32 protein-coding genes and 2 pseudogenes (2 of these 34 running past the window's edge) are annotated in these 57671 nt (G+C 68.9%); 31 read left to right on the forward strand and 3 right to left on the reverse strand.

The genetic code is table 11. From position 1 onward, the window contains the following. The 11 genes and pseudogenes from DIE23_RS02955 to DIE23_RS03010 form a co-directional block, all read left to right on the forward strand. On the forward strand, positions 1 to 733 hold the 3' end of the coding sequence (locus DIE23_RS02955; RefSeq protein WP_124610721.1) for a sugar ABC transporter ATP-binding protein. 881 nt of this gene lie to the left of the window's left edge; 733 of the gene's 1614 nt are visible here — the last part of the coding sequence; its start codon lies off the left edge, out of view; it ends in the stop codon at positions 731 to 733. Then, a complete protein-coding gene (locus DIE23_RS02960) occupies positions 730 to 1749 on the forward strand; it encodes an ABC transporter permease (RefSeq protein WP_124610722.1) in 1020 nt (339 codons plus the stop codon). The genes DIE23_RS02955 and DIE23_RS02960 overlap by 4 nt, the downstream gene beginning before the upstream one ends. 35 nt (positions 1750 to 1784) lie before the next feature. Continuing rightward, positions 1785 to 2816 (forward strand): LacI family DNA-binding transcriptional regulator, encoded by a 1032-nt coding sequence (locus tag DIE23_RS02965; protein WP_124610723.1) that lies wholly within the window; start codon positions 1785 to 1787, stop codon positions 2814 to 2816. Beyond that, positions 2813 to 3742, forward strand: a complete 930-nt coding sequence (gene rbsK / locus DIE23_RS02970) for a ribokinase (RefSeq protein WP_124610724.1) — start codon at positions 2813 to 2815, stop codon at positions 3740 to 3742. Before DIE23_RS02965 ends, rbsK begins: the two co-directional genes overlap by 4 nt. Before the next feature lie 277 nt (positions 3743 to 4019). Next, positions 4020 to 5777 carry a methyl-accepting chemotaxis protein gene (locus DIE23_RS02975; protein WP_124610857.1) on the forward strand — a complete coding sequence of 586 codons (1758 nt, stop codon included), beginning with the start codon at positions 4020 to 4022 and terminating at the stop codon, positions 5775 to 5777. 505 nt (positions 5778 to 6282) lie between these two features. After that, positions 6283 to 8205, forward strand: a complete 1923-nt coding sequence (locus tag DIE23_RS02985) for a PrkA family serine protein kinase (RefSeq protein WP_057924430.1) — start codon at positions 6283 to 6285, stop codon at positions 8203 to 8205. A gap of 125 nt (positions 8206 to 8330) precedes the next feature. Continuing rightward, on the forward strand, positions 8331 to 9599 hold the full coding sequence (locus DIE23_RS02990) for a YeaH/YhbH family protein (protein ID WP_124610725.1): 1269 nt from the start codon (positions 8331 to 8333) through the stop codon (positions 9597 to 9599). After that, entirely contained in the window at positions 9596 to 11275 is a 1680-nt protein-coding gene (locus tag DIE23_RS02995) for a SpoVR family protein (protein WP_124610726.1), read from the forward strand. Before DIE23_RS02990 ends, DIE23_RS02995 begins: the two co-directional genes overlap by 4 nt. A 232-nt stretch (positions 11276 to 11507) precedes the next feature. Continuing rightward, on the forward strand, positions 11508 to 12812 hold the full coding sequence (locus DIE23_RS03000) for an MFS family transporter (protein WP_124610727.1): 1305 nt from the start codon (positions 11508 to 11510) through the stop codon (positions 12810 to 12812). A gap of 285 nt (positions 12813 to 13097) precedes the next feature. Continuing rightward, positions 13098 to 13172, forward strand: a pseudogene (locus DIE23_RS03005) (amino acid ABC transporter permease); the annotation flags it as partial. 2 nt (positions 13173 to 13174) lie between these two features. Next, a pseudogene (locus tag DIE23_RS03010) lies at positions 13175 to 13918 on the forward strand (amino acid ABC transporter permease). A 129-nt stretch (positions 13919 to 14047) separates the two neighbouring features. Here DIE23_RS03010 and DIE23_RS03015 read toward each other — a convergent pair. Both DIE23_RS03015 and DIE23_RS03020 read right to left on the reverse strand, forming a co-directional pair. Then, entirely contained in the window at positions 14048 to 15325 is a 1278-nt protein-coding gene (locus DIE23_RS03015) for a M23 family metallopeptidase (protein ID WP_185646375.1), read from the reverse strand. Positions 15326 to 15654: 329 nt separating this feature from the next. Then, entirely contained in the window at positions 15655 to 16302 is a 648-nt protein-coding gene (locus tag DIE23_RS03020; RefSeq protein ID WP_124610728.1) for a TetR family transcriptional regulator, read from the reverse strand. A 150-nt stretch (positions 16303 to 16452) separates the two neighbouring features. Between DIE23_RS03020 and DIE23_RS03025 the strand changes: the two genes are divergently transcribed. From DIE23_RS03025 to DIE23_RS03090, 14 genes are all read left to right on the forward strand, one after another. Continuing rightward, a complete protein-coding gene (locus DIE23_RS03025) occupies positions 16453 to 17640 on the forward strand; it encodes a MexX/AxyX family multidrug efflux RND transporter periplasmic adaptor subunit (RefSeq protein ID WP_124610729.1) in 1188 nt (395 codons plus the stop codon). An 18-nt stretch (positions 17641 to 17658) separates the two neighbouring features. Next, positions 17659 to 20796, forward strand: a complete 3138-nt coding sequence (locus DIE23_RS03030) for a multidrug efflux RND transporter permease subunit (RefSeq protein WP_124610730.1) — start codon at positions 17659 to 17661, stop codon at positions 20794 to 20796. Beyond that, on the forward strand, positions 20793 to 22259 hold the full coding sequence (locus tag DIE23_RS03035; protein ID WP_124610731.1) for an efflux transporter outer membrane subunit: 1467 nt from the start codon (positions 20793 to 20795) through the stop codon (positions 22257 to 22259). Before DIE23_RS03030 ends, DIE23_RS03035 begins: the two co-directional genes overlap by 4 nt. A gap of 859 nt (positions 22260 to 23118) precedes the next feature. After that, entirely contained in the window at positions 23119 to 23631 is a 513-nt protein-coding gene (locus tag DIE23_RS03040; RefSeq protein WP_124610732.1) for a fimbrial protein, read from the forward strand. A 120-nt stretch (positions 23632 to 23751) separates the two neighbouring features. Continuing rightward, a complete protein-coding gene (locus DIE23_RS03045; protein ID WP_124610859.1) occupies positions 23752 to 26205 on the forward strand; it encodes a fimbria/pilus outer membrane usher protein in 2454 nt (817 codons plus the stop codon). Positions 26206 to 26221: 16 nt separating this feature from the next. Next, positions 26222 to 26968 (forward strand): molecular chaperone, encoded by a 747-nt coding sequence (locus DIE23_RS03050; RefSeq protein WP_124610733.1) that lies wholly within the window; start codon positions 26222 to 26224, stop codon positions 26966 to 26968. Then, a complete protein-coding gene (locus DIE23_RS03055; RefSeq protein WP_124610860.1) occupies positions 26965 to 27987 on the forward strand; it encodes a fimbrial protein in 1023 nt (340 codons plus the stop codon). The genes DIE23_RS03050 and DIE23_RS03055 overlap by 4 nt, the downstream gene beginning before the upstream one ends. Positions 27988 to 28350: 363 nt before the next feature. Beyond that, positions 28351 to 28995, forward strand: coding sequence for an RNA polymerase factor sigma-70 (locus tag DIE23_RS03060; RefSeq protein WP_124610734.1), 645 nt, complete (start codon positions 28351 to 28353; stop codon positions 28993 to 28995). Between the two features lie 96 nt (positions 28996 to 29091). Next, positions 29092 to 29334, forward strand: coding sequence for an MbtH family NRPS accessory protein (locus DIE23_RS03065; RefSeq protein WP_124610735.1), 243 nt, complete (start codon positions 29092 to 29094; stop codon positions 29332 to 29334). A gap of 45 nt (positions 29335 to 29379) precedes the next feature. Next, entirely contained in the window at positions 29380 to 30396 is a 1017-nt protein-coding gene (locus DIE23_RS03070) for a TauD/TfdA family dioxygenase (RefSeq protein ID WP_124610736.1), read from the forward strand. Next, positions 30386 to 31237 (forward strand): ABC transporter ATP-binding protein, encoded by an 852-nt coding sequence (locus tag DIE23_RS03075; RefSeq protein ID WP_124610737.1) that lies wholly within the window; start codon positions 30386 to 30388, stop codon positions 31235 to 31237. Before DIE23_RS03070 ends, DIE23_RS03075 begins: the two co-directional genes overlap by 11 nt. Beyond that, complete coding sequence (gene fhuB / locus DIE23_RS03080) at positions 31234 to 33327, forward strand: Fe(3+)-hydroxamate ABC transporter permease FhuB (RefSeq protein ID WP_124610738.1); 2094 nt, start codon at positions 31234 to 31236, stop codon at positions 33325 to 33327. Before DIE23_RS03075 ends, fhuB begins: the two co-directional genes overlap by 4 nt. Beyond that, positions 33324 to 34124, forward strand: coding sequence for a siderophore-iron reductase FhuF (fhuF, locus tag DIE23_RS03085; RefSeq protein ID WP_124610739.1), 801 nt, complete (start codon positions 33324 to 33326; stop codon positions 34122 to 34124). Before fhuB ends, fhuF begins: the two co-directional genes overlap by 4 nt. Before the next feature lie 5 nt (positions 34125 to 34129). After that, a complete protein-coding gene (locus DIE23_RS03090) occupies positions 34130 to 35164 on the forward strand; it encodes an ABC transporter substrate-binding protein (RefSeq protein WP_124610740.1) in 1035 nt (344 codons plus the stop codon). Between the two features lie 219 nt (positions 35165 to 35383). Here DIE23_RS03090 and DIE23_RS03095 read toward each other — a convergent pair whose 3' ends face one another. After that, entirely contained in the window at positions 35384 to 37129 is a 1746-nt protein-coding gene (locus DIE23_RS03095) for a cyclic peptide export ABC transporter (RefSeq protein ID WP_124610741.1), read from the reverse strand. 272 nt (positions 37130 to 37401) lie between these two features. Here DIE23_RS03095 and DIE23_RS03105 point away from each other — a divergent pair, with 272 nt between their 5' ends. The 6 genes from DIE23_RS03105 to DIE23_RS03130 all read left to right on the forward strand — a co-directional run. Next, positions 37402 to 47094: a non-ribosomal peptide synthetase gene (locus DIE23_RS03105; RefSeq protein ID WP_124610742.1), complete on the forward strand. Its 9693-nt coding sequence runs from the start codon at positions 37402 to 37404 to the stop codon at positions 47092 to 47094. A gap of 9 nt (positions 47095 to 47103) precedes the next feature. Continuing rightward, positions 47104 to 52098, forward strand: a complete 4995-nt coding sequence (locus DIE23_RS03110; protein WP_124610743.1) for a non-ribosomal peptide synthetase — start codon at positions 47104 to 47106, stop codon at positions 52096 to 52098. Continuing rightward, complete coding sequence (locus tag DIE23_RS03115; protein ID WP_124610744.1) at positions 52088 to 53113, forward strand: GNAT family N-acetyltransferase; 1026 nt, start codon at positions 52088 to 52090, stop codon at positions 53111 to 53113. Before DIE23_RS03110 ends, DIE23_RS03115 begins: the two co-directional genes overlap by 11 nt. Positions 53114 to 53147: 34 nt before the next feature. After that, positions 53148 to 54524: a lysine N(6)-hydroxylase/L-ornithine N(5)-oxygenase family protein gene (locus tag DIE23_RS03120; RefSeq protein WP_124610745.1), complete on the forward strand. Its 1377-nt coding sequence runs from the start codon at positions 53148 to 53150 to the stop codon at positions 54522 to 54524. Between the two features lie 46 nt (positions 54525 to 54570). After that, entirely contained in the window at positions 54571 to 56835 is a 2265-nt protein-coding gene (locus tag DIE23_RS03125) for a TonB-dependent siderophore receptor (protein WP_124610746.1), read from the forward strand. Positions 56836 to 56921: 86 nt separating this feature from the next. Then, positions 56922 to 57671: the 5' portion of a formyltransferase family protein gene (locus DIE23_RS03130; RefSeq protein ID WP_124610747.1), read on the forward strand. 90 nt of this gene lie beyond the right edge of the window; 750 of the gene's 840 nt are visible here — the first part of the coding sequence; the start codon lies at positions 56922 to 56924; its stop codon lies off the right edge, out of view.

Below are 57671 nucleotides of genomic sequence, written 5' to 3' on the forward strand. Positions count from 1 at the left end.
GGGGCTGATCGGTGCAGGGCGCACCGAATTGCTGCGGCTGATCTACGGCGCGGACACGCCGGATGCCGGGATGATCGCGGTCGGCGATCCGCTGAAGCCGGCGCGCATCGGGTCGCCCGTCGACGCGGTGAAGCACGGCATCGCGCTGATCACCGAGGACCGCAAGGGCGAAGGGCTGCTGCTGTCGCTATCGGTCACGTCGAACGTGTCGCTCGGCCAGCTCGACCGGCTCGCGCGCGGCGGCATCGTCGACACGACGCGCGAGACGGCGCTCGCCGAGCAGCAGATCGACGCGTTGCGGATCCGCACGCACGGCGCCGCGCAGGCGGTCGGCGAACTGTCGGGCGGCAACCAGCAGAAGGTCGTGATCGGCCGCTGGCTCGCGCGCGACATGGGCGTGCTGCTGTTCGACGAACCGACCCGCGGGATCGACGTCGGCGCCAAATTCGAGATCTACACGCTGATGGGCGCACTCGCGCGCGAGGGCCGTGCGCTGGTGGTCGTCTCGAGCGACCTGCGCGAGCTGATGCTGATCTGCGACCGGATCGGCGTGATGTCGGCCGGCCGCATGACCGCCGTGTTCGAACGCGGCAACTGGACCCAGGATGCGCTGCTGGCCGCGGCGTTCGCCGGCTTCGGCCGCGAAGCGCTGCCGGACGGTGCGCGGCATCCGGACGCGGGAGCGGCGCCGCGCGCCGCTTCCGGCACTTCGACGACAGGACGACAGCAATGACCCAGCCTCCCGTATCCCCGAGCGACGCAGGCGCGCAGCAGGACGTGACGGGGCGCCGCGCGCGCACGCTGTCCGGCACGCGGCTCGGCGTGTCGAACTATCTCGGGCTCGCCGGCGCGCTCGCCGCGATGATCGCGCTGTTTTCGACGCTGAGCTCGCATTTCCTGACCTACGATACGTTCAGTACGATCGCGAACCAGATCCCCGATCTCGTCGTGATGTCGGTCGGGATGACCTTCGTGCTGATCATCGCCGGCATCGACCTGTCGGTCGGCTCGGTGCTCGCGCTGGCCGCGTCGATGGTCAGTGTGGCCGCGCTGAAATGGCAGTGGGGGCCGCTGCCGGCCGCGCTGATCGGGATCGCGGTCGCGACCGTGACCGGCTCGCTGACGGGCGCGATCACGGTCGGTTGGCGGATTCCGTCGTTCATCGTGTCGCTCGGCGTGCTCGAGGCCGCGCGCGGCGTCGCGTACCAGCTGACGAATTCGCGCACGGCCTACATCGGCGACGCGTTCGATTTCCTGTCGAACCCGATCGCGCTCGGCATCTCGCCGGCGTTCCTGATCGCGGTCGCGGTGATGATCGCGGCACAGTTCGTGCTCACGCGCACCGTGTTCGGGCGTTATCTTGTCGGAATCGGCACGAACGAAGAAGCCGTACGGCTTGCCGGGGTTAACCCGCGGCCGTATAAAATCCTCGTATTCGCACTGATGGGCGCGCTCGCGGGGCTCGCGTCGCTGTTTCAGATCTCGCGGCTCGAGGCCGCCGACCCGAACGCGGGCGCGGGCCTCGAACTGCAGGTGATCGCAGCCGTCGTGATCGGCGGCACGAGCCTGATGGGCGGGCGCGGCTCGGTGATCAGCACGTTCTTCGGCGTGTTGATCATCTCCGTGCTGGCCGCGGGGCTGGCGCAAATCGGCGCGAACGAGCCGACCAAACGGATCATCACCGGGGCGGTGATCGTGGTGGCGGTCGTGCTCGACACGTATCGCAGCCGGCGCGCGCGCGCCCGGTAGAACTACACGGAAAGCAGACCAGAGAGAAACGGGAAATGGCGACGATCAAGGATGTGGCGGCCATGGCGGGCGTGTCGTTTACGACCGTCTCGCACGTGGTGAACAATTCGCGGCCGGTGTCCGCGGATGTGCGTGCGAAGGTCGAGGGCGCGATCCGCGAGCTGAACTACGTGCCATCGGCCGTGGCGCGCTCGCTGAAGGCGCGCTCGACGGCGACCATCGGCCTCGTCGTGCCGAACAGCACGAATCCGTACTTCGCGGAGCTTGCGCGCGGCATCGAGGACCAGTGCGCGGCCAACGGCTATTGCGTGTTCTTCTGCAACTCGGACGACGATCCCGTGAAGCAGCGCAACTACCTGCGCGTGTTGCAGGAAAAGCGCATCGACGGGTTGATCGTCGCGTCGGCCGGCGAGGACGCGGTGCTCGCGCAGACGCTCGCGGACGCGCACGCGCCGCTCGTCGTCGTCGACCGCAACATCGAGGGGCTCGCGGCCGACCTCGTGCAGATCGACCACGAACGCGGCGCCTACCTGGCGACGCGTCACCTGCTCGAACTCGGGCACGCGAAGATCGGCTGCATCACCGGGCCGACCGACACGGCCGTCAGCGCGATGCGCGTGCACGGCTTCATCCGCGCGATGGCCGAGCGGGGGATCGACATCGTGCCGGGCGCGATCGCGGAAAGCGATTTTTCGTGCCTCGGCGGCTATCACGCGGCATCGCGGCTGTTCGAGTCGGTGCACCCCAGCGCGATTTTCGCGGGCAACGACCTGATGGGCGTCGGCGCGTTGCGCGCGGCGGCCGAGCGCGGGATGCGCGTGCCGGACGACTGCTCGATCATCGGCTTCGACGATATCGAATTCTCCCGCTACACGTACCCGGCGCTGTCGACGGTCGGCCAGTCGGTGCGCGCGCTCGGCGAAATGGCCGCACAGACGCTGATCGAGCGAATCGGCGGCGGCTCGTCGGCCGCGCCGAGCCGTCGTCGCGTCGTGTCACCGCGCCTCGTGCTGCGCGAATCGACGGCGGTTTACCGTGAGCCGGCCGCGCCCGGAGATCGCCCATGACGGCGCGTGCGGCAGGCGCCGGCCGCGTGACGGTGGTAGGCAGCCTCAACATGGATCTCGTCGTGCGGGCGCCGCGGCTGCCGTTGCCGGGCGAAACGCTCGCCGGTCACGCCTACGCGCAGGCCGCGGGCGGCAAGGGCGGCAACCAGGCCGTCGCGGCCGCGCGGCTCGGCGCGCAGGTCGCGATGATCGGCTGCGTCGGCGCGGATGCGCACGGCACCGCGCTGCGGGCCGGCCTCGAGACCGAAGGCATCGACTGCTCGCGGCTCGCGACGAGTGCGACGGCGTCGACCGGCGTCGCATTGATCGTCGTCGACGACGCGAGCCAGAACACGATCGTGATCGTCGCGGGCGGCAACGGCGAAGTCACGACCGAAACGGTGGCGCGGCACGACGCGGCGCTGGCCGCGACCGACGTGCTGGTCTGCCAGCTCGAGACGCCGCCGGACGCCGTGTTCGCGGCGCTGTCGGCCGGGCGGCGGCTCGGCCGCATCGTGGTGCTCAATCCGGCGCCTGCTGTCGCGCCGCTGCCGGACGGCTGGCTGCCGCTGGTCGATTACCTGATCCCGAACGAAGTCGAGGCGGCCGCGCTGACCGGGCTACCGGTGCGCAATCCGGCGGAGGCGGAAGCCGCGGCGCGTGCGTTGCAGGCGGCCGGCGCGCGCAACGTGCTGATCACGCTCGGCGCACGCGGCGTGTTCGCGCTGAAGGCCGACGGCACGGCGCGCCACTATCCGGCACCCGTCGTCAAGGCGGTCGACACGACCGCGGCCGGCGATACCTTCATCGGCGGTTTCGCCGCGCGGCTCGCGGCCGGCGAGGACGTCGACTTGGCCATCCGCTTCGCGCAACGCGCGGCGGCGCTGTCGGTCACGCGCGCAGGCGCGCAGCCGTCGATTCCCACCCTCGCCGAACTGGCCGAATAGGGCCCGATCGCGTATCGCAGCCGGCGCCTGCGGCAGCAGGCGGCCGGTCATCCTTTTCTGATCGTCCGGAATTCGACCTGCGTCCCGTCCTTTCATGGCACGGGCCGCAAGCTTCGCATCCATTATTCCAAAAAACGTAATAAGCAGACGGATTGCAGGGAAAATTGCTGTCAATACCATCAAGTTGTGCAGCGGACGGTCGTAAATGCATCGGAGCGAAACACTGTTTCGAAAAACGGGCCCGGCCCGTCCATGACGACGCAACACAGGAAGAATGATGGTGATCGGAAACCTGACGATACGTGCGCGCCTCGGTTTGACGATGGCGTTTCTCGCGGTGCTGCTGGGGGTGATCGGCGTGCTCGGCGTATACGGAATGACGCGCACGAACGACGCGACGCGCGAGATTTTCACGAACCAAATGCCGAGCGCGGTCGACGTGGCCGTGGCGGAGATGTACGCGGCACGCGAGCGCCTGGCGCTCGACCGCGCCGCGTTGCTGGCCGGCACGCCAGACTCCGTGGCCGCGGTGGAGCGCAGCCGCGCGATGCGCACGCAGTCCGACGCGTGGTGGCAGAAGTACCTTGCGCTGCCGCGCGGCCCGGAGGAGGACCGGCTCGCGCAGGACGTCGCCGCGAAGCGGCAGGCGCTGCAGCGCAGTTGCGACGCGTTCGGGGGCATCGTCGGGACCGGCGACCACGACCGGATCGGCGAGGGCGCCAAGCAGCTCCAGGTGCTTTACAACGACCTCGCGACCGCAAGCGAAGCGCTGCGCAATTTCCAGTTCACCGACGCACAGGCGGGCTTCGACCGCGCGGAATCGCTGTATGAAACGCTGCGCGTGGTGTCGATCGTCGTGCTGGCGGCCGGTTTCGTCGCCGCGGTGCTGTCGTGGCTGGCGCTCAGCCGTGCGATCGGCCGTCCGCTCGCGGACGCGCTCGCACATTTCGACGCGATCGCCGCGGGCGACCTGCGCCGCTCGATCGTCGTGCATCGGCGTGACGAAATGGGCCTGCTTCTCGACGGTCTCGCGAAGATGCAGCGCGGGCTGGTCGACACGGTGCGCACCGTGCGCGGCGGCAGCGAGTCGATCGCGACCGCGGCCCGGCAGATCGCCGCCGGCAACATCGACCTGTCGTCGCGCACGGAAGAGCAGGCATCCGCGCTGCAGGAGACCGCATCGAGCATGGAACAACTGACCGGCACCGTGAAGCAGAACGCGGACAATGCGCGGCAGGCAAGCTCGCTGGCCGCGAATGCGTCGGAAATTGCAAACAAGGGCAATACGGTGGTCGGCCAGGTGGTCGGCACGATGGGCGAGATCAACGACAGCTCCGCGAAGATCGCGGACATCATCACAATCATCGAGGGAATCGCGTTCCAGACCAACATCCTGGCGCTGAACGCGGCCGTCGAAGCCGCGCGCGCCGGCGAGGAAGGCCGCGGCTTCGCGGTCGTCGCGGGCGAGGTGCGCAGCCTCGCGCAGCGTTCGTCGAGCGCGGCCAAGGAGATCAAGATGCTGATCGACGCGTCGGTGGAGCGCATCCGGACGGGGTCGACGCTGGTCGACGAAGCCGGCCGCACGATGAGCGACGTGATCGGTGCGGTGCAGCGCGTGACGGACATCATGGGCGAGATCGCGGCGGCGTCCGAGGAACAGAGCGGCGGCATCGACCAGGTCGCGCGCGCGGTCGCGCAGATGGACGAGGTCACGCAGCAGAACGCCGCGCTCGTCGAGGAAGCGGCGGCCGCCGCGCAATCGCTCGACGAACAGGCCGCGCGCCTGCGCGAGACGGCGTCGCTGTTCCGGATCGACGACGACGCGGCGCAGCCGGCCGCCGCCGCCGCACGTCAGGCACCGCGCTCGGTTTCCGCGCCGGCGATCGTGCCGGTGTCGTCGGCCGCACCGGCGGCTGCGCGCGACGACCGCGATGCAGCGCCTAAGCGCCCGGCGGCGGCACCGGCGCGCAAGCCGGCGGCAGCCCCCGCGCCGGTCGCCGCGGCTGCCGGCGCCGACGACTGGGAGACGTTCTGATTCGCGCGGCGCATCTATCCCCATTTGGTGGCACACGACGCCCGCGACATGCGGGCGTCGTCGTTTCGGCGACCGACGGAATGTGACAGCGCACGTGAACCTTCATGCGTCGCCGCGCGTTGCATGTGCGCATCCGCGCTACGGGTATCTCCGGACGATGCGAAAAAAATTTGTAACGGCGCACAACGCGTGTCGTCGTAAACGTCCTCTCGAACGTCTAGGGATGAAGGGGAGGGTGAAGGGTGCGGCGACGACGACGGAGGTGTCCAACGCACGAGACGTTCCGATGCTCGACGAGACGTGGCGGATGCAGTTTCTGCGACACGGGAGATCGATTGTAAAGCGTCGAAATGCGTTGTCCAACCGGTGTTGTCGAGAATGACGAACTTCATACGAAGAGTTCGTGAAAAAAAATAAGAAAGGGTTTAGGATGAATTCGAACGCGCTTGCTTCTGCGCAGTCATAGAAGGCAAGCACGTCTTCAGACTCAGGCGAGGGAGGTAGCATGGATATTTACAGCAGCTTCGCGAACCGCTTCGAAAAAACGCGAGAGGAAGAGTTCTCGCTGGAGGAGTACCTCGCGCTCTGCAAGAACGATCCGTCAGCGTACGCCACGGCCGGCGAACGCATGCTGGCTGCAATCGGGGAACCTGAACAAATCGATACCCGCATCGACCCGCGCCTGTCGCGGATCTTCGCGAACAAGGTTATCAAGGTCTATCCCGCGTTCCGCGAGTTCTACGGCATGGAGGAGGTGATCGAGCAGGTGGTCGCATACTTCCGCCACGCCGCGCAAGGGCTCGAAGAGAAGAAGCAGATCCTCTACCTGCTCGGTCCGGTCGGTGGCGGCAAGTCGTCGATCGCCGAGCGCCTGAAGCAACTGATGGAGCGCGTGCCGTTCTATTCGCTGAAGGGTTCTCCCGTCAACGAATCGCCGCTCGGGCTGTTCGACTACGACGAAGACGGCCCGATCCTCGAAGAGCAATACGGCATTCCGCGCCGTTACCTGAAGAACATCCTGAGTCCGTGGGCCGTCAAGCGCCTGCACGAATACAACGGCGACATCCGTCAGTTCCGCGTGGTGCGCCGCTATCCGTCGATCCTGCGGCAGATCGGCATCGCGAAGACGGAGCCTGGTGACGAGAACAACCAGGATATTTCCTCGCTCGTCGGCAAGGTCGACATCCGCAAGCTCGAACAGTACGCGCAGGACGATGCCGATGCGTACAGCTACTCGGGCGGCCTGTGCCTGGCGAACCAGGGGCTGCTGGAATTCGTCGAAATGTTCAAGGCGCCGATCAAGGTGCTGCACCCGCTGCTGACCGCGACGCAGGAAGGCAACTTCAAGGGCACCGAAGGATTCGGCGCGATTCCGTTCGACGGGGTGATCCTCGCGCACTCGAACGAGTCGGAGTGGAAGGCATTCCGCAACAACCGCAACAACGAGGCACTGCTCGACCGGATCTTCGTCGTGAAGGTGCCGTACTGCCTGCGCGTGTCGGAAGAGGTCAAGATCTACGAGAAGCTGATCCGCAACTCGTCGCTCGCCGAAGCCGTGTGCGCGCCGGGTACGCTGAAGATGATGTCGCAGTTCTCGGTGCTGTCGCGCCTGCACGAGCCGGAGAATTCGAGCCTGTTCTCGAAGATGCAGGTGTACGACGGCGAGAACCTGAAGGACACCGATCCGAAGGCGAAGTCGTATCAGGAGTATCGCGACTACGCGGGCGTGGACGAAGGGATGACGGGCGTATCGACGCGCTTCGCGTTCAAGATTCTGTCGCGCGTGTTCAACTTCGATTCGAGCGAGGTCGCGGCGAACCCCGTGCACCTGATGTACGTGCTCGAACAACAGATCGAACGCGAACAGTTCCCGCCGGAAACCGAGCAGAAATATCTGTCCTTCGTGAAGGACGTGCTCGCGTCGCGCTACGCGGAATTCATCGGCAAGGAGATCCAGACGGCGTACCTCGAATCGTATTCCGAGTATGGGCAGAACATCTTCGACCGCTACGTCACGTATGCGGACTTCTGGATCCAGGACCAGGAATTCCGCGACCACGACACGGGCGAGAGCTTCGACCGCGCCGCGCTGAATGCCGAGCTGGAGAAGATCGAGAAGCCGGCCGGCATCAGCAATCCGAAGGATTTCCGCAACGAGATCGTGAACTTCGTGTTGCGCGCGCGGGCGGCCAACGCCGGCAAGAATCCCGTGTGGACGAGCTACGAGAAGTTGCGCGTCGTGATCGAGAAGAAGATGTTCTCGAATACCGAGGAACTGTTGCCGGTCATTTCGTTCAACGCGAAGGGGTCGGCGGAGGAGCAACGCAAGCATGAGGACTTTGTGAACCGGATGGTCGCGAAGGGCTATACGCCGAAGCAGGTGAGGCTGCTTTGCGACTGGTACCTGCGCGTGCGCAAGTCGTCATGACGCGCGCGGTACCGCGCCCGTGCGGCGAGTCCGTACGGGCGCCTTCAGAGGCGCCGCCCGCATGACGGCAGACGGCATGCGCGGCGAGTGCCCCGGCAGATCGACTTTCGAGCGGGAGACCGGGAGTGCTTCATCAAATCATCGACCGCAGGCTGGCCGGCAAGAACAAGAGCATCGCCAACCGCGAACGCTTTCTGCGTCGCGTCAAGAACTACATTCGTCGTGCCGTGTCGGACGCGGTGCGCGATCGTAGCATCAAGGATATCCAGAGCACGCAGAGCATCACGATTCCCCGCAAGGACATCGCGGAGCCGAATTTCCGGCACGGTCCGGGCGGGCGTCGTGAATACGTGCACCCCGGCAACGAGGACTACGTGCGCGGCGACAAGATTCCGCGTCCGCAGGGCGGCTCGGGCGGCGGCGGCAGTCAGGCGAGCAACGAAGGCGAAGGGCAGGACGACTTCGTGTTCGAGCTGTCCCGCGACGAGTTCATGCAGTATTTCTTCGACGATCTCGAACTGCCACGCCTCGTGAAGACGCACCTGCTCACGGTGCCGAGCTGGAAGAACGTGCGTGCGGGCTGGTCGGCGGAAGGCACGCCGAACAACATCGACGTCGTGCGCTCGCTGCGCAGCGCGCTTGGCCGACGCATCGCACTCGGCTCGCCGCTCGTGAACGAGCTGCGCGAGCTCGAGGCGCGGCTCGAGGCACTGAAGGGCGACACCGAGGATCGCCGCGAGGAAATCGCCGTGCTCGAGGCCGAGATCCATCACCTGAAGGGGCGCATCTGGCGGATCCCGTTCATCGATCCGTTCGACCTGCGCTACATCAACCGCGTGAAGCAGCCGCAGCCGTCGAGTCAGGCCGTGATGTTCTGCCTGATGGACGTGTCGGGCTCGATGGACGAGCAGCGCAAGGATCTCTCGAAGCGTTTCTTCATCCTGCTGTACCTGTTCCTGAAGCGCAACTACGAGCGCATCGAGGTGGTGTTCATACGTCACCACACGCGTGCGGAGGAGGTCGACGAAGACACCTTCTTCCATTCGACCGAAAGCGGCGGCACGGTCGTGTCGAGCGCGCTCGAGCTGATGCGCAAGGTGATGAACGAGCGCTACTCGCCGACCGAGTGGAACATCTACGGCGCGCAGGCGTCCGACGGCGACAACTGGACCGACGATTCGCCGAAGTGTCGCAAAATCCTGGAAGAGGATATCCTCACGAAGACGCGTTACTTCGCGTATATCCAGGTCGCGCCGGAAGAGCAGAATCTGTGGCTGGAGTACGCGCAACTGGCGTTGTCGCAACCGCATCTCGCGATGAAAAAAGTGGAATCGGCTGCCGACATCTACCCGGTGTTTCGCGAATTGTTCGAAAAGCAGGTGGAAATGTCATGACGACCCGCCATCTGCACAACGAGTCGCGCGGCTACGAGCCGCGCCCTTCCGGCGACGACACGGCCGGCCCTGCCGCATCGCAGCAAAGCGGCCGGACCGAACCGGCGCCGCCGGCCGCCGACTTGCCCGGTGCCGGGCAGAAGGAAGCGCGTATGAACGTTGCCGAACGCAAGCCGCTGCCGTGCCCGTCCGACTGGACGTTCGAACTGCTCGAGGAATACGACACGCACATCGCGCAGGTCGCCGAGCAATACGAGCTCGATATCTACCCTATCCAGCTCGAACTGATCAGCGCCGAGCAGATGATGGATGCCTATGCGTCGGTCGGGATGCCCGTCAACTATCGCCACTGGTCGTTCGGCAAGCATTTCCTGTCGACCGAGAAGAGCTATCGCCGCGGCCAGATGGGCCTCGCGTACGAAATCGTCATCAACTCGAACCCCTGCATCGCCTATCTGATGGAAGAGAACACGATGACGATGCAGGCGCTCGTCATCGCGCACGCGGCGTACGGGCACAACTCGTTCTTCAAGGGCAACTACCTGTTCCGGCTGTGGACCGACGCGCATGCGATCATCGACTATCTCGTGTACGCGAAGAACTATGTCGCGGAATGCGAGGAGCGCTACGGCCTCGATCGCGTCGAGGAGCTGCTCGACTCGTGCCATGCGCTGATGAACTACGGCGTCGACCGCTACAAGCGGCCGCAGAAACCGTCGTTGTCGAAGGAGGCCGCGCTGCGGCGCGAGCGCGAGGCGTATCTGCAGTCGCAGGTGAATGAACTGTGGCGCACGCTGCCGGGCAAGAAGCCCGAGCTGATGGAGGAGCAGGAGGGGCGCTATCCGCCGGAACCGCAGGAAAATCTGCTGTATTTCGCGGAAAAGAACGCGCCGCTGCTCGAGCCGTGGGAGCGGGAAGTGATCCGCATCGTGCGCAAGATCGGCCAGTACTTCTATCCGCAGCGGCAGACGCAGGTGATGAACGAAGGCTGGGCGACGTTCTGGCACTACACGCTGCTGAACACGCTGTACAACCAGGGCAAGCTGGAAGACGGCTTCATGATGCAGTTCCTGCATTCGCACAGCAACGTGGTCTACCAGCCGCCCGTCACGAAGCCGTACTACAGCGGGATCAACCCGTATGCGCTCGGTTTCTCGATGATGAGCGACATCCGCCGGATCTGCGAAGCCCCGACGGAAGAGGACTATAAGTGGTTTCCGGAGATCGCGGGCACCCCGTGGCTGCCGGCGATGCACTACGCGATGCGCAACTTCAAGGACGAGAGCTTCATCGCGCAGTACCTGTCGCCGAACCTGATCCGCGAAATGCGACTGTTCTCGGTGCTCGACGACGACATGCGCGATTCGCTCGAGGTGTCGGCGATCCACGACGAGTCCGGCTACCAGTACGTGCGGCAGGCGTTGTCGCGGCAGTACGACATCCATCACCGCGAGCCGAACATCCAGGTGTGGGCCGTGAACACGCGCGGCGACCGCAGTCTCACGCTGCGCCACTTCATGACCGACAACCGCCATCTGTCGAACGACAGCGAGGAAGTGCTCAAGCACATGGCGCGGCTTTGGCAGTTCGACGTGTACCTCGAAAGCGTCGACGAGGCCGGTACCGTGCGCAAGCGCTACGAGTGCCGCTACGTGCCGCCGGAGGTGCGTGTCTGAGTATCGCCGCGCATGGCTTGCATCGGACGCCAGCCTGACGGCTGGCGTTTTCATATGATGAGCGCGCGGCGGGAGAAGATTTTTCTACATCCGGACGAACCCGGAAAGCCTGTTACTTTACATTTCGCTAAAATCCCGTAGCGCCGTGCGCCGGAACCGGTGCCACGTGCGACCGCACGCGGCGGCCCCCAGCCGTCTCGCCCAGAAAGCACTAAAAGGAACAGACCAACCCATGGACGTCCAGACCGACCAAGCTGCGCTGTCCGCGCATGACACCCGGCGGCGCGTGTTCGCCATTGTCGGCGCCTCGTCGGGCAACCTTGTCGAGTGGTTCGACTTCTACATCTACTCGTTCTGCGCGCTGTACTTCGCGCCCGCGTTCTTCCCGAGCGGCAACACGACGACGCAGTTGCTGAACACGGCAGGCGTGTTCGCGGCCGGCTTCCTGATGCGTCCGATCGGCGGCTGGCTGTTCGGCCGCATCGCCGACCGTCACGGCCGCCGCGCGGCGATGATGATCTCGGTGCTGATGATGTGCGGCGGCTCGCTCGTGATCGCGGTGCTGCCGACCTATGCGCAGATCGGCGCGCTGGCACCGGCGCTGCTGCTGGTCGCGCGCCTGTTCCAGGGGCTGTCGGTGGGCGGCGAGTACGGGACCAGCGCAACCTACATGAGCGAGGTCGCGCTGAAGGGGCGGCGCGGCTTCTTCGCGTCGTTCCAATACGTGACGCTGATCGGCGGCCAGCTGTGCGCGCTGCTGGTGCTCGTGATCCTGCAGCAGGCGCTGTCGAATGACGAACTGAAGGCGTGGGGCTGGCGCATTCCGTTCGTCTGCGGGGCGGCGGCCGCGCTGATCTCGCTGTACCTGCGCAAGTCGCTCGACGAGACGTCGACGAGCGCATCGCGCGACAAGAAGGACGCGGGCACGATCCGCGGCGTGTGGCAGCACAAGGGGGCATTCTTCACGGTGGTCGGCTTCACGGCCGGCGGCTCGCTGATCTTCTACACGTTCACGACGTACATGCAGAAGTACCTCGTGAACACGGCCGGCATGCACGCGAAGACGGCCAGCAACGTGATGACCGTCGCACTGCTCGTCTACATGCTGATCCAGCCGGTGTTCGGCGCGCTGTCCGACAAGATCGGCCGCCGTACGTCGATGATCCTGTTCGGCACGTTCGCGGTGATCGGCACGGTGCCGCTGATGCACGCGCTGAAGACCGTGACGAGCCCGACGGCCGCGTTCGTGCTGATCACGATCGCGCTGGCGATCGTCAGCTTCTACACGTCGATCAGCGGCCTCATCAAGGCCGAGATGTTTCCGCCCGAAGTGCGCGCGATGGGCGTCGGCCTGTCGTATGCGGTCGCGAACGCGATCTTCGGCGGCTCGGCCGAGTACGTCGCGCTGTGGTTCAAGTCGATCGGCAGCGAAGAAACCTTCTACTGGTACGTGACGGTGCTGTGCGCGATCTCGCTGATCGTGTCGTGGCGGATGCGCGATCCGAGCAAGGAAGGGTATCTGCGTCACGAACCGTGATCGACGGGGCAGCCTCGCCAGGCTGCCCGCATCGACGGGCAACGCGCAACAGGACGGCGCTCCGCCACGCAGGCGGCGCGCCGTTTTTTCATGCGTGACGTCTTCGCGTGGGTGCGTGCAAGCGCATCGCGGGACGCACGATATCGATATCGCAATCGCTTCGTTGTCCGCCGCGGGCGATGCCTTTATTCTGAACCCGTAGTTCGTGTGACACCTCCTTGACTGGGATTCGCGCCCGCTGCGTGCAGCGGGCGTTTTTTTGTGCGCATGCGTTGCATGCGGCCCGCCGCGGTGGCCTCGATCGAGGCAGGCGCCTACGCGGCCACGCAATGGCGGGACCGGCTCGGGGCAGGGCGGTGACGATGGACTTCTCGCTGCTGCTCGGCAACCTGCCGTACCTGCTCGTCGGCGCATTCCCGGATGGTCCGCTCGGCGGTGCCGCGCTGTCGCTCGTGCTCGCGATCGCGTCGGCCATAGCGTCGGCGGTGCTGGGCGTGGCGCTCGGCGTCGCCATGGCGCTCGCGCGCGGCCCGCTGCGCGTGCTGCTGCTCGCGTTCATCGGCTTCTTCCGCGCGATTCCGGTGCTGATGCTGATCTTCTGGACGTACTTCCTGATGCCGATGCTCACAAGTAAGGCGTTGCTGCTGCACATGGACGTGCCGGGACGCGCGACGGTCGTGTGCGCGCTGGCGCTGATCGGCGGTGCATATCTCGCGCATGCGGTGCATGCGGGCATCGTCGCGGCCGGCGACTGACAGTGGCAGGCAGGGCTGTCGCTCGGGCTCACGCGCTGGCAGACGGTACGCTACGTATTGCTGCCGCAGGCGATCCGGATCATGACGCCGTCGTTCGTCAACCAGTGGGTCGTGCTCGTGAAGGACACGTCGCTTGCCTATATCGTCGGCGTGCCCGAGCTGTCGTTCGTCGCGACGCAGGTGAACAACCGGCTGATGGTGTATCCGGCACCGATCTTCCTGTTCGTCGCGGCAATCTATCTGGTGCTGTGCACGTCGCTCGACGGCGCGGTGCGCTGGTTGCTGTCGCGCCGCCCGCGTGCGCAGCGTATCGCGCAGGCGACGGCCGAGCGCACGGAACCCGCGCGGTGACGGTGGGCCGCGTGCGAGGCATGCGGCGCATTGCCGGTGATGAAGATCGATGGCCTGCGGTTACCCGCGGCGGGTCGCGTCACCGCTGCTCGAGCGGCGACGGGCGTGATGGTGCTGCGCGCGTCGGCGTCAGGACGCGCTGTAGTGCGTATCGAAGACCGCGCGCAGCGTCGACGGACCGGTCGCGAAGTCGCCCCACAGCGGGCCGTCGCTCTGCGCGAATGCGAACGGCGTCGTATTGATCGACGCGAGGCGGAAGCGCCATTGCGCCGCTTCCTGGCGGAACGCGGTGAGCTGCATGTCGGACAGCCCCGTCTGCGCGCTCGCGAGCGTGACGAGCGGATCGACCGGATCGTTCGCGACGCGCACTTCGAAGTGCAGGTGCGGGCCGGTGGCCGCGCCGGTCATCCCGACCGAGCCGATGCGCTGGCCCTGCTTCACGGTTTCGCCGGTCTTCAGCCCGCGCGCGAACGCGGACAAATGCGCGTAGTAGGTCGAATATCCGTCCGCGTGATCGACGATCACGTAGTGCCCGTAGCCGCCGGGATCGGTGCCGACGAACGACACGACGCCGTCGGCCGCCGCATCGACCGGCGTGCCGGACGGCGCGGCGAGATCGACGCCGGTATGGAACGCCATCGCCTGCGACAGCGGGTGGATGCGTTCGCCGAAGAACGAGCTGATGCGCGTCCATTTGACGGGCATCGTGAACGCGGCCGCTTCGAGCGGCGCGCCGTCGAGCGTGTAGTACGCGCCGTGGTCGGCGCCCGGCGCGCGGAACCAGATCGTACCGAACGTGCGGCCCGCGACGCGCAACTCGAGCGCGGTGAGGTGCGGCGTGCCGTTGTTCGTGTCGTACGCGACGCGGTAGTAGTCGCCGCGCTGCGCACTCGCGCGCAGCGCGACCTTGCCGGTGACGAGATCGCCGAGCTGGATGCGCACCTCGGGCGGCACGTCGAGACGGTTCAGCGTATCGGACAGCGTGAGTTCGATGTCGCCCGCGCGCATCCCGTGCTGCTGTTCGGGCGGTGCGAACTGGAACAGGCTCGTATAGCCGAGCATGTCGTTGCGGTGCGCGCTGAGCGGTGCGAACAGGCCCGGCTGCGGGCTGCGATCACTGCGTTCGTTGAGTTCGTTGCGCTCGCCGATCGTGCGCGCGAGTTCGCTCGTCACGAAATGCTGCGCGGTGGGAAAGGGCGTGTCGGACAGCACGCGCTGCGGCAGCGCGGCCGTGCCCGAATCGACGGCGCCCGGCAGTTGCGAGACGGCCGGCAGCGCGGCGGCGAGGCCGAAGGCGGCGAGGGCGCCGAGCACGGCGGCCGGCACGAGCGCGCGCACGAGGCGCTGCGCGCGCCCGGGCGCGAAAGCATCAGGAGTTGCGGCAGGCTTGACCAAAGGTGTCCACATCCAGGAAAGCGGTTCAATGAGGTGTGGGCGGGAGCCATCGGCGGCATGTCCGTCGGGTGGCGACGGGGCGGGCGACGGGCGTGCAACAAAACAGGCCCCGCCAGGGGCCTGTATCGTTTCCGTTCGACCCAACGCGCGGGCAGGCCCGCTTCGAACGGCGGCGTGAACTTTCCGGGTCGAACCCGGTTTATCACGAAGACGCTAAAGAAAGATGACAGCGTCAGTCTACCGATGTTCCGCAAAACGTTAAAAATTTTAAAGAGGGTCAGCTCATTCGTTTCGCACTGCGGTAAATCGGGTTAAATCAGCATTTATTGCGTGGCTTTTCGTCAGACAGGCAATTTTTGCGCGCACACGCGCAGCGCGGCGGACGTCGTGACCGCATCGAACCCGGCGTCGAGCATCGCTTCCGCGTCGTTCCACAGATTGCCGCGCAACCGGTTGGTCCAGATCATCGACGCGAACACGCCTTCGAGCAGCGACACGAGATAGACGGCCGCGAGATGCACGTCGAGATCGGCGGCGATTTCGCCGGCCGCGATCGCGCGGCGCAGCAGCGCCTTGGTGATGCGCAGCGTCTGCAGCTCGAGCAGCATGCGGCGGCGCAGCAGCGCGCCGTTCTCCTCGCTCTGCTCGCACTTCGTATAGAGGATCACGAGCACGCGCTGCATCGGGCCAGGCTCCCCGCATTGCTGCAGGAAATGCGATGCCGCGCGGCGCAGCGTGGCGAACGCGGGCAGGCTGTCGACCGCGTCGAACCCTTCCGACGTGCGCGCGAACGCGCGGTCGCACATCGCGAGACACACTTCCATCTTGTTGCGGTAGTGGCCGTACACGGCGCCCCGCGACATCCCGGCGGCCTCGGCGAGGTCCGCCATCGCGGTTTGCGCGACGCCTTTCTCGAGCAGCACGAGCTCGGCGGCGTCGAGGATCCGGTGCTTGATGGCGAGCGATTCTTCCCGGGTCTTGCGGGCCATGTCGTGAATTTCCTTACAGTTCGCTGTCGTTTTATTGAGACAGTGTGGCGGCCGGATTACAACCGCATGTATTTAATCAGTCGTGACTGATTATAATCGGCCACCCTGAGCCGCCGCATTGTATCGGCGGCGAACGATCCGAGGTCGAACATGAATAACAAACGCTCCCTGGGGCGCCGCCTTCGGCTGGCGCCGTTCGCGCTCGCGGCCATGCTGGCCGTGACCGGATGCGGAAAGGGCGAACAGGACAAGGCGCCGCAGGCCATTCAGAACGCGACGGTCGTGACGGTGCGTCCGACGGCCGTGCCGATGACCGTCAAATTGCCGGGCCGGCTCGACGCGTATCGGCAAGCGGAAGTGCGCGCGCGGGTCGCGGGCATCGTCACCGCGCGGACTTACGAGGAAGGTCAGGAAGTGAAGCAGGGCGCGGTGCTGTTCCGCATCGATCCCGCGCCGCTGAAGGCCGCGCGCGATGCCGCGCAGGGTGCGCTCGCGAAAGCGCAGGCCGCCGCGCTCGCGGCGAGCGACAAGCGCCGCCGCTACGACGACCTGGTGCGCGACCGCGCGGTCAGCGAGCGCGATCACACCGAGGCCGTCGCCAACGACACGCAGGCGAAGGCCGACGTCGCTTCCGCGAAGGCCGAACTTGCCCGCGCGCAACTGCAGCTCGACTATGCGACCGTCACCGCGCCGATTGCGGGCCGCGCACGGCGCGCGCTCGTCACCGAAGGCGCGCTCGTCGGCCAGGACCAGGCGACGCCGCTCACGACCGTCGAGCAGCTCGATCCGATCTACGTGAATTTCTCGCAGCCGGCGGCCGACGTCGATGCGTTGCGCCGCGCGGTGAAGAGCGGGCGCGCGACGGGCATCGCGCAGCACGACGTCACGGTGACGCTGCTGCGCGCCGACGGCACCGCGTATCCGCTGAAGGGCAAGCTGCTGTTCAGCGATCTCGCGGTCGATCCGACCACCGATACCGTCGCGATGCGCGCGCTGTTCCCGAATCCCGAACGCGAGCTGTTGCCGGGCGCATATGTGCGGATCGCGCTCGACGCGGCGGTCGACCAGCGCGCGATCCTCGTGCCGCGCGATGCGCTGTTGCGCACGGCCGACCGCACGTCGGTGCGCGTGGTCGGCGCGAACGGCAAGGTGAAGGACGTCGAGGTCGTCGCCGACCGGATGAGCGGACGCGACTGGCGCATCACGCGCGGCCTCGCGGGCGGCGAGCGCGTGATTGTCGACAACGCCGCGCAGTTCGCGCCCGATACCGCCGTCAAGCCCGTCGAGCAGGCATCGCCGACGAAGGCCGCGTCACAGACGGCCGCCCGTCAAACCTGACCGGTTCAATAGATCAACATGGCACGTTTCTTCATCGATCGCCCCGTCTTCGCGTGGGTGATCGCACTCTTCATCATGCTCGGCGGCGTGTTCGCGATTCGCGCGCTGCCCGTCGCGCAGTACCCGGACATCGCGCCGCCCGTCGTCAGCATCTATGCGACGTATCCGGGTGCGTCCGCGCAGGTCGTCGAGGAATCGGTGACCGCGCTGATCGAACGCGAAATGAACGGCGCGCCGGGGCTGCTGTACACGTCCGCGACGAGCAGCGCCGGGATGGCGTCGCTGTACCTGACGTTCAAGCAGAGCGTCAACGCCGATCTCGCGGCCGTCGAAGTGCAGAACCGCCTGAAGACGGTCGAGGCCCGGCTGCCCGAACCCGTGCGGCGCGACGGCATCCAGGTCGAGAAGGCCGCGGACAACATCCAGCTCGTCGTGTCGCTGACGTCGGACGACGGCCGGATGACCGACGTGCAACTCGGCGAATACGCGTCGGCGAACGTCGTGCAGGCGCTGCGCCGCGTCGACGGCGTCGGCCGGGTGCAGTTCTGGGGCGCCGAATACGCGATGCGGATCTGGCCCGACCCGGTGAAGATGGCCGGGCACGGCCTCACCGCGTCGGACATCGCGTCGGCCGTGCGCGCGCACAACGCGCGCGTGACGGTCGGCGACATCGGCCGCGGTGCGGTGCCGGACAGCGCGCCGATCGCGGCGACGGTGTTCGCCGATGCGCCGCTGAAGACGCCGGCCGATTTCGGCGCGATCGCGCTGCGCACGCAGCCGGACGGCTCCGCGCTCTACCTGCGCGACGTCGCGCGCGTCGAGTTCGGCGGCAACGACTACAACTATCCGTCGTACGTGAACGGCAAGGTCGCCACTGGCATGGGCATCAAGCTCGCGCCGGGTTCGAACGCGGTGGCCACCGAGAAGCGCGTGCGCGCGGCGATGGATGAGTTGTCAGTGTATTTCCCGCCGGGCGTGAAATACCAGATCCCGTACGAGACGTCGTCGTTCGTGCGCGTGTCGATGAACAAGGTCGTCACGACGCTGATCGAGGCCGGCGTGCTGGTGTTCCTCGTGATGTTCCTGTTCATGCAGAACCTGCGCGCGACGCTGATCCCCACGCTGGTCGTGCCGGTCGCGCTCGCGGGCACGTTCGGCGTGATGCATGCGGCCGGCTTCTCGATCAACGTGCTGACGATGTTCGGGATGGTGCTCGCGATCGGCATCCTCGTCGACGATGCGATCGTCGTCGTCGAGAACGTGGAGCGGCTGATGGTCGAGGAGGGGCTCGGGCCCTACGACGCGACCGTCAAGGCGATGAAGCAGATCAGCGGCGCGATCGTCGGGATCACGGTCGTGCTGACGTCGGTGTTCGTGCCGATGGCGTTCTTTGGCGGCGCGGTGGGCAACATCTACCGGCAGTTCGCGCTGGCGCTCGCGGTATCGATCGGCTTCTCCGCGTTCCTCGCGCTGTCGCTGACGCCCGCGCTGTGCGCGACGCTGCTCAAGCCGGTGTCCGGCGACCATCACGAGAAGCGCGGCTTCTTCGGCTGGTTCAACCGCTTCGTCGCACGTGCGACGCAGCGCTATGCGACGCGCGTCGGCGCGATGCTGAAGAAGCCGCTGCGCTGGCTCGTCGTGTACGGCGCGCTGACCGCGGCCGCCGCGCTGATGCTCACGCAACTGCCGACCGCGTTCCTGCCCGACGAGGACCAGGGCAACTTCATGGTGATGGTGATCCGACCGCAGGGCACGCCGCTCGCGGAAACGATGCAGAGCGTGCGCGAGGTCGAGTCGTACATCCGCCGCGACGAGCCGGCCGCGTACACGTTCGCGCTCGGCGGCTTCAACCTGTACGGCGAAGGGCCGAACGGCGGGATGATCTTCGTCACGCTGAAGAACTGGAAGGAGCGCAAGGCCGCGCGCGATCACGTGCAGGCGATCGTCGCGCGGATCAACGAGCGCTTCGCCGGCACGGCGAACACCACGGTGTTCGCGATGAACTCGCCGGCGCTGCCCGATCTCGGTTCGACGAGCGGCTTCGACTTCCGGCTGCAGAACCGCAGCGGGCTCGACTATGCGGCGTTCAGTGCCGCGCGCGAGCAACTGCTCGCGGCGGGCGGCAAGGACCCGGCACTCACCGACCTGATGTTCGCCGGCACGCAGGACGCGCCGCAGCTGAAGCTCGACATCGATCGCGCGAAGGCGTCGGCGCTCGGCGTGTCGATGGACGAGATCAACACGACGCTCGCGGTGATGTTCGGCTCCGACTATATCGGCGACTTCATGCACGGCACGCAGGTGCGCCGCGTGATCGTGCAGGCCGACGGGCTGCACCGGCTCGATCCGGACGACGTGAAGAAGCTGCGCGTGCGCAACACGCGCGGCGAGATGGTGCCGCTCGCGGCGTTCGCGACGCTGCACTGGACGCTCGGGCCGCCGCAGCTCACGCGCTACAACGGCTATCCGTCGTTCACGATCAACGGCTCGGCCGCGCCGGGGCACAGCAGCGGTGAGGCCATGGCCGCGATCGAGCGGCTCGCCGCGAAGCTGCCGGCCGGCATCGGCCACGCGTGGTCGGGGCAGTCGTTCGAGGAGCGGCTGTCGGGCGCGCAGGCGCCGATGCTGTTCGCGCTGTCGGTGCTCGTCGTGTTTCTCGCGCTCGCGGCACTGTACGAAAGCTGGTCGATCCCGTTCGCGGTGATGCTGGTCGTGCCGCTCGGCGTGATCGGCGCGGTGCTCGGCGTCACGCTGCGCGCGATGCCGAACGACATCTATTTCAAGGTGGGGCTGATCGCGACGATCGGGTTGTCCGCGAAGAACGCGATCCTGATCGTCGAAGTCGCGAAGGACCTGGTCGCGCAGCGCATGTCGCTCGTCGACGCCGCGCTCGAGGCCGCGCGCCTGCGGCTGCGGCCGATCGTGATGACGTCGCTCGCGTTCGGCGTCGGCGTGCTGCCGCTCGCGTTCGCATCGGGCGCCGCGTCCGGCGCGCAGATGGCGATCGGCACCGGCGTGCTCGGCGGCGTGATCACGGCGACGGTGCTCGCGGTGTTCCTCGTCCCGCTGTTTTTCGTGATCGTCGGCCGTCTGTTCGATGTCGGCCCGCGCCGGCGCGGCGGGTCGCAGCCGACGACGATGGAGGAAGCACAATGACGTTTCACCTGAAGGCGCGCGTGACGCCGCGGGCTCAGGTCGCGCTGGCTGCCGCACTTGCGTTCGCGCTCGCGGGCTGCTCGCTCGCGCCACGCTACGAGCGTCCGGTGGCGCCGGTGCCGGCCAGCTATGCGCCGGTCGACGGCGACACGCAGCAGGGCGTCGATCCGGCCGCGTCCGCCGATGCCGCGCTGCTCGACGACTGGCGCGCGTATTTCACGGATCCGGCGCTGCAGGCCTGGATCGACGCGGCGCTCGCGAACAATCGCGACCTGCGGATCGCGGCCGGCCGGCTCGACGAAGCGCACGCGCTATACGGCGTGCAGCGCGCGGATCTGATGCCGTCGGTCGACGCGAACCTCGGCTACGAACGCACGCGCCAGTACGACCCGGTCGTGCGCGAGAGCGCGGTGAGCGGGTTGTATCGCGCGGGCGTCGGCATCAGCGCGTACGAGCTCGACCTGTTCGGCCGCGTGCGCAACCTGTCCGACGCGGCGCTCGCCGAGTATTTCGCGACGGCCGACGCGCAGCGCGCGGTGCGCATCGGCGTGATTGCCGAAGTCGCGGGGGCGTACGTTTCCGAACGATCGTTGCACGAGCAACTGGCGCTGGCCCAGCGCACGCTCGACGCGCGCGAGCGCATCGCGTCGCTCACGCAACGCCGCTACGCGGCCGGCACGAGTGATGCGATCGAGCTGCGCTCGGCCGAGATGCTGGTCGCGTCCGCGCGTGCGTCGCAGGCCGAGCTGCAGCGCGAGCACGCGCGATCGGTGCGCGCACTGCAATTGCTCGCCGGCGATTTCGCGCGCAACGTGCCGGCCGACGGCACCGCGCTCGACGCGCTCGCGATCGCGCCGGTGGCGCCCGGCGCACCGAGCGCGCTACTCGACCGGCGACCGGACATCCGGCAGGCCGAGTCGCGACTCAAGGCGTCGAACGCGCAAATCGGCGCCGCACGCGCGGCGTTCTTCCCGCGCGTCGCGCTGACGACGGACTACGGTTCGGTCAGCGATGCGTTCTCGAGTCTGTTCGCGGCCGGCACGAGCGTGTGGACGTTCGAGCCGCGCATCACGCTGCCGATCTTCGCGGGCGGCCGCAATCGCGCGAATCTCGACGTCGCGAACGCGCGCAAGCACATCGCGGTCGCCGAATACGAGAAGACCGTGCAGACCGCGTTCCGCGAAGTGGCCGACGCGTTCGCCGCGCGCGACTGGATCGATCGCCAGCTTGCCGCGCAGCAGGACGTCTACACGGCGGACGGCGCGCGGCTGAAGCTCGCCGAGCGCCGCTATGCGGGCGGCGTCGCGACGTATCTCGAACTGCTCGACGCGCAGCGCAGCACGTACGAGTCGGGGCAGGCGCTGATCCGGCTCAAGGAACTCAGGCTCGCGAATGCGATTGCGCTGTATCGCGCGCTGGGCGGCGGGTGGGTGCCGGCATCGGCAGGCGACGCTGCCGCGTGATTCAGTCGCCGTGGGGGCGATGGCGCATTGCGATGGGTCGTCGTCCCCACGGTCGGTGTTGCTTCCATCGGGCCACCGGCAGAAATCGACGATGAGCGCATCCGCGCGTCGTCATCCACGTTTTTTCTCCCCGCTGTCGCGTCGAAGGGCCACCTTCGACTCGACATGCATCCCGGCGATCGATCGCGTCGTCACACGGCCCCCGATCGTGCCGGACCTCCTCCTTTTCGATTCCAGCCAAAGCGGCGAAACGTCGCGTGGGCGTCTTCGCGCAGGTGCGTCGAATGTCGTGACGGCGCACGGCATCACATGTGGCTTTTAATCCCGGGTTGACGATTCAATTAATTTACGCATTGAGAATAATAAAGGGTGGCGAAGTGTCGCGGTAAAACGTTTGTGTGAGTTGCGCAATCGTTTGCGCGATAAATATAGAGTATTGAAAATCGGTCGTTCATTTCCTGTCAGTTGAAAATCGTCGAATACTTTCGTTGCAGTCCGACAACGATGGCGGGATTTGACAGAATTTTGTCCTTCCCGATTGGTGATTCAGAAAAGCCAAGCCCGGCAAGGAGGGGCCGGATTGCTGCAATTCCAGACAGGAAATATCTTTAAATTTCAGTCAGTTCCTGGGAATCAAAAAGAACCATGGACGAAAATGTCGAGATTGAGAATTGCAGGGAAAGAGTCTGTTTGAAAGTGCGTAAAACGAAGATTGTCATTGGTGATTTAACAATGCTTTACAGAATTCTTTCATTCCTATCTTGATAATGCCGCCTCGTGACGGACGGGAGCCAACCACACGCTGCCTTTTGTATCCGCCACGTCGTCCATTCCTTTTGCAATTCTCACGGAAAACGTCATGAAAAAATCCCTCCTGACCGCTGTCGCACTCGCGGCCCTGTCCACGTTGGCCTTCGCAGAGGGCACCGGCACGATCAACTTCACGGGCGAGATCGTCGCGGGCGCATGCGGCATCGATTCTGGTTCGGTCAACCAGACCGTGAACCTCGGCAAGGTGCCGACCCACACGTTCAAGCAGGCCGGCGACAAGTCCACGCCGACCAACTTCGACATCAAGCTGACCGACTGCGACACCAGCATCGCCCAGAACGCGTACTTCACGTTCACGGGCACGTCGAGCGCGGGCCAGCCGAAGCTGCTCGCCACGATCGGCTCGGCAACCAACGTCGGCATCCGCCTGCAGGCCGCGTCGGGCGAGTACCTCGACAACGGCGCCGAGCAGAAGGCACCGACCGTGCTGCAAAACGGCACCAACGTCGCGCGCTTCGCGGCGATGTACGAAGCGACGGCAGCCGGCGTGACGCCGGGTACCGCCGACGGCGTCGCGAACTTCACGGTTCGCTACCAGTAAGCGGCCGTATCGGAGGAGGGGTGCGCGCACCCTTTCTCCTTCCTTTCCTTCCTGCCCAGTTTTCTCTCGGACTTCCGGTAGCGCCGCGTGCGAATCAGACATTCCTTCCTTTGCGTCTCCGTGCTGGTGGTCGGCAGCCAGAGCCATGCGACGGAATTCAATTCGTCGTTCCTCGACATCGACGGCTCGAACAACGTCGACCTGTCGCAGTTCTCGCAGGCCGACTTCACGCTGCCGGGCGAATACATGCTCGACGTGCAGGTCAACGACCTGTTTTATGGGCTGCAGGCAATCCAGTTCATCGCACTCGACGCATCCGGCGCGGGCAAGCCGTGCCTGCCGCCGGAACTCGTCGCGCAGTTCGGGCTGAAGCCGTCGCTCGCGAAGGACCTGCCGCGCTTCCAGGGCGGACGTTGCGTCGATCTCGACGCGATCGAGGGCGCGACCGTGCGTTACCTGAAGAGCGACGGACGGCTGAAGATCACGATTCCGCAGGCCGCGCTCGAATTCACCGATTCGACCTACCTGCCGCCGGAGCGCTGGTCCGAAGGGATTCCGGGCGCGATGCTCGACTATCGTGTGATCGCGAACACGAACCGCAACTTCGGTTCGGGCGGCGAGCAGACGAATTCGATCCAGGCCTACGGCACGATCGGCGCGAACTGGGACGCGTGGCGCTTTCGCGGCGACTACCAGGCGCAGTCGAACGCGGGCAGCAGCGCGTACGCGGACCGCACGTTCCGCTTCAGCCGGCTTTACACGTTTCGCGCGCTGCCGTCGATCCAGTCGACGGTGACGTTCGGCGACGACTACCTGAGCTCGGATATTTTCGACACGTTCGCGCTGACCGGCGCGTCGATCCGCAGCGACGACCGCATGCTGCCGCCTTCGCTGCGCGGCTACGCGCCGCTGATCGCAGGCGTCGCGCGCACCAATGCGACCGTGACCGTGTCGCAGGCGGGCCGCGTGCTGTACGTGACACGCGTGTCGCCGGGCGCATTCGCGCTGCAGAACATCAACACGAGCGTGCAGGGCACGCTCGACGTCGCGGTCGAGGAAGAAGACGGCAGCGTGCAGCGCTTCCAGGTGACGACGGCTGCCGTGCCGTTTCTCGCGCGCACCGGACAGCTGCGCTACAAGGCCGCGGTCGGCAAGCCGCGGCAGTTCGGCGGCGCCGGCATCACGCCGTTCTTCGGCTTTGGCGAAGCCGCGTACGGTCTGCCGTTCGACATCACGGTGTACGGCGGCTTCATCGCCGCTTCGGGCTATACGTCGATCGCGCTCGGCGTCGGCCGAGATTTCGGCACGTTCGGCGCGGTTTCGGCCGACCTCACGCATGCGCGCGCGCGTCTGTGGTGGAACGGCGCGACGCGCAATGGCAACTCGTACCGGATCAACTATTCGAAGCATTTCGACGGGCTCGACGCTGACGTGCGCTTCTTCGGCTATCGCTTTTCCGAGCGCGAATACACGAACTTCGCACAGTTCTCCGGCGACCCGACCGCGTATGGCCTCGCCAACAGCAAGCAGCGCTACTCGGCGACGATGTCGAAGCGCTTCGGCGACACGTCGACCTATTTCTCGTACGACCAGACGACCTACTGGGCCCGCGCGTCGGAGCAGCGCGTGGGCTTCACGCTGACGCGCGCGTTCTCGATCGGCGCATTGCGCAACCTGAACGTCAGCATGTCGGCGTTCCGCACGCAGAGCGCGGGCGCGAGCGGCAACCAGTTCTCGGTGACCGCGACGCTGCCGATCGGCGGCCGCCACACCGTCACGTCGAACCTGACGACGGGCAGCGGCAGCACGAGCGTGAACGCGGGCTACATCTACGACGATCCGGCCGGCCGGACCTATCAGATCAACGCGGGCGAGACCGACGGCCGCGCGTCGGCGAACGCGAGCTTCCGCCAGCGCACGTCGACGTACCAGCTGACCGCGCAGGCGTCGACGCTCGCCAACGCGTATGCGGCCGCGTCGCTCGAGGTCGACGGCTCGTTCGTCGCGACGCAGTACGGCGTGTCCGCGCACGCGAACGGCAATGCGGGCGATACGCGCCTGCTGGTGTCGACCGACGGCGTGCGCGACGTGCCGCTGTCCGGCACGCTCACGCATACCGACTCGCGCGGCTATGCGGTGCTCGACGGGATCTCGCCGTACAACGTGTACGACGCGACCGTCAACGTCGAGAAGCTGCCGCTCGAAGTGCAGGTGTCGAACCCGATCCAGCGCATGGTGCTGACCGACGGCGCGATCGGCTTCGCGAAGTTCGCCGTCGCGCGCGGCAGCAACCTGTACCTGACGCTGACCGATGCGGCCGGCAAGCCGCTGCCGTTCGGCGCATCCGTGCAGGACGCGGCGAACGGCAAGGAGCTCGGCATCGTCGGAGAGGGCGGTGCCGCGTTCCTGACCCAGGTCCAGCCGAAATCCGCGCTCGCGGTGCGCGCGGGCGAACGCACGCTGTGCACGGTGGACGTGCTGCCGAACCAGCTTCAACTCGAAGGCACGCCGATTCCGGTGACGTGCCAGACACCCGGCGAGTCGCATGCAGCGGCCGCACGGGTCGAACGATGATTTCACGGATCCTGCGATGAACCCTGCTTTCTCCCTTTCCTTCCTGCGACGCACGTCGTGCATGCTGGCGGCGGCCGGCGCGCTGCTCGCCGGCGTCGCGCACGCGGCGATCGTGCCGGACCGCACGCGCGTGATCTTCAACGAAGGCGAACAGGCCGCGATCGTCACGATCACCAACAAGAGCACGACGTATCCGTATCTCGTGCAATCGTGGCTCGAGGACGCGAAGGGCAACAAGATCACGTCGCCGCTGATGGTCGTGCCGCCGCTGCAGCGCGTCGAGGCGAACGAGCGCAACGTGCTGCGGATCGCGAAGCTGCCCGGCGCGGCGCTGCCGGCCGATCGCGAATCGGTGTTCTACCTGAACATCCGCGAAGTACCGCCAAAGTCCGATACGCCGAATACCCTGCAGATCGCGCTGCATACGCAAATGAAACTGTTCTACCGGCCGAGGGCCGTGCAGCCCGCGCGCGACGAGGACTGGACGCTGCCGATGACGCTGCGGGTGGACGCAGCCGCGCACAGGCTCGTGTTCGACAATCCGACGCCGTACCACGTGACGGTGGTCGAGGTGACGGCAGGCGCGCAGAAGACGCCGGTGCCGATCGAGCCGGTGATGGTGAGCCCGATGAACACGGCCGACGTGCCGTTCAAGGCCGCGACGCCGTCGACGCTGTTCGTCACGCATATCGACGATTACGGCGGCCAGGTGGCGGTCGAGTATGCGTGCGACGCGGGTGCGTGCAAGAGCGTGAAGCGATGAGCGGCGGGATGCGCGAACGGCAATTGCCGGCGACGTGGCTGCGCTGGCTCGTGCTCGCATTGCTGGTCGCGGCGGCGCAGCCGGCGTGGGCACTGCGATGCCTGACGAACAGCGGCGCGACCTCGCTGACCGAGCCGATCGGCGGCGTTGCGTCGTATCCGACCGACGCGCCGGATGGATACGTGATCTGGGTGTCGCCGGTCCGCACGACGTCGGGGTATTGCTACAAGGACCTCGGTGATGCCGACAGCCTGAAAGTCGTCGACAACGTCTATTTCTACGCGAATCCGAATCGCACGAACCCGGCCGCGTGGGGGCTGGAGATCGGCATCCGCTACAAGGGTATCGACTACTTCGACAAGACGAGCAATCGCGGCGGCGGCGTGTTTACCGGGTATTCGGTGCCGCCGTGCAGCAAGTACGACTTCGACCGCGGGCGTTGTCAGCAGACCCGAATCAGCATCGACTATCAGGTCGTCGTGCGCAAGAAGGGCAACTGGGTCCAGCCGCCGAGCGATATCTACACGGTATTCCAGTTCGACGGCGAGTTCGGGCTGAATGCGTACAACCCGAGCTTCCAGTACCGCCTGAGCGGCCTGCGCAACCTCAAGCCGACGCCATGCTTCGTCGACGTGCTCGTGACGCCCGAACCGGGCATCGTCAACTTCGGGCAGGTACAGGCGGTGGGTAACGGCTTCCTGCCGGCGGTGCCGCGCAAGCGGTTCTCGTTGTCGTTGACCAAGAAGTGCAACGTCGCGGTGCGGGTCGACGGGTATTTCGAAACGAGCTTTCCGGTACAGAACGGTTTGCTGGTGCCGGCGAAGGACAGCAATTTCGGTATCGGCATCGAGGACAGCCAGGGCAAGGCCATTCCGTTCAATCAGCAGTTCACGCTCGCGCAGTTTCCGTCGAACGTGATGAATCAAAGTGTGCTGATGGACGCAGTGCTGAAATCGTTCGGGCCACCGAAGATCGGGCGATTCGATGCGACCGCAACGGTCCGGTTGTTCATCTACTGACGTGACGTGCGTGGGCGCAGCCTAGCGCACCGCACGCACGCCGGCGCTTCCTTTTCAAACCCGCTGCGCGATACTCAACGCACCTGGCGGCACACCGGTCGCGATCGCCATGCCAGCCGTTCGTCCCTCGGTCGGGTCAGGGCAGGCGACGGCGCCGGTCAACCTCGCGCTCGACAGCGCCGACCCGCAGAAAGATTCGAACGCAGCGCGATCCTTTGCGCGCGCCCTCCATCCGCCGAAACGTCGCTCCCATCGATTGATCAGACAAATCCGGACAACTGGAAGGGGTATCTCGTAATCGTATTGAGAATGATTTGCGTTTACGTTAAATTGCGCTATCTCAGAATTGGACGGAGCAGATCGATGGCAATGGCGGAAGTGCTCGAACGACCGGCGGCGGCAACGGCGAACCCGTTCCTCGGCAGTTATCCGGACCTGCCGTCGCGCGCCGCGCCGCGTGCGCAGGGCGCGCTGCTCGACGTGCTGATTTCCCATCGCGCGATGCTCGTCAACGTCGCGCGCGGCTTCGTCGGTTGTGCGAGCCGGGCCGAGGACGTCGTGCACGACGTGTTCGTGAAGCTCGTCGAATTCCCGAACCAGGAGGCGGTGCGCCAGCCGGTCGCGTACGTGACGCGGATGGTGCGCAACGCGTCGATCGACGCGTGCCGCCGGCAAAGCCTCGAGAACGTCTATCACACGGAAGAGGACGACGGCTTCGACGTGCCGTCGCCGGAACCGACACCCGAGGCCGCGCTGATGACACGCGACACGCTGCGTCGCGTGTGGGCCGCGCTCGACGACCTGCCGGCGCGCAGCCGCGCGGCGTTCGAGATGGTGCGGCTGCGCGAGGAAACGCTGCAGACCGCGGCGCGCGCGCTGAACGTGTCGCAAACACTCGTGCATTTCATGGTGCGCGACGCGGAGCGGCACTGCGCGGAATGCCTCGACGCATGCCATCGCGGCGTCGCGTGCCCGGTGTTTCTCGGCGGCCGTGCGCGACGGCGGTAAAAAATCGCGCCGGCCAATCGTCTTCAAGACAGGAGCGGCCGATTCGACAGTTCGCCGCTTCGCATCCTTCAACCGCCTCCCGCTTTTTTTTCGATCATGACGCAAGCCACGACGCCTTCCGCCGACACCGACGACCTCGTCTACACGGTCGTCATCAACGACGAAGAACAGTATTCGATCTGGCCGACGTTCCGGCCCGTGCCGGCCGGCTGGAGCGAGGTCGGCGTGCGCGGCCCGAAGGCCGACTGCCTCGCGCACATCGAGACCGTCTGGACTGACATGCGTCCCGCGAGCCTGCGCCGCGCGATGGACGGCGAACGCGCGACGCGCGCGTCGTGACCCGCTGCGCCGCGTTTCCGGCGCACCACCTGAAGAGGACGTTGCATGACCCTGCTTTCGTTGCCGACGCTCGACGACCTGCGTATCGAGCCGGGGCTGCCCACCGTCGTGTCGCCGCGCAGCGCCGACGGCATGTCGATCGACGAGATCGCGCCGCTCGCGCATGCGATCGCGGCCGACACGCTCGAACGGGCGGGCGGTGTGCTGTTCACGGGCTTTCACGTGCCGTCGATCGATGCGTTCCAGCAGTTCGCGGCATCGTTCGGCGATCCGCTGATCGGCTATGAATACGCGTCGACGCCGCGCAGCCAGGTCGAGGGCGCCGTTTACACGTCGACCGAATACCCGCCGCACCGCGCGATTCCGCTGCACAACGAGCAGTCGTACACGCGCGAGTGGCCGCTGCGGATCTGGTTCCATTGCGCGCTCGCGGCGCCGAACGGCGGCGCGACGCCGATCGCGGACAGCCGCACCGTCCATCGCGCGCTCGACCCGGCGCTGGTCGCGCGCTTCGAGCAGCGCGAGCTCCTTTATGTGCGCAATTTCGGCCAGGGGCTCGACCTGCCGTGGCAGCAGTCGTTCGGCACCGACGAGCCGGCCGAGGTCGAGCGGATGTGCGCGGCGCGCGGGATCGAATGCGCATGGCGCACCGACGACGGCGAACTGCTGCTGCGCACGCGCGAACGCTGCCAGGCCGTCGCACGCCATCCGCGCACCGGCGACCGCGTGTGGTTCAACCAGGCGAACCTGTTTCACCTGTCCGCGCTCGACGACGACATGCAGGAAGCGCTCGTCGACGCAGTCGGGCTCGAGAACGTGCCGCGCAACGTGTACTACGGCGACGGCGAACCGCTCGAGGCCGACGCGCTCGCGGAAATCCGCGGCGTGCTCGACCGCCAGCGCATCGTGTTCCCATGGCGGACGGGCGACGTGCTGATGCTCGACAACATGCTGACCGCGCATGCGCGCGACCCGTTCGACGGGCCGCGCAAGGTGGTCGTCGCGATGGCGCAGAGTTACACGGTCCCGCGCGCGACCGAACGGAGGACCGATGACGCGTAGTACCGCCGCGCTTGCCGCGCGCGGACTGACGGTGGGTTATCGCGACCATGTCGTGATCGACGGGCTGGATCTGTCGATCGCGGCCGGCCGCGTCACGGCGCTGTGCGGTCCGAACGGCTGCGGCAAGAGCACGCTGCTGCGCACGCTCGCGGGCCTGCAGCCCGCGCGTGCGGGCCACATCGACGTGAACGGCAAGCCGCTCGCGTCGTTCCGCCGTCGCGCGCTCGCGCGCGAGCTCACGATGCTCGCGCAGTTCAACCAGATTCCGTCGGGGCTGACCGTGCGCGAGCTCGTCGCGTACGGGCGCTATGCCTACGGCGGCTTCCTGCGCGGGCTGTCGCGCGCCGATCATGCGGCGATCGATGAGGCGCTCGACACGAGCGGCCTCGCCGGCGATGCCGAGCGTGACGTCGGCGCGCTGTCGGGCGGCGAGCGCCAGCGTGCGTGGATCGCGATGGCGCTCGCGCAGCAGGCGCCGATCGTGCTGCTCGACGAGCCGACGACCTATCTCGACATCCATCACCAGCTCGACATCCTCGACGCGCTGCGCGCGCTGAACCGCGCGCGCGGGCTGACGATCGTGTGGGTCCTGCACGACCTGAACCAGGCGGCCGCGTACAGCGACGACATCGTGCTGATGCGTGCCGGCCGCCTCGTCGCGCAGGGCTCGCCCGACGCGATGCTGGAGCCGGCGCGGCTGCGCACGGCGTTCGGCGTCGACATGCTGAAGCTCGCGCATCCGCAGACGGGCGCGCCGATGTGCGTGCCGGCCTATGGGCCGCCGGCATCCGGCATGGCGGGCGCGTTCGATCGCGCCGTCGATCGGGATATCGCCGTATGACGACCTTCGCGATGCGCAAGCGGCTCGCGGCGAGCGGGCAGGGCGCGGCATCAGGCAGCCGTGCCGGCGCGATCGCGCTTGGCCTCGTCGCGCTGATCGCGGTGCTGGCGGTGCTGCGCGTCGCACCGGACCTGCGCGTGTGGTGGAACGCCGTGCCGGGCAGCGACGCTGCCGCGCTCGCGGGCGTGTTCCTGTTCGACCTGAACCTGCCGCGCGTCGCGGCCGCGCTCGTCGCGGGCGGCTGCCTCGGCATCGCGGGCGCGCTGTTCCAGTCGCTCACGCGCAACCCGCTCGCGTCGCCCGATCTGCTCGGCGTGACGGGCGGCGCCCAGCTCGGCCTGCTCGCGGCGATGCTGGTGCCGGCGCTCGCCGGTGTCGCGTCGGTGCCGCTGCTGTTCATGTGCGGGCTGATCGCCGCCGCATGCGCGATCGTCGCGGCCGGCGGCTGGCGCGCGACGCCGCTGCGGCTCGTGCTGGCGGGCAGCGTCTGCATGCTGTTGTTCGCGGCGCTGTCGACGCTGGTGCTCGCGTTCTTCGAGCAGAACATCGCAGGCGCCGCGCTGTGGACCAACGGCAGTCTCTATCAACCGGGCGCGACCGGGCTCGCGCTCGCCGCACGCTGGCTGGTCCTGCCGCTGCTGGCGCTGCCGTTCGTGATCCGGCCGCTGAATCCGCTCGCGCTCGGCGACGAGGCGGCGGCCGCGGCCGGCGTGCGGGTCGACGCGACGCGGCTCGCGGCGACGATCGTCGCGGTCGCGTTCACGAGCGTGGCCGTCAGCATCGCGGGCCCGCTGTCGTATGTCGGGCTCGTCGCGCCGAACCTGCTGCGCCAGGTGCGCGGCGCCCGCGCGGCGCGGCTCGGCGTGCTGGTGCCGCTGTCGGCGCTCGCGGGCGGCGCGCTCGTGCTCGTCACCGACAGCGCGGTGCTCGCGTCGGGCCTCGACGCGACGCTGTCGACCGGCGTCGCGATCGCGCTCGTCGGCACGCCGCTGATGCTCGCGATGATCCGGCGCGGCGCCGCGTGGTCGGGCGTGCTGCATGCGCAGGCCGAACGCGCGGCGGGCAGCGGCTCGACACGCGTGGTCGGCTGGCTCGAACGGCTCGGCTGGCCGCTGCGTACCGCGCTGTTCGTCGCGGCCGGCGTGCTCGTCGTGTTCGTCAGCGTGTCGGCCGGCCCCGAATGGCTGTCGCCGGCTCGCTGGTCCGCCGCGCTGTCGGGCCACGATGCCGTCGCGCGGATGCTGATCGACCTGCGCATGCCGCGGCTGTTGTGCGCGCTCCTCGCGGGCGCACTGCTGGCGGTGAGCGGGGTCGCGATGCAGAGCGTCGTGCGCAATCCGCTCGCCGGCCCCGAAGTGCTCGGCGTCACGCAGGGCGCGGGGCTCGTCACGCTGTTCGCGTTGTCGACGTGGCCGCTGATGGGCCACGTGACGCTCGCGGCGGCCGCGTTGATCGGCGGCGCGCTGTCGCTCGCGATCACGCTCGTGCTGAATCACCGGCATCGTTACGCACCGCTCGCGGTCGCGCTGACCGGCATCGTGATCGGCGCGCTGTGGACCACGCTCGCGCAATGGCTGATCACGCAGCAAAGCGTGCAGCCCGCGCGCTTCGTCGTCTGGCTCGTCGGCGGCACCTATGGCCGAAGCTGGGGCGAGGTGTCGATGCTGCTGCCGTGGTGCGTGCTCGCGGTCCCCGTATTCGCATGGCTCGCGCGGCCGCTCGACATGCTCGCGCTCGGCGACGACCAGGCGGCCGCGCTCGGCCTGCCGGTCGCCGCGTTGCGGCCGCTCGCGCTGACGATCGCGACGCTCGCCGCCTGCGCGGCCGTCGCGGCGGTCGGGCCGGTCGGCTTCATCGGACTGATGGCGCCGCACGTCGCGACGATGCTCGGCGCGCGCCGGCATCGCACGCGGCTGTGGCTCGCGGCCGCATGCGGCGCGCTGATCCTCGGCCTGGCCGATCTGGCCGCCCGCACGGTCGTCGCGCCGCGCGAAGTGCCGGCCGGCGTGCTGACCGCACTGATCGGCGCGCCGTACCTGCTCGGACTGCTGATCCTCGAGGGGCGCCGCGCCCGGCGCGCGGGGCGATGACGCCGGTGCTCGACGGCGCATGCGCCACGCGCTTCTCGGCGTTCGCGCCCGAAGCGTTCGCCGCGCATCTCGACGTCGTGTGGCTCGGGATGCCCGAAGACACGCACGCGTCGGGCCGGATCGTCGTGCCGGTCAGCGCGCTGCCCGATCATCGCGAGGCCGTGCTCGACGCGATGGTCCGCCATTACGGCGGCGATCCGGCGCAGCATGCGCGTGCACTGATGTCGCAATGGAGCAAGTACTACTTCGGCCGCGCGGCGCCCGCCGGCGTGGTCGCCGCGCTGACGCTCGGCCGGCCGCTCGACATGGCGCCGGATCGCACGTTCGTCGCGCTCGACGACGGGATGCCGGCCGCGCTGTATTTCGCGCCGGACGCGCTCGGCGCACCGTGCACCGATCCCGCGTCGCGCTATGTGGGGCTCGTCGCGCATCTCGGCGCGGTGATCGACCTGCTCGCGGCGATGGGCCGCGTCACGCCGCGCGTGCTGTGGAGCAACGCAGGCAACCTGCTCGACTACCTGCTCGACACGTACCGCGCGCTGCCGTGCGCGGCCGATCCCGTTCGCGATGCCGACTGGCTGTTCGGCGCGTCCTGCGTCCATGGCGAACCGAATCCGCTGCGCCTGCCGGTGCGCGACGCCGTGCCGCGCTCGCCGCTGCTGCCGACGCCGTTTCGCGCGCGCCGCGTGTGCTGCCTGCGCTATGAAATTCCTGGAGAAACGCAACTGTGTGGAAGCTGCCCCCTGCTATTGACGATGGACGACGCGGCGCTGGCCGAGCAGGACGCGATCCGGTGACGCCGGTGACACGTGCCGCCCGCCGCCATGCGCTCGGCGCACTGGCCGCGCTCGGCGCTGCGTGCTGCGGCGCGTGGGTTGCGCCGGCCGTGGCGGTCGCCGACGACGCACGTGCCGGGCAGCGCAGCACGGCAACGCAACCGGGCCGCTCGCTGGCGGGCAACCCCGTCGTGTCGCAGGCCAGCGCGACGATGCCCGTGCGACCGCGGCGCGTGGTCGCGCTCGACTTCATGTTCGCGGAAAGCGTGATCGCGCTCGACATCGTGCCGGTCGGCATGGCCGATACCGCGTTCTATCCGGGCTGGCTCGGCTACGAGAGCGACCGGCTCGCGCACGTGACCGACATCGGCTCGCGGCAGGAGCCGGGGCTCGAGGCGATCGCCGCGGTGAAGCCCGATCTCATCATCGGCGTGGGCTTCCGGCATGCGCCGATCTTCGCCGCGCTCGACCGGATCGCGCCGACGATCCTGTTCCAGTTCAGCCCGAACGTGTCGGAAGACGGCGTGCCCGTCACGCAGCTCGACTGGATGCGGCAGATCTTCCGGACGATCGGTACCGTGACCGGACGCGATGCGCGCGCGCAGACGGTCGAAGCGCGACTCGACGCGGGGATCGTACGCAATGCGTCGCGGCTCAAGGCGGCCGGGCGCGGCGGCGAACGCATCGCACTGCTGCAGGACCTCGGGCTGCCCGACCGCTACTGGGCCTATACGGGCAACAGCACGTCGGCGGGCCTCGCGCGCGCACTCGGGCTCGATCCGTGGCCGAAGAAGCCGACGCGGGAGGGCACGCTTTACGTGACGTCCGCCGATCTGCTCCGGCAACGCGATCTCGCCGTGCTGTTCGTCACCGCGACGGGGATGGACGTGCCGCTGTCGTCGAAGCTCGATTCGCCGGTGTGGCGTTTCGTGCCTGCGCTGCGCGAGCACAGGATCGCGCTCATCGAGCGGAACATCTGGGGGTTCGGCGGGCCGATGTCGGCGCTGAAGCTGGCCGACGTGATGACCGATACGATGCTGAAGCTGCCGGCCGTGCGCTGAACGCGCGGTTTGTCGTGAGCGGGTGGGGCAGCGCGGTCGGGAGCCGCGTCGTCATCCGCGTGCCGTGCGAACGGGACGCGGCATTGCGGTGGCGTTACGTGTATGCAAGTACGCCGAACAATCTTTCCTTCCGGCTTATCCGAATCCTTCCGACCTCCGAACCGAACACCGCCTGCACGCCGCAATCGCTGCGCGCAGGTGGCCCGCGTTCACCCGTGTTTACGCGCTCAGCGCGTCTTCACCATCCCGTGCGCGCGACCGCGCGGGCGTCGTGTCGCTGACGATCTGCCCGTTGTCGAGCTTCAGCAGGCGATCGGCGAGATCGAAATAGCGGTCGTCGTGCGTGATCACGATCACGGCCTTGCCGCGCGCGCGCAACTCGGGCAGCAACTGCTCGTAGAACACGGCCTTGAACGACGGATCCTGGTCGGCCGCCCATTCGTCGAACAGGTAGAACGGCCGGTCCTCCAGGTAAGCGACGACGAGCGCGAGCCGCTTGCGCTGCCCGGTCGACAGCGCGCGGTTCGAGAACGCGCCGTCGACGACCTTCACCTTGTGATCGAGCGCGAGCTTCGCGACCAGCGCGTTCGCGCGCGCATCGGCCTGCGCACGCGCCGGATCGTCCGGGTCGACGATGCCGAGCAGCGCATCGAACAGGTGGAAGTCGTTGAACACCGCGCTGAAGCGCTGCCGGTACGCGGCACGCTCGCGCCAGCCGATCGTGCGGCCGTCGACCTCGATCGCGCCTTCCTCCGGTTCGTAGAGTCCCGTCAGCACCTTCGCGAGCGTGGTCTTGCCGCTGCCGTTGCCGCCGACGATGAACACGAGTTCACCGGGCCGGATCGTCAGGTCGATCGGCCCGATCCGGAACATCCGTTCGTCGCGCTCGTGAAAGTAGGCGTGCGTGACGCCGCGCAACGTGACGGCGCCGGCCGGCGGCACGTCGGGGGCTTCGCTGGCGGGCGGCACCGTGCGCAGCGCGCCGAATTCGGCCATCACGCCTTCGATGCGCCCGAGCGACACGCGTGCCGCATTGACGGTCGGCAGGTTGTTCAGCAGTCCGTCGAGCGGCACCAGCATGAACAGGAACACGACGACGTAGCCGGCTGCCGTGCTCGCATCGGCATGCACGCCGAGCTGCGGCCAGAACGCGGCCGCGCCAAGGAACACGTAGAACAGGAAGATGATCCAGCCGACGCCGACCGCGTACGCGCTGAACGCGCGCCGGCGGTGGTCGCGTACCTCGCCGATCGCGGCGCCGAGCTGGCCGTCGACGAACTGGCGTGCGCGCGCGTCGTGCAGCTTCAGTTCCTTCGCGCCGGAGAACAGCGAGCCGAGGTAGCCGAACAGGCGGTCCTGCGCCTGACCGGCCGCCTCGAGCGACGCGATCGCGCGGCGATCGCCGGTGTGATAGCCGAGCGAGCCCGCGATGATCGCAGTCAGCGCGAGCAGGCACACGGGCCACGACAGCCACGCGAGATAGCCGAGGCAACCGAACACGATCGAGCCGTGCATCACCAGGTTCGGCAGTGCGAAGAACAGCATCGACACGTTGGTCGCGTCGTCGGTCAGCACCGACTGCACGGGTGCCGCGCCGATCCGCTCGATGTCGCGCAGTTCGGCCGCGCCGACGCGCCGCGCGAGATGGACACGCAGCCGAGCCATCGTGTCCTGCGACAGCCGGGCGAACAGCGTGCCCGACACGATGCGCGTGACGAGCGCAATCACCGCGCACAGCGCGAAGCGCCACGCGAGCGACGCGTCGGCCGCGCCGGGCGTCGCGAGCGCGCGGTTCAGCGTCGCGACGAGCAGCACGCTCGCGACGCCGTTGAGCACGCAGGCGACGAGCGCCAGCGTGAGCGACGCGCGGCTTTCGCGCAGCAACGCGAGGATCAGGCGGGCCGCGGGGCGGCTGGGGGAGGCGTCGAGGGACGGCGGGGAAGAAGGCTCGTGGGCGGCTGTCATCGGCAACGTCGGTAAATGATGGGCAGGCAAATCATGCGGAAATGGCAGGACTGACGCGAAAGCAGCACGCGGGACGGGCCCGGTTGCGGCTTTCCTCCCTGATAGACGAACGGGCCGCACAAATATTTAGTCCTGCCTTCAAAAAATGCGTCCGTCCGGACTTTGCACGCAAAACGGTAAAAAATCGGCCGCGCCGTTCGTCACACCACTGAAGCCGCCCCATGCGGCCCCGAGACTTGGCCGAAGCGGCCGGACCGAAGGACTTCACGCACATGACGAGTTTCCCGACTGCGTTGCATCACCGAATCCGCGAACTGGCGCGCCGTGCGCCCGACGCGCCCGCGCTCGCCGCGCCTTTCCAGAACGACCTGCGCCTGTCGCGCGGCGCGCTCGACGCGCGTGCGTCGCACCTTGCCCGCCAGCTGCGGGCGGCCGGTGTCGGCGCGGAAGTGCGGGTCGGCGTTTGCGTCGAACGCTCGTGCGAGCTGTTCGTCGCGCTGCTGGCCGTGCTGAAGGCGGGCGGCGTGTTCGTGCCGCTCGATCCGCGTCATCCGGCCGCGCGCCTCGACTGGATCGTCCGCGATGCGCAACTGCGCCACGGGATCGTCGATGCGGCCGGCCGCGCGGCGCTCGGCGCGCCGTTCGAACACGCGTTCGACGCGACGTCCGCGGATGCCGCCGCCTGCGTCGACGACGAGGACGTGCTGGTGCATCCGCGCTCGGCCGCCTACATGATCTATACGTCGGGCTCGACCGGCACGCCGAAGGCGGTGGTCGTCGAGCACGGGCCGCTCGCCGCGCATTGCGATGCGCTCGCGGCCGCGTTGCCGATCGAGGGCGGCGATCGCCTGCTGCATTTCGCGTCGGTCAACTTCGACGCCGCGCACGAGTGCTGGCTCGCGCCGCTCGCGATCGGCGCGAGCGTGACGATTGCGCCGCCGCAGCCGTTCGCGCCGGACGCCGCCCATGCGCTGATGGTGCGCGAGTCGGTCAACGTCGCCGCGTTCCCGCCGGCCTACCTGCGCGAATTCGCGGCCGTCGCCGCGCGCGACGGCGTGCCGCCGGCCTTGCGCGTGCTCGCGTTCGGCGGCGAAGCGCTGCCGCAACAGGCATTCGAATTCGTGCGCAGCACGTTCCTGTCGGTGCGCCTGATCAACGGCTACGGGCCGACCGAGGCCGTGATCTCGCCGATGCTGTGGCCGGTCGAGCCGGGTGAAATGCCCGTGCTGGCGGCGAACGATGCGTATGCGTCGCTGCCGATCGGTCGCGTGATCGGCCCGCGTGTCGCTCGCATCGAGGGCGACGAGGCCGGCGAATCGGGCGAGGGCGGCGAGCTGCTGCTCGGCGGCGTGTGTCTCGCGCGCGGCTATCACGGCCGCCCGGCGCTGACCGCCGAACGCTTCATTCCCGATGCGGACGGCGAGCCTGGTGCCCGCGTGTACCGCACCGGCGACCTCGCGCGCCTGCGCGACGACGGCGCATTCGATTATCTCGGTCGCCTCGACGACCAGGTCCAGGTGCGCGGCGTGCGCGTGGAGCCCGCGGAAATCGCCGCGTGCCTGCGCACGCATCCGGCGGTGACCGACGCGGCCGTGATCGCCGAAACCGGCAACGGGCCGACGCGGCTGATCGCGTGCGTCGCGCTGCGCGCGGCCGCCGACGATGCAGTGCTGAAGGCGCACGTGGGCGCGCAGTTGCCCGCCGCGTGGCAGCCGCACCGGTTCGTGCGCTGCGACGCACTGCCATACACGCTGAACGGCAAGATCGACCGTGCCGCGCTGCGCGAGCGCATCGCCGCCGAACGCGACTCCGGACAACCCGCCGGCGACGCGCCGCGCACGCCGACCGAGCAGCAGATCGCCGGCCTCTGGCAGACGCTGCTCGGCCTCGACGCGACGCCGTCGCGCGACGGCCGCTTCTTCGCGCTGGGCGCCGACTCGCTCGCCGCGATGCAACTGCAAGCCGCGATCCGCGCCGGGTTGCGCGTAAACCTGCGGCTCGACACGCTGTTCGCCGATTTGGCACTGGCCGAGCTGGCCGCGCATGTCGATCGCGCGGAACGCGAAACGGGCGAGCCGCTGGTCACGATTACCGCACGCCGTGCACCGGCCGATGCCGCCGCATCGGGTGCCCAGTATGTCGATCGTGCCGCATCGTTCGCACAGCAACGTTTCTGGGTGCTCGCGCAAACGCGCGACGCCAGCGCCGCGTATCACATCGCCGCGCACTGGACGATCGACGGCGCGCTCGACCGCACTGCGCTGCAGCGCGCGCTCGATCACGTGATCGGGCGGCACGACGCGTGGCGCACGACGCTCGTCGACCATGACGACGGCATCGTGATGCAGCGCATCCATGCCCATCTGCCAGTTTCGATCGCGACGCTCGATTTGCGCGAGCGACCGCCTGCTGCACGCGATGCGGAAGCCGCGCGCATCGCCGAACGCGACGCGGGTGCGCCGTTCGATCTGTCGCACGGGCCGCTGCTCCGCGCGACGCTCGTCGTGCTCGCCGACGCGCGCCACCGGCTGCTGCTGACCGCGCACCACGCGATCACCGACGGCTGGAGCTCGCGCTGCGCATTCGACGAGCTGTCGGCCGCATACCACGCGTATGCGGAAGGCCGCGAACCGTCGTTGCCGGACCTGCCGATCCAGTACGCCGACTACGCGGACTGGCAGCGCGACATGCTCACGGGCGGCGAAGGCGAGCGTCAGCTCGACTACTGGCGCGGTGCATTGCGCGACGTGCCGGGCCCTCTCGCGCTGCCGGTCGACCGGCAGCCGGGCGCGACGCGCACGCTGCAGGGCGCACGCGTGTCGGTCCGCCTGCCCGACGCGGTCGCGGCCGACGTGCGGCGTCTCGCGCGCGACGCGCGGGCCACGGTCTTCACGGTGCTGCTGGCCGCGCTCGACGCATGGCTGTCGCGCCTGACCGGCGAGACCGACGTCGTCGTCGCGGTGCCGGTCGCGCATCGCCAGCGGCCGGAAACGCGCGCGCTGCTCGGCCTGTTCCTGAATACGGTCGCGCTGCGCGTGCGCGTGGCGCCGACGCTGCCGTTCCGCGCGCTGGTCGACGCGGCACGCACGGCGGCACTCGACGCGGTCGCGCATCAGGACGTGCCGTTCGAGCGCGTCGTCGACGCGGTGAAACCGCCCGTCAAGCGCGGCGACGAATGGCTGCGCGTGAAATTCGCGCAGCAGTTCGATGCACGGCACGACAGCGTGCTGCCGGGCGCGATCGCGGTTGCGACGCCGGGGCCCGATCTCGCTGCGCGCTTCGACTTCGCACTGGATTTCACCGACGACGCGCACGGGATCGAACTGGTCGCCGCCCATGCGACCGACTGCATCGATGCCGACACCGCACGCGCATGGCTCGACAGCTATGCGACGCTCGTCGCGTCCGCCGCACATGAACCGCACTGCACGACGGCCGAACTGCCGTGCGATGCGTCGCCGGCATCGCGCCAGCCGCGCGACGGCCGTGCGCTGCGCGTCGAGCACGCCGACATCGTCGCCGCATTCGCGCGGCAGGCCGCTGCCTATCCGCATCGCGTCGCGCTCGACGATGCGTCGGCGTCGCTGACGTTCGCGGAACTCGACGATGCGTCGAACCGCATCGCACATGCGCTGAAGCTGCGCGGCGCGACGGCGGAAGCACCCGTCATCGTCTGCATCGAGCGTTCGGCCCGCTTCGTCGTCGGCCTGCTCGGCGCACTGAAGGCCGGCGCGCTGGCCGTGCTGCTCGACCCGGCCCAGCCGGCCGCACGCCTCGCGGCGGCGGCCGCCGATTGCGGTGCACGCTGGGCGCTCGTCGCGCAGGGTCGGGATACGGCCGCATGGCCGGCCGGCAGCGACGCGCAGCCGCTCGACGTCGACGCGCTCATGCAGGACGCGACGCTCGCGCATGCGGCCGGCGTACGCGTCGCGCCGCATCCCGAACAGGGCGCCTATCTGATCTATACGTCGGGTTCGACCGGTACGCCGAAGGGCGTCGTCGTGTCGCACGGCGCACTGGCCGACTACGTGCAGGGCATGCTCGACGAACTCGCGTTCGTACCGGACGCGTCGTTTGCGATGGTGTCGACCGTCGCCGCCGACCTCGGCCACACGACACTGTTCGGCGCGCTGTGCGCGGGCCGCACGCTGCACCTGCTGCCGGCCGCGTGCGCGTTCGACCCGGACCAGTTCGCGGACGAGATGCGCCGCCGCGACGTCGGCGTGCTGAAGATCGTGCCGAGCCACCTGCAGGCACTGCTCGACGCGCGCGTGCCGGCCAACGTGCTGCCGCGCCACGCGCTCGTGACCGGCGGCGAAACGCTGACGTGGGCGCTCGTCGCGCGTCTGGCCGCACTCGTGCCGGCCTGCCGCGTGATCAACCATTACGGGCCGACCGAAGCGACCGTCGGCGCGATCGCGTGCGATACCGCGTCGATCGCCGCCGATGCACGCGATCCCGCAAGCGGCGTGCCGCTCGGCGGACCGCTGCCGAATGCGCGCGCGCTGGTGCTCGACGCGTTCGGCGCATGCGTGCCGGCCGGCGCCACGGGCGAGCTGTACCTGGGCGGACCGGGCGTGGCGCGCGGCTACCTGAACCGGCCGGCGCAGACCGCCGAGCGCTTCGTGCCCGATCCGTTCACGCCCGGTGCACGCCTGTATCGCACCGGCGACCGCGTGCGCCTGCGCACGGACGGCCGTCTCGCGTTCCTCGGCCGCATCGACGACCAGGTGAAGATTCGCGGCTATCGCGTCGAACCGGGCGAGGTGAGCGCGGCGGTACGCGCGGCCGGCCCGGTCGCGCAGGCCGAGACGCTCGCGATCGCGCACGACGGCCGCCTGCGGCTCGCGACGTTCGTCGTGATGCGCGACGGCGCGGCATTCGACGAAGCCGCCGTGCGCGCGGCGCTCGGCGCGACGCTGCCCGACTACATGGTGCCCGCGCAGTTCGTCGCGCTCGCGCGCCTGCCGGTGACCGCGAATGGCAAGATCGATCGCGCGGCGCTGCGCGAACTGGCCGCCGCGCCGGTGGCGGTTGCCGCCGGCGACGCGCCGCAAGGCCCGGTCGAAACGGCGCTCGCCGAAGTCTGGCAAGCAGTGCTGAAGGCGCCGCACGTCGGCCGCGACGACAACTTCTTCGAACTCGGCGGCGACTCGATCCTGGTGCTGCAGGTGATTGCACGCGCCCGCAAGCGCGGCGTGCGCTTCACGCCGAAGCAGCTGTTCGACGGCCCGACGGTCGCCGAACTCGCACGCATCGCGAAAACCGAGGACGTCGCCGCTGCAACGTCGGCACCGGCATCTGCAATGCCGGCTCAGTCCGCACCGGCTGTCGCGGCGATCCTGACGCCCGCGCAACAGCGCTTCTTCTCGCTCGACGTGCCGCATCCGGGCCACTGGAACCAGTCGGTCGCGTTCGACGTACGCGGTCCGTTCGACGCCGATGCATTCGCGCGAGCGTTCGATACGTTGCTGACCCATCACGACGCATTCCGCCAGCGCTTCGCGCGCGGCGCGGACGGCAACTGGCATGCAAGCGAGGCGACGAAACCGTACGACGCGCTGCCGTTCGTCGAAGTCGCCGCACGCGACGAAGCCGACGCACTCGCGCGCTTCGACGCGTTGCAGCGCCGCCTCGATCTCGGCCGCGGACCGCTCGCCTGCGCATGCGCGGCGCGGCTGCCGGACGGCGCGACGCAGCTGTATCTGGCGATTCACCACGCGATCGTCGACGGCGTGTCGTGGCGCATCCTGCTCGAGGACCTGGACACCGCGTATCGCGCAGCATGCGAGCGCATGCCGGTTCGCCTGTCGCAGCCGGGCCCGCGCGCGGATGCATGGGCCGCACGTCTCGCGTGCGCCGCGACGGAACCGGCATCGCCATTCGCCGTTGAAACGGCCTACTGGGCCGGCATGGCACAGGGCGATGACCTCGTGCCCGATCATCCCGACGCAGCGGCGACGAACGCCGACGCGGCCGTCGTCGTGCAGACGATCGACGCTGCCCTGACACGCGCCGTGCTGACCGACGCGCACGCCGCGTATCGCACGCAGACGATCGAACTGCTGGGCGCGGCGCTCGCCCTGGCGCTGGCTGGTGCCCGCGGCACCGCTTCGTGCCGCGTCGAACTCGAAGGACATGGCCGCGAGGCGCTGTTCGACGATGCGGACGCGAGCCGCACGATCGGTTGGCTGACGAGCCACTATCCGGTGACGCTGCCGGTCGAAGCCACGGCGCGCGACACGCTGTGCGCGGTCAAGGACACGCTGCGCGCGGTGCCGCACAAGGGGCTCGGCTTCGGCGTGCTCGCGCACTACGGCGACGCGGCGACGCGTGCGGCGCTGGCCGCGGTGCCGCGTCCGCGCGTCACGTTCAACTATCTCGGCCAGTTCGATGCGCCGCGCGATGCGACGCTTGTGCCGCGCTTCGGTGGCACCGGCATCGAACGCGACCCGCAGGGGCCGCTCGGCAACACGCTCGCGATCCATGCGTACCTGGATACCGATCGCGACGGCGCACGCACGCTGAAGGTCCACTGGGTATACGGCGCGCCGCAGTTCGAGCGCGCGACGATCGATGCATTCGCGGAGCGCTTCGCAGCCGCATTGCGCGAACTCGCCGATGCATGCGCGTCGCGTGTCGCGCATCGCGGTGGCGGGGCGACGCCGGGCGATTTCCCGCTCGCGCAGGCCGCCGGCCTCACGCAGGCCGCGATCGAACGCGCACCACTCGACTGGCGCACGATCGACGACGTGTACCCGCTGTCGCCGATGCAGCAGGGGATCCTGTTCCATGCGCTGTTCGCGCCCGGTCATGCAAGCTACGTGAACCAGCTCGTCGCGACCGCGACGGCGCTCGATGCCGACCGGCTCGCGGCCGCGTTCGGCGCATCCGTCGCGCGCCACGACATCCTGCGCACGAGCGTGATGCCCGACGAGGCCGCACCGCTGCAATGCGTGCATCGCCATGCGTGGATGCCGGTCGAGCAACTCGACTGGCGCACACGCGGCGCCACGCTCGACACCGATTTCGATGCGTGGCTCGCGGCCGACCGCGCGCGCGGCTTCGACTGGCGCGAACCGCCGCTGATGCGGCTCACGCTGATCCGCGTCGCCGATGACGCATGGCGCGTCGTCTGGACGCGCCACCACGTGCTGCTCGACGGCTGGAGCACCGCGCGCCTGCTCGCGGACGTGCTGCGCGACTATCGCGACCCCGATGCGGTATCGCCGTTCGCGAGCCGCCCGGCGCTGCGCTATCGCGACTTCATCGCATGGCTCGGCACGCGCGACCGCGAGGCCGACGAGCGCTTCTGGACCGGCCGGCTCGCGCGTCTCGATGCGCCGACGCTGATCGCCGAGCGCGCGGCCGACCGCGCGGACGCCGAGATGGTCACGTGGCGCGCGACGATCGACGCGGATGCGACGACGCGTGTCGCGCAAACGGCGCGTGCGCTGAAGCTGACCGTCAACACGCTGGTGCAGGGTGCCTGGGCGCTCGTGCTGCAGCGCATGACGTACCAGCCGGCCGTCGCGTTCGGCGCGACCGTCGCGGGCCGTCCCGATGCGCTCGCGGACGTCGATACGGTGCTCGGCCTTTTCATCAACACGCTGCCGGTGATCACGGCGCCGGCGCCGCAGCAACGCGCGGCCGACTGGCTGCAAGCGCTGCAGCACGAGAACGCGGCCGCCGCCGAGCATGCGCACACGCCGCTCGCCGACATCCAGCGCTGGGCGCGCGGCGCCGGCGGCGCACTGTTCGACACGCTGGTCGTGTTCGAGAACTATCCGGTCGACGATACGGCGCGTGAAGCCGATCCGCGCGCGCTCGCGCTGAGCGGCGTGCGCAGCATCGAGTCGACCGATTTCGCGCTGACGCTCGTGATCGAGAGCGGCGCCGAACTGACGATCGACTACGGCTACGACACCGCGCGCGTCGATGCGCACCAGGTCGAGACCTGGCACCGCGCGTTCGCGTGCGCGCTCGATGCGCTGGCCCGCACGCCGGACGCGCCGCTCGGCACGCTGTCGATCGCCGACGACGCGACGCGCGACGCACTGGCACTCGCGCAGGACACCGCACGGACCTGGCCGGAGGCGCAACGGCAACCGCTGCACCTGCAGTTCGCGGATGCGGCACGGGCGACGCCCGATGCGATCGCGCTCGAATATGCGGACATCCACGGCGGCGTGCAACGCGCGACCTATCGCGAACTCGACCTGAACACGACGCGCGTCGCCGCCGCATTGCGCCGACGCGGCGTGCGGCCCGACACGCCGGTTGCGTTGTGCGTCGAGCGCTCGTTCGACATGGTGACGGCACTCGTCGGCGTACTGAAGGCCGGCGCCGCGTACCTGCCGGTCGATCCCGACTATCCGGCCGAGCGCATCGCGTACCTGCTGCGCGACGCGCGGCCCGCGGTCGCGATCACGCAAGCCCATCTGCGCGAGCAGGTCGAGGCCGCGCTCGGCGGCGACACGACGACGCAGCTGCTGACGGTGGCCGATCTGCTCACCGACGGTGACGACGCTGTCGACGCAGCGGTCGATGCCGCCGCCGACCTTGCGACCGACATCGATGCTGCACAGCTCGCGTACCTGATCTACACGTCCGGCTCGACCGGCAAGCCGAAGGGCGCCGGCAACTCGCACGGCGCGCTCGCGAACCGGATCGCTTGGATGCAGCACGCGTACCGGCTGACGCGCGACGACATCGTGCTGCACAAGACCCCGTTCGGCTTCGACGTGTCGGTCTGGGAATTCGTGTGGCCGCTCGCCATCGGCGCGAAGCTCGCGATCGCCGCGCCCGGCGATCACCGCGATCCAGCCCGCCTCGCGGCCGCGATCCATGCGCACGGCGTGACGGTGCTGCACTTCGTGCCGTCGATGCTGGCCGCGTTCGCCGCGTATCTCGACGATTTCCCGGCCGCCGCGCAATGCGACAGCGTGCGCCTGATCGTCGCGAGCGGCGAGGCGCTCGCGCCCGAGCTCGTCGCGAAGGTCGCGCGGCTGGTGCCGAACGCGACGCTCGTGAACCTGTACGGGCCGACGGAAGCCGCGATCGACGTGTCGCACTGGACCTGCGGCCCCGACGACGCTAACGCCGTCGCGGTGCCGATCGGCCATCCGATCGCGAACCTGCAACTGCACGTGCTCGACGCGGCCTGGCAGCCGGTGCCGGCCGGCGCGACCGGCGAACTGTATCTGGCAGGCGCGGGCCTCGCGCGCGGCTATCTCGGCCGCCCGGGGCTGACCGCCGAGCGCTTCGTCCCCGATCCGTTCGTGCCGGGCACTCGCATGTATCGCACCGGCGACCTCGCACGGCGCCGAACCGATGGCGCACTCGACTACCTCGGCCGCGTCGACACGCAGGTGAAGCTGCGCGGCCAGCGGATCGAGCCGGGCGAAATCGAGGCGCTGCTGCGCGCGGCGCCGGGCGTGCACGACGCGGTCGTGATCGTGCGCGACGAGCAGCTGGTCGGCTATGTCGCACGCGGCGACGCGGGCCCGCTCGACCGTGCCGCACTGCTGGATTCGCTGCGCGCGCAGTTGCCGGCCTACATGGTCCCATCGCAGTTGATCGAGCTCGACGCGCTGCCGGTCACGCCGAACGGCAAGTGCGACCGCCATGCGTTGCCCGCGCCGGTGCGCGAGGCGGCCGCGGCCGTCGAACTCGCGACCGACACGGAGCGCGCGCTCGCGACGATCTGGCAGCGCGTGCTGCACGTGGACGCGATCGGGCGCGACGACGATTTCTTCCTGCTCGGCGGCCACTCGCTGCTCGCGACGCAGGCCCATGCGCAGGCGAACCTGCACTGGGGTCTCGCGCTGCCGCTGCGCACGCTGTTCGACACCCGCACGCTCGCACGCTGCGCGGACGCGATCGATGCGGCCTGCGCGGCACGCGGCGAGACCGACGCGGCGAGCGCGATCGACGCGCTGCTCGGCGAACTGGAAACCCAATAAGGACGACGGATGACGAAGGTTCAACCCGACTGGCTCGCGCTCGCGACGCGTTTCGCGCAACTGCCCGACGCGCAGCGCGCGGTGTTCATCGACAAGCTCGGCGCGGCCGGCATCGATTTTCGCGTGCTGCCGATCCCGCCGCGCACGCCGCGCGGCGACCGCGTGCCGGCGTCGTTCGCGCAGACGCGGCTGTGGCTGCACGCGCGGTTGATCGACGCGCCGGACGCGTATCACATCACCGAGCGGCTCGCGCTGACAGGCCCGCTCGACGCGCATGCGCTGCGGCTCGCGTGCGATGCGCTGATCGCGCGCCATGAAGCGCTACGCACGACCTTCGACGAAGCGGAGGACGGCGTCGCGCAGACGATCCATGCGCCGCTGCGCTGCCCGTGGCGTGAGACCGATCTCGAAGCGCTGCCCGACGCGCGGCGCGTCGCACGCGCCGAAAGCATCGCGACGGCCGACGAAGCCGATGCGTTCGATCTCGGCGCGGCACCGCTCGTGCGCGCACACCTGATCCGCTTCGACGCGACGCATCACTGGCTCGCGCTGACCGTGCACCACATCGTGTCGGACGGCTGGTCGTCGGGCGTGATGCTGGACGAACTCGCGGCGTTCTATCGCGCGTATGCGTCGGGCGCGCCGGTGCCGCTCGCGCCGCTGCCGATCCAGTACGCGGACTATGCGCTTTGGCAGCGCCGCTGGCTCGATGCCGGCGAACGCGATCGCCAGCTGGCGTTCTGGCGCGAGCGGCTCGACCCGCAGCGCGGCGTACTCACGCTGCCCGGCGCGGCCGCACGGCCCGCACGCCGCAGCGCGCGCGGTGCACGTCACGTGTTTTCGCTCGACGCGCGCACCGGTGCGCAATTGCGCGCCTTCGCGGCCGCGTCGGGCGCGACGCCGTTCGCGGTGTTGCTCGCGGCGCTCGACGCGCTGCTCGCGCGCGCGACCGGCGATGCGCGGATCTGCGTCGGCGTGCCGGCCGCGAACCGTGAACGCGCGGAAACGGCCGGCCTGATCGGCTTCTTCGTCAACACGCTCGCGATCGACGTCGACGTGCCCGCGCACGGCAATTTCTCGGCGCTGGTCGCGCGCGCGCAGCGTGCGCTCGTCGATGCACAGATGCACCAGGACGTGCCGTTCGAGCAGGTCGTCGACGCGCTCGGCGTGCCGCGCAGCGCGAGCCACCATCCGCTGTTCCAGGTGATGGCCGCGTATGGCGAGCGCCGTGCGCTGCCCGCGCTGGGCTCGGCGTCGGCAGCCTTGCTGCCGTCCGGCACGCCGTCCGCGAAATTCGACCTGACGCTCGCCGTCGAGGCGACGCCCGACGGCACGTTCGACGCCGCGTTCATCTATGCGCTCGACCTGTTCGACGGCGACGCGATCGCGCGGCTGGCCGCGCGCTTCGTCACGCTGCTCGGCGATGCGCTCGCGCGTCCCGACATGCCGGTCGGCGATCTCGACTGGCTGCCTGCCGACGAGCTCGCGCAACTCTTCGCGTGGAACGCGCCGGCGGGCGCGGCCGAGGCCGAACCGTTCGTCCCGGTGCATGCACGCATCGCCACGCATGCGAACGCACGGCCCGACGCACGCGGCGTCGCCGACATCGATCGCGCGCTGACGCGCGGTGAGGTCGACGCGCGCGCGGCACGCATCGCGCGTAATCTCGTCGCGGCTGGCGTGCGGCCCGAAATGCGCGTCGGCGTCGCGTTGCAGCGCTCGGTCGACCTGCTGGTCGCGTTGATCGCGGTACTGAAGTCGGGCGCCGCGTTCGTGCCGCTCGATCCGGCCCACCCGCGCGAACGGCTCGCGCAGATCGTCGGTGACGCGGGCATCGCGCACGTGCTGACCGACGGCGCGAGCGCCGCGTCGCTGCCCGAGCTGCCGGCGCTGCGCGTCTGGCGCGCGGACGAAGTCGACGCGCTCGACGAAGCCGCGGACGTCGCGCTGCCGGACGTGCTGCCCGGCCATGCGGCGTACGCGATCTACACGTCGGGCTCGACCGGCAAGCCGAAGGGCGTGATCGTCGATCACGCGGCGTTCGCGCGGCATTGCGTGGCGATCGCGAAGCGCTACGGCGCGGGCGAGCACGACGTGTTCCTGCTGTTCCAGTCGGTCAACTTCGACGGCGCGCACGAGGGCTGGTTTTCGCAATACCTGTCGGGTGCCGCCGTGTCGGTGACGGCCGACGTGCTGTGGCCGCCCGCGCAGACCTGCGCGATGATGGTCCGCGACGGCGTGACGATGACCTACGTGCCGCCCGGCTGCGCCGCGCAGCTCGCGGAATGGGCGCTCGCGCACGGCGCGCCGCCGACGCTGCGCTCGCTGACGGTCGGCGGCGAGGCGACGTCGCGCGAGGCGTTCGCGATGCTGCGCCGCGCGCTGCCGAATGTGCGCGTGGTCAACGGCTACGGCCCGACCGAAACCGTGATCACGCCGACGCTGTGGATGTTCCGTCCCGGCGACGATCTCGCAAAGCTGGGTGACGCCGCCTATCTGCCGATCGGCACGCTGGTCGGCGCACGCACCGCGCACGTGCTCGACGCGCGGCTGCATCCGCTGCCGGTCGGCGTGATCGGCGAGCTATACCTGGGCGGCGAGGGGATCGGCGTCGCGCGCGGCTACCTCGATCGTCCCGCGCTGACGGCCGAGCGCTTCGTACCCGATCCGTACGGCGCGCTTGGCGCGCGCCTGTATCGCACGGGCGACCTCGTGCGGCGCCGCGCGGACGGCGTGTTCGACTTCATCGGCCGCGTCGATCACCAGGTGAAGCTGCGTGGGCTGCGCATCGAACTCGGCGAGATCGAGGCGCAGCTGGCCGCGCACGACGCGGTGCGCGAAGCGTGCGCGGTCGTGCACGGTCAGGGCGCGCAGGCGCAGCTCGTCGCCTACGTCGAACTGACCGCCGATGCGCAGGCCGCCGCGCAACCGGTCGAGGCCGCGACGCTCGACGCGCATCTGCGCCGCACGCTGCCCGACTACATGGTGCCCGCGCAGCTGATCGTGCTCGACGCGCTGCCGCGCAACGCGAACAGCAAGGTCGACCGTGCGCGGCTGCCGGCGCCGGTGCGCGTCGAACGCGCCTACGAAGCGCCGCACGACGGCGACGAAGCCGCGCTCGCGGCGATCTGGTGCGACGTGCTGAACGTCGAGCGTGTCGGCCGCGGCGATCACTTCTTCGAACTCGGCGGCCATTCGCTGGCGGCGGTGCGCGTTGCGACGCGCGTCGCCGAGCGGCTCGGCCGTGACGTGCCGGTGCGTGCGCTGTTCGAAGCGCCGGTGCTCGCGCAGTACGCGCGCCAGGTGGCCGACGCGCCGCGCGCCGCGCACGCCGGCGCCGCGGCGCCAGGCGTCGCGGTGGTCAAACCCGATGCGCACGGCGTGTGGCCGCTGTCGCCCGCGCAGCTCGGCCTGTGGTTCCTGTGGCGCGCGCAGCCGGACAGCGCCGCGTACAACATTCCGGTCGCGCTGCGCGTGCGCGGCCCGCTCGACGTCGATGCACTGCACGCGGCGTTCTCGGCTGCGGCGGCCGCGCACCCGGCGCTGCGCGCACGGCTCGTCGTGCGCGACGGCATGCTGCCGGGCCAGCGGATCGACGCCGCGGCGTCCGTCGCACTGCCGCTCGTCGACCTGTCCGCGCAGCCCGACGCGCTCGCCCGCGCGGCGGCGCTGACCGACGCCGATGCGCTCGCGCCGTTCGATCTCGCGGCCGACGCGCCGCTGTGGCGCGCATGCGTGCTGCGGCTCGCCGCGGACGATCACGTGCTATCGGTGACGATCCATCACATCGTGTCGGATGGCGAATCGATCGAGCTATGGCTCGACGCGGTGCGGGCACGCTATGTCGATCTGGTCCGCGGCTTGGCGACATCGGTGTCGACGCCGGCGCAAAGCACGCCGCTCGTGCTGCCCGCCCCGTGCCATCCGGCTCGCGTCGCTTACTGGCGCGACGCGCTGGCCGACCTGCCGTCTCCCGTGCTGCCGCGGCGCGCGAACGCGCCAGCTGTCCCGCAATGGCGTGCGGCGCGCATCGCGTTCGAGTTCGACGCGTCGCTGATCCGTGCCGCGCGCGACGCCGCGTCGGCTGCGCACGCGACGTTGCCGATGCTGCTGCACGCGGCGCTCAACACCGCGCTGTTCCGCGTGACGGGCGCGGACGACCAGCCGGTCGGCGTGCTCGCATCGACGCGCGAGCTGACGGGCGATGCCGCGCGCGATGCGCTCGGTCTCTTCATCAATTCCGTGGTCGTGCGCACGCGGCTCGACACGACGGCCCGCCGCACGGACGTGCTCGCGCAGGTGCGCGACACGGCGCTCGCCGCGTATGCGCATGCCGACGTGCCGTTCGCCGACGTCGTCGCGGCGCTGCGCGCGCCGCGTGCCGCGCAGGCCAATCCGCTGTTCCAGGTGATGTTCAACTACCTGCGCCCGACCGGCGCCGCCGCGCGCGACTGGGCCGGCCTGTCGCTCGCCGACTTCGACGACGTGCGCCATCGCGTGGTGTTCACGCTGGAGCTGGACGTCGTCGAGCACCCGGACGGCCGCGTGAGTGCCGCGTTTTCGTATGCGGACGAATTGCTCGACGGCGGTTTCGTCGATGCGCTCGTCGAGCGCTATCACGACGAAGTCGCGCGTTTCACCGGTGCGCCGGAAGCGGCACTCGGCCTGCCCGATGCGCTGTTCGCCGCGTCGGCAGCGGTCGCAGTCGACCCGGCAACAGGCAAAGCGACGCACGTCGAGACGGCATCGCGTGCCCCGAACGCTTCAGCCGCGCTTGCCGCGCTGTGGTCGGACACGTTCGCGACGGCCGCGCCCGCACCCGACACCGATCTGTTCGAAGCCGGCGCGACGTCGTTCGACGTCGTGCGCTTCGTCGACGCGGCCAGCCGCGCAGGTCACGCGCTGACGGTGGCCGACGTATTCGCGTTGCCGACGCTCGCGGCGCTGGGTGCGCGTATCGATGCGTCGGCCGAAACGCGGCAGGAGGTGCGCGATGCTGGCTGAAGTGCGCCCGGACGGATTCACGATGCTCGATACGTACCGCCTCGCGTTCGCGGACGGCCTGTTCGCCGTGCGCGACGGCACGGAAATCCGCGTCGCGCAGGGCGACGGCATCGGCGCGCAGTTGCTGCGCGCGCAACTCGCGGACGACGGCACGCTGCGCCTCGTCGCATACAACCATCGCGCGGCGCCGGCCGACCAGCGCCGCGCGCTGCTGGCCGCGCTCGCCGCCGCGTTTTCCGACGACGTGCGCCACGCGGCGATCCGGCTCGACCCGGCCGCATGGCCGGCGGTCGCGCTCGATGCGCTGCGCGCGAGCGGCGTGCTCGCCGACGGCGGCCTGTGCATGCGCGAAGGCTGGGCGCAGCAGGCCGATCTGTGGCGGGTCGGCGCACATCTGCCGTGCGCGACGCTGCCGATGCTGACCGACGGCCGGCGTCATCCGCGCCGGCCGCCCGCGCCGCGCGGCGACGTGTATGCGCGCGACCTGCCGGCGCTGGGCGTGCGCTTCACGCTGCGCGGCTGGCAGCCGGGCGAGGACGCCGCACGCGTCGCGCGCTGGTTCGACGATCCGCGCGTGCGCGACGGCTGGCCGGGCCCGCAGCCCGGCGTGGACGGCACGGCGCCCGATGCCGATCCGCACGTGACGCCGCTCGTCGGCTGCTTCGACGGCGAACCGTTCGCCTATGTCGAGGCGTTCTGGCTGAAGGAAGACCCGCTCGCGCCGCACGTCGGCGCGCGCGACTACGACCGCGGGCTGCGGATGCTGGTCGGCGAGTCGCGCTGGCGCGGCCCGCATTGCGTGGCCGGCTGGCTGCCGTCCGTCGTGCATTACCTGTTTCTCGACGACCCGCGCACCGAAGCGGTCGGCTGCGCGGTCCCGGCCGGCCGCGCGCGGGTCGTCGATACCCTCGCGCGGCATGGCTTCGCGCGGCAGCGCCGCCTGGCGCTCGCCGACGCGCAGCCGCTGTGGATGCGCACGCTGCGCGAGACCTTCTTCTCCGGCCGTCACGTCTGACGGGCCGGATTCACCGACAAGGGAGCTGAGAGACATGCAGAGAGAAACCGTATTCGACCTGATCGGCGTCGGCTTCGGGCCGTCGAACCTGGCGCTGGCCGTGCGCCTCGAGGAGCGGCGTGCGGCGCGTCCGCTCGCGCATTGCTTCATCGAACGCCAGCCGGAATTCGGCTGGCACCGCGGCATGCTGCTCGACGACTGCCGGATGCAGATCTCGTTTCTGAAGGATCTCGTCACGATGCGCGATCCGAAGAGCCGCTACACGTTCATCAACTATCTGTTCGAACGCGGCCGGCTGAACGAATTCGTCAACCTGAAGAACTTCTATCCGACCCGCGTCGAATTCCACGACTACCTGAGCTGGGTCGCCGACGCGTTCGACGAGCACGTCCACTACAGCGAAACCGTCACGGCGATCGAGCCCGTGCGCGGCGACGGCGCGCGGATCGATGCACTGCGCGTGCTGTCGCGCGACGCGGCCGGCCACGAGCGCCAGCGCGTGACGCGTGCGCTGTCGGTCGGCGTCGGCGGCACGCCGGCGGTGCCGGATGCGTTCGCCGTGCTCGGCCGCGATCGCGTGATCCATTCGTCGTCGTACCTGACCGACATCGACCGGCTGGTCGCGTCGCCGGACGGCGAGCGCCGCCGCGTCGCGGTGATCGGCGCGGGGCAGAGCGCGGCCGAGGTGTTCATCGACCTCGCGCGCCGCTTCCCGCACGTCGACGCGAGCCTCGTGATGCGCGCGGGCGCATTGAAACCGGCCGACGACAGCCCGTTCGTCAACGAGATCTTCAGCCCCGAGTTCACCGACGTCGTCTACGCGCAGCCGCACGACGCGCGCCGCGCGCTGCTCGAGCGCTATCGCGATACCAACTACGCGGTGGTCGACCGGCCGCTGATCGAGCAGATCTACGAAATGCTGTACCTGCAGCGCATCGACGGCACGCCGCGCCATGCGCTGCTCGCGAACAGCGCGATCGAGGCCGCGGTGCGCACCGCCGACGGCCGCATCGAGCTGACGCTGCGCGACCGGATGAACGGCGCCACGCGCGTCGAGCGCTTCGACGCGCTCGTGCTCGCGACCGGCTACCGGCGCGACACGCATTCGGCGCTGCTCGAGGGGCTCGTGCCGCATCTGGGCGATGCGCTCACGCGCGGCGACGTCACGCGCGACTACTTGCTCGCGACGCCCGAGCATTTCGCGCCGCGCATCTACCTGCAAGGCTGCTGCGAAGACAGCCACGGCCTGTCCGACACGCTGCTGTCGGTCCTGGCGCGCCGCGCGGACGAGATCTGCGCGTCGCTCGAAGACGGGATCGCGCCCGCCCATGACGATGGCGCGGCCCGGGCACTGCATGAACAACGACATCAAAACGGGGCGAGCGCGGGCCGCATGGCTTTCGCTCTTTGACAAAGGCGCGGTCGGAGACCGCATCGAAAAAGTGGAGCAGAGAAAGATGGAGTGGGCAACAGGCACGCGTGTGCGTGCGATCGAAGCCGCGGCGAGCGTGGCGTTCGGGATGGCGGCAGGGCACGCATTCGCCCAGACGGCGCCGGCCGTGAACGCAGGCGCCGCGGCGTCGGCCGGCAGTGCACGGAACGGTGCGGCGGCCAGTACGGCAGCCGGCGCGCCGAACGGTTCGCCGAGTGGCTCGACGACCGGCACGCTGCCGGCGATCAACGTCAACGCGGGCTCGGAAGGCGACGGCACGGTCGGGCTCGTCGCGAAGCGCAGCAAGACCGGCACCAAGACCGATACGTCGATCAATGAAATCCCGCAGACGATCAACGTCGTCACCGCGCAGCAGATCGAGATGACCGGCGCGACCGACGTGAACGCGGCGCTGCGCTACGTGCCCGGCTTCTCGTCGTACGGCTCGGACAACCGCTCCGACTGGTACGCGGCGCTGCGCGGCTTCACGCCGACCGCGTACGTGAACGGCCTGCAGGTGCCGAACACGCTGAACCTGTCGAGCTGGCGCGTCGATCCGTACATGATCGACAGCATCACCGTGCTGCGCGGGCCGACGTCGGTACTGTACGGCGCGGGCGACCCGGGCGCGATCATCGACGTGCAGACCAAGACGGCCGACGGAGAGCGCGTGCGCGAAGCCGGCGTGCAGTTCGGCAACTATGCGCGCAAGCAGTTCATGATCGACGTCGGCGACAAGCTCGACGCGGACGGCAAGTATGCGTACCGGTTCGTCGGCGTCGCGCGCGACGGCAACGCGCTGACGGGCCCGAACAACGACCAGCGCGTCGCGCTCGCGCCGTCGTTCCGCTGGCGCCCGGACGCGGATACGTCGCTGACGCTCTCGGCCACGTACCTGCAGGACTGGGGCGACATCTCGTCGAACTTCCTGCCGGCGCAAGGCACGGTGCTGCCGAACCCCAACGGGCAGCTGAGCAAGGACGTCTACGGCGGCGACCCGAATTTCAACTACTACCACAAGAAGCAGTGGTCGCTCGGCTACCAGTTCGAGCGGAACCTGAACGCGATGTGGACGTTCCGGCAGAACGTGCGCTGGATGCACCTGTCGCTCGACAACGGCTCGGTGTTCGGCGCCGGCTTCGCGGACGGCAGCCTGACCGACATCAACCGCTGGGCCGGCGTGTTCCAGACGAACTACAGCCGCTTCGACATCGACAACAACCTGCAGGGCCGCTTCGGCACGGGGCCGCTCGAGCACACGCTGCTGCTCGGCTTCCAGTACAACCGGCAGACCGCGACCGACAGCGAATGGCTGGCCGCCGCATCGACGCTGAACATCTACAACCCGGTCTACACGCCGGTCACGCTGTCCGTGTTCTCGCCGCCGAACACCACGTACCGCACCAACACGTACACGACGATGAACACGTTCGGACTCTACGTGCAGGACCAGGTCAAGTGGAACCGCTGGACGCTGACGCTCGGCGGCCGTGAGGACTGGGTCAACCAGCGGATGGACGATCGCGAGGGCGGCACGCAGTCGAAGGCCGACGTCACGGCGTTCACCGGCCGCGTGGGCCTCACTTACCAGGGCGACTACGGGCTGTCGCCGTACGTCAGCTACGCGACGTCGTTCAATCCGCTGATCGGCGTGAACCTGTACGGCGGCGGTCTGCCGCAGCCGACGCGCGGCAAGCAGATCGAGGCCGGCCTGCGCTGGCAGCCGGCAGGCAAGAACCTGATGCTGAGCGCGGCGATCTACCAGATCAACCAGACCAACGTGCTCACGCCGACGCCGACGAATCTCGACCCGACCGGCACGACGTCGGTCCAGACCGGCGAAGTGCGTTCGCGCGGGATCGAGCTGAACGCGACCGGCAAGCTCACGCGGAACCTGTCGCTGATCGCGTCCTACGTCTACCAGGACGTGAAGAACGTGAAGGCGAACGACGCGTCGCTGAACAACTGGCCGGTCGACATTCCGCGCCCGCGCCAGATGGCGTCGCTGTGGGCGGACTGGACGTGGCACACGGGGCCGCTCACGGGCTTCGGCCTGGGCGGCGGCGTCCGTTACCAGAGTGCGTCGGCCGGTGCGGCGGACAACTCGCTGACGGTCGCGAGCTACACGCTGTTCGACGCGGGCGTGCACTACGACACGCGTAACTGGCGCTTTGCCGTGAACGGGACGAACCTGTTCAACCGCCACTACATCAGCGGTTGCCAGTCGACGAACGTCTGCATTTTCGGTACCGACCGCACGGTGATCGCCACCGCGAAATACAACTGGTGACGCCGCGCGCCGCGGCGCGCCGGCCGGCCTCCGGGCCGGTGCGGGCGGGCCGCGGCGCCGTCGTCCGCTTTTTCCACGACGCCTCCATGCCGAAGAAAAATCTCGTCTACATCCAGTCGCTGCGCAACGGTGCGGCCGATCGCGCCGGCCAGCCGGTCGCATACCAGGGCGGCACGCGCTACATGAAGGCGCCGCTCGAATTCCTCGTCGAGCGCCTGAACGACTCGCCGCTCGGCGAACGCTATGCGCTCAAGGGCGTGATCGTCGACGACGACGAAGGCTCGCCGGCCGACCGCGCGAAAGTCGCCGACTACGGGTTCGCGCGCACGCCGGGCCGCCCGTGGATCCTGCCCGACGGGTTGACCGTGCAGGGCCGGCCGGTCGACGAACTGTTCTGCACGATTGCGTCGACGTACCGCCGGCTGCCGCGCGACGCGCGCGAGCGTGTGACGGGCAAGCAGGCGTTCGAGCGCCGCCTGCTCGAACGCCTGCTCGAACTCGACGCCGACGTGGTCGTGCTCGACGGGCTGCTCGTGATCCTCGACGAGCTCGTGCGTCCCGGCGCGCGCTTTCACCGCCGCATCGCGAACATCCACCCCGGCATCACGGCCGACGAATCGCCGTACCAGCGGCGCGGCGCATGGGCGACGCTCGACGCGCTGCACGGCGCGCGCGGCGAACGGGTCGACTGGGCGAGCGGCGCGACCTCGCGCATCGAACCCGTGACGATGACCGGCGCATCGTTCCACTACGTCGACAACGGCATCGATTCCGGCGAGGTGATCTGCGACGTGCTCGACACGCCGATCGCGCCGGACGACACGATTCTCGAACTG

Source organism: Burkholderia sp. Bp9143 (assembly GCF_003853645.1).
Lineage (GTDB): Bacteria > Pseudomonadota > Gammaproteobacteria > Burkholderiales > Burkholderiaceae > Burkholderia.

Excerpts from the sequence above, each read along its gene's own strand:
- DIE23_RS03025 (WP_124610729.1), top strand. The coding sequence starts at position 16,453 with ATGAATAACAAACGCTCCCTGGGGCGCCGCCTTCGGCTGGCGCCGTTC.
- DIE23_RS02960 (WP_124610722.1), top strand. The coding sequence starts at position 730 with ATGACCCAGCCTCCCGTATCCCCGAGCGACGCAGGCGCGCAGCAGGAC.
- fhuB (WP_124610738.1), top strand. The coding sequence starts at position 31,234 with ATGACGACCTTCGCGATGCGCAAGCGGCTCGCGGCGAGCGGGCAGGGC.
- DIE23_RS03115 (WP_124610744.1), top strand. The coding sequence starts at position 52,088 with ATGCTGGCTGAAGTGCGCCCGGACGGATTCACGATGCTCGATACGTAC.
- fhuF (WP_124610739.1), top strand. The coding sequence starts at position 33,324 with ATGACGCCGGTGCTCGACGGCGCATGCGCCACGCGCTTCTCGGCGTTC.
- DIE23_RS02975 (WP_124610857.1), top strand. The coding sequence starts at position 4,020 with ATGGTGATCGGAAACCTGACGATACGTGCGCGCCTCGGTTTGACGATG.
- DIE23_RS03095 (WP_124610741.1), bottom strand. The coding sequence starts at position 37,129 with ATGACAGCCGCCCACGAGCCTTCTTCCCCGCCGTCCCTCGACGCCTCC.
- DIE23_RS02965 (WP_124610723.1), top strand. The coding sequence starts at position 1,785 with ATGGCGACGATCAAGGATGTGGCGGCCATGGCGGGCGTGTCGTTTACG.
- DIE23_RS03065 (WP_124610735.1), top strand. The coding sequence starts at position 29,092 with ATGACGCAAGCCACGACGCCTTCCGCCGACACCGACGACCTCGTCTAC.
- DIE23_RS03120 (WP_124610745.1), top strand. The coding sequence starts at position 53,148 with ATGCAGAGAGAAACCGTATTCGACCTGATCGGCGTCGGCTTCGGGCCG.
- DIE23_RS03015 (WP_185646375.1), bottom strand. The coding sequence starts at position 15,325 with ATGTGGACACCTTTGGTCAAGCCTGCCGCAACTCCTGATGCTTTCGCG.
- DIE23_RS03020 (WP_124610728.1), bottom strand. The coding sequence starts at position 16,302 with ATGGCCCGCAAGACCCGGGAAGAATCGCTCGCCATCAAGCACCGGATC.
- DIE23_RS03000 (WP_124610727.1), top strand. The coding sequence starts at position 11,508 with ATGGACGTCCAGACCGACCAAGCTGCGCTGTCCGCGCATGACACCCGG.
- DIE23_RS03070 (WP_124610736.1), top strand. The coding sequence starts at position 29,380 with ATGACCCTGCTTTCGTTGCCGACGCTCGACGACCTGCGTATCGAGCCG.
- DIE23_RS03055 (WP_124610860.1), top strand. The coding sequence starts at position 26,965 with ATGAGCGGCGGGATGCGCGAACGGCAATTGCCGGCGACGTGGCTGCGC.
- DIE23_RS03050 (WP_124610733.1), top strand. The coding sequence starts at position 26,222 with ATGAACCCTGCTTTCTCCCTTTCCTTCCTGCGACGCACGTCGTGCATG.
- rbsK (WP_124610724.1), top strand. The coding sequence starts at position 2,813 with ATGACGGCGCGTGCGGCAGGCGCCGGCCGCGTGACGGTGGTAGGCAGC.
- DIE23_RS03075 (WP_124610737.1), top strand. The coding sequence starts at position 30,386 with ATGACGCGTAGTACCGCCGCGCTTGCCGCGCGCGGACTGACGGTGGGT.
- DIE23_RS03040 (WP_124610732.1), top strand. The coding sequence starts at position 23,119 with ATGAAAAAATCCCTCCTGACCGCTGTCGCACTCGCGGCCCTGTCCACG.
- DIE23_RS03110 (WP_124610743.1), top strand. The coding sequence starts at position 47,104 with ATGACGAAGGTTCAACCCGACTGGCTCGCGCTCGCGACGCGTTTCGCG.
- DIE23_RS02995 (WP_124610726.1), top strand. The coding sequence starts at position 9,596 with ATGACGACCCGCCATCTGCACAACGAGTCGCGCGGCTACGAGCCGCGC.
- DIE23_RS03035 (WP_124610731.1), top strand. The coding sequence starts at position 20,793 with ATGACGTTTCACCTGAAGGCGCGCGTGACGCCGCGGGCTCAGGTCGCG.
- DIE23_RS03060 (WP_124610734.1), top strand. The coding sequence starts at position 28,351 with ATGGCAATGGCGGAAGTGCTCGAACGACCGGCGGCGGCAACGGCGAAC.
- DIE23_RS03105 (WP_124610742.1), top strand. The coding sequence starts at position 37,402 with ATGACGAGTTTCCCGACTGCGTTGCATCACCGAATCCGCGAACTGGCG.
- DIE23_RS03030 (WP_124610730.1), top strand. The coding sequence starts at position 17,659 with ATGGCACGTTTCTTCATCGATCGCCCCGTCTTCGCGTGGGTGATCGCA.
- DIE23_RS03125 (WP_124610746.1), top strand. The coding sequence starts at position 54,571 with ATGGAGTGGGCAACAGGCACGCGTGTGCGTGCGATCGAAGCCGCGGCG.
- DIE23_RS02985 (WP_057924430.1), top strand. The coding sequence starts at position 6,283 with ATGGATATTTACAGCAGCTTCGCGAACCGCTTCGAAAAAACGCGAGAG.